General features: G+C 42.8%; 51 protein-coding genes and 4 pseudogenes (1 of these 55 only partly in view). 36 read left to right on the top strand and 19 right to left on the bottom strand.

Features of this window, described 5'->3' with window-relative positions; translation table 11 throughout:
* Positions 1 to 142, top strand: the 3' portion of a protein-coding gene (locus AOU00_RS24360) for a winged helix-turn-helix transcriptional regulator (RefSeq protein WP_061830172.1). 230 nt of this gene lie to the left of the window's left edge; 142 of the gene's 372 nt are visible here — the last part of the coding sequence; the start codon falls outside the window, past its left edge; its stop codon occupies positions 140 to 142.
* 101 nt (positions 143 to 243) lie between these two features.
* On the opposite strand, the gene AOU00_RS24365 is transcribed toward AOU00_RS24360, so the two are convergent.
* Positions 244 to 672: a VOC family protein gene (locus AOU00_RS24365; RefSeq protein ID WP_069291873.1), complete on the bottom strand. Its 429-nt coding sequence runs from the start codon at positions 670 to 672 to the stop codon at positions 244 to 246.
* A 179-nt stretch (positions 673 to 851) separates the two neighbouring features.
* On the opposite strand from AOU00_RS24365, the gene AOU00_RS24370 reads away from it, so the two are divergent.
* Both AOU00_RS24370 and AOU00_RS24375 read left to right on the top strand, forming a co-directional pair.
* A complete protein-coding gene (locus tag AOU00_RS24370; protein WP_013310240.1) occupies positions 852 to 1,049 on the top strand; it encodes a DUF3934 family protein in 198 nt (65 codons plus the stop codon).
* 115 nt (positions 1,050 to 1,164) lie between these two features.
* Positions 1,165 to 1,857 (top strand): pseudouridine synthase, encoded by a 693-nt coding sequence (locus tag AOU00_RS24375; protein ID WP_069291874.1) that lies wholly within the window; start codon positions 1,165 to 1,167, stop codon positions 1,855 to 1,857.
* A gap of 54 nt (positions 1,858 to 1,911) precedes the next feature.
* Here AOU00_RS24375 and AOU00_RS24380 read toward each other — a convergent pair whose 3' ends face one another.
* The 4 genes from AOU00_RS24380 to AOU00_RS24395 are packed head-to-tail and all read right to left on the bottom strand — an operon-like array spanning position 1,912 to position 5,905.
* Positions 1,912 to 3,006, bottom strand: a complete 1,095-nt coding sequence (locus AOU00_RS24380) for a GerAB/ArcD/ProY family transporter (RefSeq protein WP_061830175.1) — start codon at positions 3,004 to 3,006, stop codon at positions 1,912 to 1,914.
* 12 nt (positions 3,007 to 3,018) lie between these two features.
* Positions 3,019 to 3,246, bottom strand: a complete 228-nt coding sequence (locus AOU00_RS24385; protein WP_061830176.1) for a hypothetical protein — start codon at positions 3,244 to 3,246, stop codon at positions 3,019 to 3,021.
* A gap of 5 nt (positions 3,247 to 3,251) precedes the next feature.
* Positions 3,252 to 4,460, bottom strand: a complete 1,209-nt coding sequence (locus AOU00_RS24390) for a Ger(x)C family spore germination protein (protein WP_069291875.1) — start codon at positions 4,458 to 4,460, stop codon at positions 3,252 to 3,254.
* Positions 4,461 to 4,474: 14 nt separating this feature from the next.
* Positions 4,475 to 5,905 (bottom strand): spore germination protein, encoded by a 1,431-nt coding sequence (locus AOU00_RS24395; protein ID WP_061830178.1) that lies wholly within the window; start codon positions 5,903 to 5,905, stop codon positions 4,475 to 4,477.
* A gap of 366 nt (positions 5,906 to 6,271) precedes the next feature.
* On the opposite strand from AOU00_RS24395, the pseudogene AOU00_RS27260 reads away from it, so the two are divergent.
* Both AOU00_RS27260 and AOU00_RS24400 read left to right on the top strand, forming a co-directional pair.
* Positions 6,272 to 6,369: pseudogene (locus AOU00_RS27260) on the top strand (3-methyl-2-oxobutanoate hydroxymethyltransferase); the annotation flags it as partial.
* A 106-nt stretch (positions 6,370 to 6,475) separates the two neighbouring features.
* Positions 6,476 to 7,318: an alpha/beta fold macrolide esterase gene (locus tag AOU00_RS24400; RefSeq protein WP_061830179.1), complete on the top strand. Its 843-nt coding sequence runs from the start codon at positions 6,476 to 6,478 to the stop codon at positions 7,316 to 7,318.
* 140 nt (positions 7,319 to 7,458) lie between these two features.
* Here the strand turns inward: AOU00_RS24400 and AOU00_RS24405 are convergent, their stop codons facing one another.
* Entirely contained in the window at positions 7,459 to 8,061 is a 603-nt protein-coding gene (locus AOU00_RS24405; RefSeq protein WP_069291876.1) for a TetR/AcrR family transcriptional regulator, read from the bottom strand.
* Between the two features lie 188 nt (positions 8,062 to 8,249).
* Between AOU00_RS24405 and AOU00_RS24410 the strand changes: the two genes are divergently transcribed.
* From AOU00_RS24410 to AOU00_RS27400, 7 genes and pseudogenes are all read left to right on the top strand, one after another.
* Positions 8,250 to 9,455 (top strand): MFS transporter, encoded by a 1,206-nt coding sequence (locus AOU00_RS24410; RefSeq protein ID WP_081330752.1) that lies wholly within the window; start codon positions 8,250 to 8,252, stop codon positions 9,453 to 9,455.
* Between the two features lie 378 nt (positions 9,456 to 9,833).
* Positions 9,834 to 10,106, top strand: a complete 273-nt coding sequence (locus tag AOU00_RS24415; protein ID WP_069291877.1) for a DUF6809 family protein — start codon at positions 9,834 to 9,836, stop codon at positions 10,104 to 10,106.
* 210 nt (positions 10,107 to 10,316) lie between these two features.
* On the top strand, positions 10,317 to 11,534 hold the full coding sequence (locus AOU00_RS27265) for a WXG100 family type VII secretion target (protein ID WP_061830183.1): 1,218 nt from the start codon (positions 10,317 to 10,319) through the stop codon (positions 11,532 to 11,534).
* A 21-nt stretch (positions 11,535 to 11,555) separates the two neighbouring features.
* Positions 11,556 to 11,888 carry a hypothetical protein gene (locus AOU00_RS24425; RefSeq protein WP_061830184.1) on the top strand — a complete coding sequence of 111 codons (333 nt, stop codon included), beginning with the start codon at positions 11,556 to 11,558 and terminating at the stop codon, positions 11,886 to 11,888.
* A 511-nt stretch (positions 11,889 to 12,399) separates the two neighbouring features.
* Positions 12,400 to 12,963 carry a MarR family winged helix-turn-helix transcriptional regulator gene (locus AOU00_RS24430; RefSeq protein ID WP_061830185.1) on the top strand — a complete coding sequence of 188 codons (564 nt, stop codon included), beginning with the start codon at positions 12,400 to 12,402 and terminating at the stop codon, positions 12,961 to 12,963.
* 60 nt (positions 12,964 to 13,023) lie between these two features.
* Positions 13,024 to 14,109: an acyl-CoA thioesterase/bile acid-CoA:amino acid N-acyltransferase family protein gene (locus AOU00_RS24435; protein WP_250637525.1), complete on the top strand. Its 1,086-nt coding sequence runs from the start codon at positions 13,024 to 13,026 to the stop codon at positions 14,107 to 14,109.
* Between the two features lie 46 nt (positions 14,110 to 14,155).
* A pseudogene (locus AOU00_RS27400) lies at positions 14,156 to 14,299 on the top strand (acyl-CoA thioesterase); the annotation flags it as partial.
* A gap of 306 nt (positions 14,300 to 14,605) precedes the next feature.
* Here AOU00_RS27400 and AOU00_RS24440 read toward each other — a convergent pair.
* Positions 14,606 to 15,352 (bottom strand): class I SAM-dependent DNA methyltransferase, encoded by a 747-nt coding sequence (locus tag AOU00_RS24440; RefSeq protein ID WP_081112457.1) that lies wholly within the window; start codon positions 15,350 to 15,352, stop codon positions 14,606 to 14,608.
* Between the two features lie 332 nt (positions 15,353 to 15,684).
* On the opposite strand from AOU00_RS24440, the gene AOU00_RS27270 reads away from it, so the two are divergent.
* The 4 genes from AOU00_RS27270 to AOU00_RS24460 all read left to right on the top strand — a co-directional run bounded on the left by AOU00_RS27270 (position 15,685) and on the right by AOU00_RS24460 (position 21,290).
* Entirely contained in the window at positions 15,685 to 15,849 is a 165-nt protein-coding gene (locus AOU00_RS27270) for a hypothetical protein (protein WP_172828315.1), read from the top strand.
* 152 nt (positions 15,850 to 16,001) lie between these two features.
* On the top strand, positions 16,002 to 16,334 hold the full coding sequence (locus AOU00_RS24450) for a hypothetical protein (protein WP_069291878.1): 333 nt from the start codon (positions 16,002 to 16,004) through the stop codon (positions 16,332 to 16,334).
* Between the two features lie 965 nt (positions 16,335 to 17,299).
* Positions 17,300 to 19,195: a carbohydrate-binding protein gene (locus tag AOU00_RS24455; protein ID WP_069291879.1), complete on the top strand. Its 1,896-nt coding sequence runs from the start codon at positions 17,300 to 17,302 to the stop codon at positions 19,193 to 19,195.
* Between the two features lie 67 nt (positions 19,196 to 19,262).
* Positions 19,263 to 21,290, top strand: a complete 2,028-nt coding sequence (locus AOU00_RS24460) for a beta-xylosidase family glycoside hydrolase (protein WP_237166230.1) — start codon at positions 19,263 to 19,265, stop codon at positions 21,288 to 21,290.
* Positions 21,291 to 21,568: 278 nt separating this feature from the next.
* Here the strand turns inward: AOU00_RS24460 and AOU00_RS24465 are convergent, their stop codons facing one another.
* Positions 21,569 to 22,681, bottom strand: a complete 1,113-nt coding sequence (locus tag AOU00_RS24465; protein WP_061830190.1) for an alpha/beta fold hydrolase — start codon at positions 22,679 to 22,681, stop codon at positions 21,569 to 21,571.
* A gap of 146 nt (positions 22,682 to 22,827) precedes the next feature.
* On the opposite strand from AOU00_RS24465, the gene AOU00_RS24470 reads away from it, so the two are divergent.
* Entirely contained in the window at positions 22,828 to 23,403 is a 576-nt protein-coding gene (locus AOU00_RS24470; RefSeq protein WP_061830191.1) for a TetR/AcrR family transcriptional regulator, read from the top strand.
* A gap of 165 nt (positions 23,404 to 23,568) precedes the next feature.
* Here the strand turns inward: AOU00_RS24470 and AOU00_RS24475 are convergent, their stop codons facing one another.
* The 3 genes from AOU00_RS24475 to clpP are packed head-to-tail and all read right to left on the bottom strand — an operon-like array spanning position 23,569 to position 25,133.
* Complete coding sequence (locus tag AOU00_RS24475; protein ID WP_069291881.1) at positions 23,569 to 24,234, bottom strand: MBL fold metallo-hydrolase; 666 nt, start codon at positions 24,232 to 24,234, stop codon at positions 23,569 to 23,571.
* Positions 24,235 to 24,283: 49 nt separating this feature from the next.
* The gene (locus AOU00_RS24480; protein ID WP_061830193.1) at positions 24,284 to 24,490 is read right to left on the bottom strand and encodes a hypothetical protein; all 207 of its coding nucleotides are present in this window, start codon (positions 24,488 to 24,490) and stop codon (positions 24,284 to 24,286) included.
* A gap of 58 nt (positions 24,491 to 24,548) precedes the next feature.
* Positions 24,549 to 25,133 carry an ATP-dependent Clp endopeptidase proteolytic subunit ClpP gene (clpP, locus tag AOU00_RS24485; protein WP_061830194.1) on the bottom strand — a complete coding sequence of 195 codons (585 nt, stop codon included), beginning with the start codon at positions 25,131 to 25,133 and terminating at the stop codon, positions 24,549 to 24,551.
* A 223-nt stretch (positions 25,134 to 25,356) separates the two neighbouring features.
* Here clpP and AOU00_RS24490 point away from each other — a divergent pair, with 223 nt between their 5' ends.
* Positions 25,357 to 26,058 carry an RNA polymerase sigma factor gene (locus AOU00_RS24490; protein WP_237166231.1) on the top strand — a complete coding sequence of 234 codons (702 nt, stop codon included), beginning with the start codon at positions 25,357 to 25,359 and terminating at the stop codon, positions 26,056 to 26,058.
* 350 nt (positions 26,059 to 26,408) lie between these two features.
* Here the strand turns inward: AOU00_RS24490 and AOU00_RS24495 are convergent, their stop codons facing one another.
* Positions 26,409 to 26,630 carry a DUF4303 domain-containing protein gene (locus AOU00_RS24495; protein ID WP_231109448.1) on the bottom strand — a complete coding sequence of 74 codons (222 nt, stop codon included), beginning with the start codon at positions 26,628 to 26,630 and terminating at the stop codon, positions 26,409 to 26,411.
* 298 nt (positions 26,631 to 26,928) lie between these two features.
* Here AOU00_RS24495 and AOU00_RS24500 point away from each other — a divergent pair, with 298 nt between their 5' ends.
* Positions 26,929 to 27,432 (top strand): DUF2798 domain-containing protein, encoded by a 504-nt coding sequence (locus tag AOU00_RS24500; protein ID WP_069291882.1) that lies wholly within the window; start codon positions 26,929 to 26,931, stop codon positions 27,430 to 27,432.
* A gap of 202 nt (positions 27,433 to 27,634) precedes the next feature.
* On the opposite strand, the gene map is transcribed toward AOU00_RS24500, so the two are convergent.
* Together map and AOU00_RS24510 are read right to left on the bottom strand one after the other, a co-directional pair.
* Positions 27,635 to 28,387 (bottom strand): type I methionyl aminopeptidase, encoded by a 753-nt coding sequence (gene map / locus AOU00_RS24505; protein ID WP_069291883.1) that lies wholly within the window; start codon positions 28,385 to 28,387, stop codon positions 27,635 to 27,637.
* A gap of 26 nt (positions 28,388 to 28,413) precedes the next feature.
* The gene (locus tag AOU00_RS24510; protein ID WP_069291884.1) at positions 28,414 to 29,136 is read right to left on the bottom strand and encodes a TetR/AcrR family transcriptional regulator; all 723 of its coding nucleotides are present in this window, start codon (positions 29,134 to 29,136) and stop codon (positions 28,414 to 28,416) included.
* Between the two features lie 398 nt (positions 29,137 to 29,534).
* On the opposite strand from AOU00_RS24510, the gene AOU00_RS24515 reads away from it, so the two are divergent.
* The 5 genes from AOU00_RS24515 (at position 29,535) to AOU00_RS24535 (ending at position 38,657) form a co-directional block, all read left to right on the top strand.
* On the top strand, positions 29,535 to 29,807 hold the full coding sequence (locus tag AOU00_RS24515) for a CD3324 family protein (RefSeq protein ID WP_061831680.1): 273 nt from the start codon (positions 29,535 to 29,537) through the stop codon (positions 29,805 to 29,807).
* Positions 29,808 to 30,229: 422 nt separating this feature from the next.
* Positions 30,230 to 31,234: an alpha/beta hydrolase fold domain-containing protein gene (locus tag AOU00_RS24520; protein ID WP_069291885.1), complete on the top strand. Its 1,005-nt coding sequence runs from the start codon at positions 30,230 to 30,232 to the stop codon at positions 31,232 to 31,234.
* 249 nt (positions 31,235 to 31,483) lie between these two features.
* Entirely contained in the window at positions 31,484 to 33,550 is a 2,067-nt protein-coding gene (locus tag AOU00_RS24525; RefSeq protein ID WP_069291886.1) for a thioredoxin domain-containing protein, read from the top strand.
* 399 nt (positions 33,551 to 33,949) lie between these two features.
* Positions 33,950 to 35,950 (top strand): methyl-accepting chemotaxis protein, encoded by a 2,001-nt coding sequence (locus AOU00_RS24530; RefSeq protein ID WP_069291887.1) that lies wholly within the window; start codon positions 33,950 to 33,952, stop codon positions 35,948 to 35,950.
* A gap of 145 nt (positions 35,951 to 36,095) precedes the next feature.
* Positions 36,096 to 38,657 carry a hybrid sensor histidine kinase/response regulator gene (locus tag AOU00_RS24535; RefSeq protein ID WP_069291888.1) on the top strand — a complete coding sequence of 854 codons (2,562 nt, stop codon included), beginning with the start codon at positions 36,096 to 36,098 and terminating at the stop codon, positions 38,655 to 38,657.
* A gap of 5 nt (positions 38,658 to 38,662) precedes the next feature.
* On the opposite strand, the gene AOU00_RS24540 is transcribed toward AOU00_RS24535, so the two are convergent.
* Positions 38,663 to 39,349 carry a response regulator transcription factor gene (locus tag AOU00_RS24540; protein WP_069291889.1) on the bottom strand — a complete coding sequence of 229 codons (687 nt, stop codon included), beginning with the start codon at positions 39,347 to 39,349 and terminating at the stop codon, positions 38,663 to 38,665.
* A gap of 593 nt (positions 39,350 to 39,942) precedes the next feature.
* Here AOU00_RS24540 and ectB point away from each other — a divergent pair.
* On the top strand, positions 39,943 to 41,205 hold the full coding sequence (gene ectB / locus AOU00_RS24545) for a diaminobutyrate--2-oxoglutarate transaminase (RefSeq protein ID WP_069291890.1): 1,263 nt from the start codon (positions 39,943 to 39,945) through the stop codon (positions 41,203 to 41,205).
* An 88-nt stretch (positions 41,206 to 41,293) separates the two neighbouring features.
* Here the strand turns inward: ectB and AOU00_RS24550 are convergent, their stop codons facing one another.
* From AOU00_RS24550 to AOU00_RS24560, 3 genes and pseudogenes are all read right to left on the bottom strand, one after another.
* On the bottom strand, positions 41,294 to 41,812 hold the full coding sequence (locus AOU00_RS24550; RefSeq protein WP_069291891.1) for an NAD(P)H-dependent oxidoreductase: 519 nt from the start codon (positions 41,810 to 41,812) through the stop codon (positions 41,294 to 41,296).
* Positions 41,813 to 41,979: 167 nt separating this feature from the next.
* Complete coding sequence (locus tag AOU00_RS24555) at positions 41,980 to 43,104, bottom strand: GGDEF domain-containing protein (protein ID WP_069291892.1); 1,125 nt, start codon at positions 43,102 to 43,104, stop codon at positions 41,980 to 41,982.
* A 95-nt stretch (positions 43,105 to 43,199) separates the two neighbouring features.
* Positions 43,200 to 43,487 (bottom strand): annotated as a pseudogene (locus AOU00_RS24560) (glycosyl transferase); the annotation flags it as partial.
* Positions 43,488 to 43,679: 192 nt separating this feature from the next.
* On the opposite strand from AOU00_RS24560, the gene AOU00_RS24565 reads away from it, so the two are divergent.
* Positions 43,680 to 44,414 carry a thioesterase II family protein gene (locus AOU00_RS24565; protein ID WP_061831660.1) on the top strand — a complete coding sequence of 245 codons (735 nt, stop codon included), beginning with the start codon at positions 43,680 to 43,682 and terminating at the stop codon, positions 44,412 to 44,414.
* A gap of 19 nt (positions 44,415 to 44,433) precedes the next feature.
* On the top strand, positions 44,434 to 45,288 hold the full coding sequence (locus tag AOU00_RS24570) for a sugar phosphate isomerase/epimerase family protein (RefSeq protein ID WP_061831661.1): 855 nt from the start codon (positions 44,434 to 44,436) through the stop codon (positions 45,286 to 45,288).
* Between the two features lie 93 nt (positions 45,289 to 45,381).
* On the opposite strand, the gene AOU00_RS24575 is transcribed toward AOU00_RS24570, so the two are convergent.
* Positions 45,382 to 45,750, bottom strand: a complete 369-nt coding sequence (locus AOU00_RS24575; protein WP_061831662.1) for a DUF423 domain-containing protein — start codon at positions 45,748 to 45,750, stop codon at positions 45,382 to 45,384.
* Positions 45,751 to 46,068: 318 nt separating this feature from the next.
* On the opposite strand from AOU00_RS24575, the gene AOU00_RS24580 reads away from it, so the two are divergent.
* The 9 genes and pseudogenes from AOU00_RS24580 to AOU00_RS24615 all read left to right on the top strand — a co-directional run bounded on the left by AOU00_RS24580 (position 46,069) and on the right by AOU00_RS24615 (position 57,614).
* Positions 46,069 to 49,017 carry a glycoside hydrolase family 48 protein gene (locus tag AOU00_RS24580; protein WP_172828350.1) on the top strand — a complete coding sequence of 983 codons (2,949 nt, stop codon included), beginning with the start codon at positions 46,069 to 46,071 and terminating at the stop codon, positions 49,015 to 49,017.
* A gap of 134 nt (positions 49,018 to 49,151) precedes the next feature.
* A complete protein-coding gene (locus AOU00_RS24585; RefSeq protein WP_013310291.1) occupies positions 49,152 to 49,655 on the top strand; it encodes a ferritin in 504 nt (167 codons plus the stop codon).
* A 288-nt stretch (positions 49,656 to 49,943) separates the two neighbouring features.
* A complete protein-coding gene (locus AOU00_RS24590) occupies positions 49,944 to 50,492 on the top strand; it encodes a GNAT family N-acetyltransferase (RefSeq protein WP_023988541.1) in 549 nt (182 codons plus the stop codon).
* 56 nt (positions 50,493 to 50,548) lie between these two features.
* Positions 50,549 to 50,743: an LLM class flavin-dependent oxidoreductase gene (locus AOU00_RS27275; RefSeq protein WP_237166232.1), complete on the top strand. Its 195-nt coding sequence runs from the start codon at positions 50,549 to 50,551 to the stop codon at positions 50,741 to 50,743.
* Positions 50,694 to 51,095 (top strand): annotated as a pseudogene (locus tag AOU00_RS24595) (LLM class flavin-dependent oxidoreductase); the annotation flags it as partial. The gene AOU00_RS27275 and the pseudogene AOU00_RS24595, both read left to right, overlap by 50 nt.
* A gap of 216 nt (positions 51,096 to 51,311) precedes the next feature.
* Positions 51,312 to 53,339 carry a S9 family peptidase gene (locus tag AOU00_RS24600; protein ID WP_069291894.1) on the top strand — a complete coding sequence of 676 codons (2,028 nt, stop codon included), beginning with the start codon at positions 51,312 to 51,314 and terminating at the stop codon, positions 53,337 to 53,339.
* A gap of 112 nt (positions 53,340 to 53,451) precedes the next feature.
* Positions 53,452 to 54,555, top strand: a complete 1,104-nt coding sequence (locus AOU00_RS24605) for a DNA alkylation repair protein (protein ID WP_069291895.1) — start codon at positions 53,452 to 53,454, stop codon at positions 54,553 to 54,555.
* Positions 54,556 to 54,744: 189 nt separating this feature from the next.
* Positions 54,745 to 56,334 (top strand): acetate--CoA ligase, encoded by a 1,590-nt coding sequence (locus AOU00_RS24610; protein WP_069291896.1) that lies wholly within the window; start codon positions 54,745 to 54,747, stop codon positions 56,332 to 56,334.
* Positions 56,335 to 56,381: 47 nt separating this feature from the next.
* Entirely contained in the window at positions 56,382 to 57,614 is a 1,233-nt protein-coding gene (locus AOU00_RS24615; RefSeq protein ID WP_069292113.1) for an aminopeptidase, read from the top strand.
* Positions 57,615 to 57,671: the final 57 nt, after the last annotated feature.

A 57,671-nucleotide genomic window follows, 5' to 3' on the forward strand; every position in this document is an offset into this window, starting at 1 on the left:
TGAAGTCCCTCCTAAAGTGGAGTATGAGTTAACGGACTACGGCTGGGGATTAAAACCCGCGCTAGACCATTTATGCTACTGGGGAGAGGATCACTTGGATAAGATCCATGGAGACAAATTCAAGGTTTTGGAAGAATTCTAAGGCTGCTGTATAGAGTAACTTCAAGCTAATATTAAGCCCTCACAAAGCATTCAGTCAGAATAGCTTGTGAGGGCTTAACTGTCGTAGGTTAATATAACAGACTAACTGTCGGTCATTCCGTTATCATAGCTTAACTGCCATTCAATTCCGAACTTATCTTTAAGGCTACCGTAACATTTACTCCAAAATGTTTCTTGAAGTTCCATGCTTACGGTTCCTCCTTCTTTTAACTTATGAAAGTACGATCGAATTTTCTCTTCGTCCTTATTGACGATGGCGAGGCTGATGTTGTTTCCGGCTACGAAAAGCATACCAGGAAAAACGTCTGAGAACATGACATTACTACCATCAATTTGAAGCCGCGTATGCATGACCAAATTTTTGGCTTCTTCAGGGAGAGGATAATCGGGGTTGGGTGGTGCTTCACCAAACGTCATGATTTGTGGTTTCTCAGTCCCAAATGCCTCTGCGTAAAACTCCGCTGCTTCACGACAATTTCCATTAAAGTTAAGATAAACATCAACAGACATGTGTTTCACTCCTTCAAGAATCATTATTTACTTGCAAACAAACAAAAATACAACAAGATCCGTTTTGCGAAAGTATTTGCGGCTTAACATGTTCAATTTTTAAAAGAAATGGGCATGATGATCAAAGTAATGGTATGATAGCTTAGTTAAATCTGAACGACTAGTAATGGAGTGATCATATGGGTGGAAAAAGCAAGGGCGGCGGGACCGGCAGAGGTACAGGTAGTAAGGGCTGGACACGCTGGAACAAAACTGCGAAGCCAGTAAGAACAAAAAGCGCTTCTACAAGCGCACCGGGAAGCAAAGCGGCAGGTGGTACAAAAGGCGGCACAGCCAAACCAACAAGGAATAAAAGCGGCGGCAACAGTAGCAAATAAGCCGGGAAAGTATAAGTTGTCGTAAACGTCGAACATCTGATTAAGCAAGAACAATCAGGTGTTTTTTTAATTATTTACTTAAACTCGCATATTATAAATCAGAAGCAGGTGAATTGTGAGAATTAACAAGTACATCAGTGAGACAGGATTTTGCTCACGTCGGGAAACCAACAGGCTGATTGCAGCAGGACGAATTACAATTAATGGAAATGTTTGTGAAGCGGGCGCGGAAGTAGAGCCACAGGATATCGTGCTGATTGATGGAGAAGCTATTCCGCTTAATTCCAGTGAACCTGTATATTTGGCTCTGAATAAGCCTATAGGCATTGTTTGTACCGCAGCGGAGCAAGTGGCTGGCAATATTATTAGTTATGTCAATTATCCTTCGCGGATTTTTGCCATCGGCAGGCTGGATAAAGCGTCAGAGGGACTCATTCTATTAACCAACGATGGAAGCATTGTCAATCAAATGATGCGTTCCGAACATGGTCATGAGAAGGAGTATGTAGTGACTGTAGACCAACCTGTTACAAACGAGTTTACGCAGGCCATGTCTTGTGGCGTTGAAATATTGAACGTCATTACCAAACCGTGCAAGGTTGATCGTACGAGCGAATACGAGTTCCGCATTATTTTGACGCAGGGTCTGAACTTGCAAATTCGCAGAATGTGCAAGGCCTTGGGGTACAGGGTGCTAAAGCTGGAACGTGTTCGAATTATGAATATTACCTTGGATCATCTGGAACGTGGGCAATGGAGACATCTTGAAAGGGAGGAACTGGAGTTGCTTCTTGCTAAATTGCAATAATGAGTACAACAAAAGTTTATTTGAGAACAGTATGTTCATATAGCCAACGCAACTTTAGTGATACTTTTTCCGTAAATTCAACGATACCTTACCCACCAGCCATAGCACAATAGGAAACACGATACCGAAAATCATGGCGTAAAAAGGCCATACTGAAAAAAACTTGATTAAAAATTGCATATTTGGCCAAATAGAATGAACCATTGCCAATGCGATTAGGATCAGAGGAACTAAGAGAGAGTTAGCGCTTCGAAGACGAAAAGCATCTGCAATCCCTTGCGCTGAAACATATAAAAGCAGTGCGAGTCGGAAAAAAATGGTGACAAACCAGAACACTGCAACGAAAATTTCAAACCGTTGAAGAAACTCTCCGTTACTGATTGTTCGGTTAATAAAAAAAGTAGGAAATGTCAAATTAGATACAACACCTTCACTCATCACGGCGATTATTTGTAGAACCATGAAAAAATACATGCCGCCGCTAATCAAAGCACAAGTTATCACTGTCTTTCTCCACTTTTTTGGATCGGGGATGTACTGTGCAAAAAAAAGATACAGAATTGCCTCAAGGTAGGGAAAGGCAAACAAATTGAACGAAGCGAGAACGATAGGGTTCAAACCATACTCAAAAATAGGGAGCACATTATCTATGGTGGTATCAGAAAGAAGGGTAAACCTGACCAAAAGATACAGAACCAGAAGGAAAAAAAATAGGATTTCCGCACAACGGCCAATTACAGCAGGGCCTGATCGAACGGCAAAATAAATGACTATAAGCATGATAAAATATATCGCGTCGGAGGGAGTTTCCGGCATAATAGCTATCGTAATAAAGTCGCCCAGATTTCGAAGTGTCATAATGAACACAAGAAAGGGAAAGAAAAAAATGAAAACGATGCTGATCGTCCCGCCCAAGGGACCGAAGAGGCAACGGAGATGCTCTACGAAAGATTTCCCCTGCATTTGCCTAGAGATGGAGGCATATAAAGGTATCAATAACAGATGAAAACCTAAGGAGACTGGGATGGAGAGCCAGGCATCTTGTTTAGCGACAGCGGTAATTACCGCTGGGAGCACCAGATATGCGCTTCCTATTTGATACAATGCAAACCACAAAATAGCTTGTCGAACCGTCAGATTGGAATTCATTCCAATACCCCCTTAAGATAACATTTCTGTAAGTAACCGACTTATTGGTTGAAATAGGATTTGAATGCCCGTCAGTGGAGTCGGCAGTTTAATGTTGGCGATCCGTAGGATAATCAATATAACGCCTATAATCAACAATATCGAGCTGAATACAATTTCACGCACATATTGTTTCTCCTTGAATTTTTTAAACTCATACAAAGATGTTAAAATGGAAGTTACGAGAATCACATAAAGCATTGCATTCACTCCTGATTGTGTATTCCCATATCGATTGGACTGGTAATGTCCCCGAACCGGACTAAACGATAATTGAGCTGAATATCCACTTTAAGCGTTTGAAATTTTTCTGGCCAATCCTCTTTCCATTTATGCCATTCACGTGGGAACTTGCGGTGAAAAGCTTCTCCAAACCCGAATATATCGGAACCAATTTGTTGTGCGTACGAAATGCCCTCCTTCAAAGATTGTTCCAGATGCTCTTTAGCTGATTCTTGAAGATCTCTAAATGTCTCTTCATTCTTAAGGTTGGCATTGCACGAGACCGTTCCGATATTGGATTCTGTATCCACAATAAGAGAAATGTGCGGCTCATGATCTATTATTTTTGGACGCATCTTTACTTTGGAACGGATTACTTCAACAACAAATTTTCCTTTGGAATTCGGACAATCGATGGAAGCTACGGTGCTGGAAACACGATTGGATATATAGGTAAAGGCTTTACTTTGTGAATCATCCATCCAATTGATAAGTCGGTCGCCCTTGAAAACACCAATTCCAGTAAAAAAGTATTTAACATGTTGGGGCGACTTTGTCACATTATCAATAGTTAGACCTTTTTCTAGGTTTGTCAGTCGAATACCGGTGAGAACCGGTTCAATGCCATCATCTGTGAAACTCTGTAAAATATCTTTCACATTGACCGCGGAAGTTGGAGCCCATGCTTTTTCAGAAAGCCTTAATGCCTTATACATATCCATTGCAGGCAAGACCTCGGTTGGAGTTACAAAAGTAACGGCCTCCTTTGCCGTGTTTCCTCTGACAACGGCCAAATAGAAATCAGGCCGAACTTCATGATCACGGAACAGAAAGTCCAGCGGCTCCTTGATTCCTTTTTTTGCCGTTTTTTCATCAAAAATGACAAACTTTAAGTGAGACATATACATTTTTCGGGACGATTCCGTTGTTAATTTTCGAATAGCTTCAAATATGGTATCGGCGCGTTTGGAAAAAACGATCGTTGGCGTCCGTTCCATGGGGGAATTCTGAGACATTTTCGTTGGGTCAACCACTTGTAAACTGACTTCATATTGGTCATCAACTGCATCAATGCCCAGAGCCATCACGACGGAAATTGCGCTCAATTCCTTACTGTTCCAGCAACCCGTAAGAAACACCATTAGCCAGACGCACATAATCAGTAATAAAATGGTGGATCGATACGAGTTCATGATGGTCTACTCCTTTAGTTTTTGCGATGTTTTTTGTTAGTTCTATATGGAAAACGCAATATGGCGTCCCTCTGCTCAGACGATTTGTAATTGGCAAAGGGACTTAAATACGGTACACCGAATGAATGAAGCCCATTGAGATGCACAAAGAGCATGAGAATACCAACAGTCAATCCGTACACACCAAACATAGCGGCTATGCCTATGAAAGCGAAACGTAATATCCGGATTGGAATGGCAAAGGTGTACGAGGGAATGACAAAGCTCGAAATGGCAGTTATTGCAACAACAATGACCATAACAGCCGAAACGATGTTTGCTTCTACAGCAGCCTGGCCGATCACTATTGACCCGACAATAGAAACGGCTTGACCGACCGTCCGTGGCATACGAAGACCTGCCTCCCTCAGAATTTCAAAAACCACTTCCATGATCATCGCCTCAATAAATGCTGGAAACGGAACTCCTTCACGTTGCGCGGATAAGCTTAATAACAAAACTGTTGGAATCATATCCTGATGAAATGTCGTTAATGCGACATAAATGGCCGGAGCCAACATACAGATTGCCAGGCATATGTACCTTAATATTCGAATGATACTACTGTAAATAAAGGATTGATAATAATCTTCTGCGGATTGAAGAAAGTCTACAAACACCGCAGGTGCAAGGATGGCGAAGGGAGATCCATCCACAAATATCGCAATTTTCCCCTCCATAATTCCTGCTGCAATAGAGTCTGGGCGATCAGAATTATAAAAGATCGGAAATATCGTGAGTTGTTTATTTTCTTGGAGACATTCTTCCAAATATTCGCTTTCAAGCACACCTTCTACATGCATGTTCTTTAACTTGGATATCATGTCCTGCACCTTTTTTGGGTCAGCGACCCCATGCAAATACATGACCGATATATCGGTCTTGGTTTTTTCGCCAACTTTTATGGTAGTTAGACGTACTCTTGTATCCTTCACCCTTCGACGAACCATAGTCGTATTCGTACGTAAAGTTTCTGTAAACGACTCTTGCGGACCTCTGACCACAGGCTGTGTCTTCGAATCTGTAATGCTGCGTTCTTCCCATCCAGGCAAAGAAATGATCAATCCTTCATCCATATCGTCCAGGAGTAGGAGAAGACCACCTGAGAGGATCTGTTCCAAAGCATCTTCAAAGTTTTGAGCAAAGCTTGCTTCACCAATGTCCAAAATTGCGTTTTTCAATAACGGTAAAGTGATCTCGTCAGAGGAGACACGATCATGCAACGGACGGATCACATTGTCCTGTACCTTTTGCATGTCAGTCATTCCGTCCAAATAAAAAAGTGCGGCGTGTTTATGGCCAGCTGTGATTTCACGAACAATAAAATCCGAACTGTTTCCCATGAAGTCACAAATGAGATCGATATTCCGGCATAATTGTCTTGAAAATTTGGTATGTAACTTCATTTTCACCCTCCTCAGATACGTAGTATTAACAATAATCCAAAATAATACCACAATAATCCATAATTTCGTTTGTTGTCGGTAAGGTCAATGACATCTTAATGGTGGAGGATTCGGGCTAAGTAATTTTTAAAAGACAGCTGCGGACAACAAGAAACTCTTGGATAAGGGAAATTTTGATATAGCAAACAGCGTGAAAGAAACCAATTGTGGCTTAAAACATCCGTTTGACTACGGAAAACTCTAAATTCCATAGCTGGGCCTAGTCAGGACTAGTAGAAGTGTATATGGAACAACAGCAATTGAATATATGTCCCATTTAAATTGAGGAGGAGGGCATTGAATCCGTTTATATTAGAGTCCATTCAAGCTTATACTGCTGATGTGAAGAATAAACGTTTCCTGAAGAAAAACATACATTTACGATGAAGGAAGAGGAACTGAAAGTACTTTATGGAGGTAAGTGATGAAGATAATTCGCATTCATTTCTAAATTATTTTTCGATTACTGTAAACATAGACTAATATTCTGTGTTTTTTTGTTTTATATATCATTGAGGGGAGGAATTCTACATGAACGAACAACTCATAAAAAGCGATGGAATAGTAATTTGTACTGACAGTTTCGGAAAGCAAGTTAACCCGGCAATATTACTGATTATGGGGGCTCAATCCTCACTGGTCTGGTGGGAGGAAGAATTCTGCCAGCGTTTAGCAGAGACAGGTCGCTTTGTCGTTCGCTATGATAACCGAGATGTTGGACGTTCTACAACCTATGAACCTGGGCAACCGGACTATACTTTCGAAGACATGGCAGATGATGCTATTCGAGTATTGGATGCGTATAAGATTGAGCAAGCGCATATTGTGGGCATGTCCATGGGCGGCATGCTGACTCAAATGATAGCTCTGCGACATCCAGGCAGAGTTCTAACCGTTACCCTCGTATCAACGTCCAATTTTGCTCCCGATCTTCCACCGATGGAGGAAAAGGTTATGGACTATTTCTCGAATATGGGAGCAATAGATTGGACGAACGAACAATCGGTGGTCGATTTTGTGATAGGTAGATCAAGAATTCTAGTAGGTTCAAAACACGCTTTCGATGAGAAAAAAGTTTATAAATTAGCAAAAGAAGAATGGAAAAGAAGCAACAATATAGCCAGCATGAACAATCACGCAATGCTGTCAGGTGGAGAATCCTATCTGGCTAGGACAGGGGAAATAACCGTCCCTGCTCTGGTGATTCACGGTACTGAAGATCCGATTATCCCTTATGAACACGGAATAAATCTTGCTAACGAAATTCCAGGTGCAGTTTTACTGACATTGGAAGGTGCTGGGCATGAGCTTCACTATGACGATTGGGATTTAATAATCGATTCTATTTCAAATCACACTTCGATACCCAATTAAGTCAAACTAATGTGTAGGATAGGCTGAATAAAGCCGTTTTTGAGAGAAGCAAATCTTCCTGAATAAAAAGGCAATCTCCTTTTTTAGGAGGATTGCCTTTTCTATTGGTATGCCCTTATTTCATGAAAACTGAGCCAGTCTCAGGCACAAGTATCCCAAAGCTCCATCAATTTGGTTATGGCTGCATCAATGTTGTCTAGGGGCACACCATCTCTGGCTTCTGTAGATATACCTTCCAGGAAGGTAACGAATAGTGTGGTTAACATGCTAACATTTGTGGATTCTTGAAGTTCTCCGTTCTTGGTAGCTCGCTCAATACGAGCATGGAACTTGTTCCTAGTCACTGCTCTTTGCCTGGTCAATAGTTCTCGAATATGAGTGTTTTCCGGCGAACAAGTATTTGCAGAGAATATGACTAAACAACCCAAGGGATGGGTCTGCTCAGTCTGCATGATTGCTGAACTTCTTAAGGCTAATTCAATAGCTGTGCGCGATGAAAGTGAATAGTTTGTAAGGCTTGTCGATACTTGTCCGTATGTAGCCAAATACTGGTCCAGCGCTTCTTTGAATAATGCGTCTTTTGATTCAAAAGCTGCATAAAAGCTGGCTGAGGAGATGCCGCCCATCGCCTTTTTGAGCTGAGCCAAAGAGGTTGATTCAAATCCATGCTCCCAAAACAACATCATAGCTTGGGAGATCGCTTCGTCGCGACTGAATTTACGTGGTCTTCCGGTTCTAACCATGGAGTCGCCTCCTTTTATCTTGTACTTATATACTAATCGATCCAAAAGTAATTGACAAGACCGAGAGGCATCTTTAAAATATGGAATGATTGATCCACAATAAAATTAAAAGGAGGGCAAATCACTGGCATATGTGCTTGATTTTTCGCTTGAACTTGTTTTGAAATCGATTTTAAGGAGCTGCGCTAATGTCCAGCAATAATTCTTCTAATACTGCAAAAATCGCGTCTTCCGCTTCCTCTAGGTCCTTTCCCTGGCTTGGCCTGCTCGCTTTGGCTATGACAGGATTCATCTGTATTATGACGGAAACGATTCCGGCTGGTTTGCTTCCGCAAATAAGCAAGGGACTTTATATTTCAGAGGCAATGGCTGGTCAACTGGTCACTGTCTATGCCATCGGTTCTTTAGTGGCTGCCATCCCTGTAGCTATAGTTACCCGCCAATGGCGGAGGCGTCCGCTGTTACTTCTGGCTATCTGCGGTTTCCTGGTTTTTAACAGTGTCACCGCAATTTCCTCCAGCTACATACTGACGCTGGCTGCCCGTCTGCTGGCAGGAGTTTCGGCTGGAGTTCTATGGGGTATGATCGGCGGTTACGCTCTCCGCATGGTCTCTGCTACATTGAAGGGGAGGGGGATGGCGGTTGCCATGGTTGGAACGCCCATCGCCTTGGCTATTGGTGTCCCGGCGGGAACGTTTCTGGGGAACCTTATGGGTTGGCGTTCTGTTTTTGGAATCATGTCGCTACTGACTGTTATACTGATCGCGTGGGTGCTTTGGAAGGTGCCGGACTATCCGGGACAGTCCTCCGATAAGCAAGCTTCGATCTATGCAGTCTTCCTTACACCGGGGATTCGGCCCATACTATTGGTTGTACTGACCTGGATGACAGCACATAATATTCTTTACACTTATATTGCTCCATTTCTTGCGTCCAATGGGATGGGGGAGAGAGTGAGTCTGGCGCTGGCTTTCTTTGGCATTGCTGCTCTTGTAGGTATATGGATAACTGGCGTATTCATCGACCGTTGGCTGCGTAAGCTTGTCCTTATTAGTCTTATTTCCTTCGTCTTAATTTCTATTGCCATGAGCTTTAGCAACTCCAATGTCCTTATCATCTATATCATTGTTACGGTATGGGGTTTAACTTTCGGCGGCGCAGCAACGCTATTGCAAACGGCGCTTGCTCAGGCTGCAGGGGAGAGCAAAGTGGATATGGTGATGCCGATTAACACGACCGTATGGAATCTGGCTATCGCTGGCGGCGGGATGGCTGGGGGTATTTTACTTGAAACTTTTGGTGCGGGATCATTTTCATGGGCATTATTCACGCTCTTATTCCTTGCGCTTCTCGTGGCTTGGGTTGGCAAAAAGCATTCTTTCCCTCCACAGTAATATGGTAATTAGTGAAGATTTTTTTAAAAATTTTCTTGTTATGACTTCTAACTTTAATGAGTAGAAGATATGAAGTCCTGCTTATTTTCCAAGAAGGGCTGACTTCGTCCAGGACTTACTCAGGCAACCGGACCGAATCCGGCCACCCATACAGTATTATCCTCGATGTGGACGTGATTCTTTTTCACTGCGTTCATAATCGGTGTAAATCCTCTGGTCACATTTCAGATACTCGGCATTAGTCCTCAATTACCTTAGTGAAATATTCGCTAAAAATCAGTATTGATTTTTTACTGAGATATCCTTGTTTTTGAGGAACAAAATGCACTCTGTATTCGAACTCAAAACCTTATCTATATCATGAAGGAGAAGATGAATATGAGTATCTTAGAGGATTTATATTACGGAAAATGGTACCCAAGCGAACGAACCAAACCTAAAAACCCTGAGCTTGAACTAGTCCATCAGAAAATATCCGCTTCTATGAAAGCACTAAAAGCAAGACTGTCGGAACAAGATTACGAATTAATTGAAGAACTATCAGATTTAAATGATGTTTTGTTTTCTATATTATCCGCCTCAGATTATATTTCTGGATACAAAGCTGGTGCTTTGACGATGGTTGAAATATTTGATAGAAAAATCATCTAAACTAAGATAGATCCTAGTACTTTAAAGTTAAAAAAATGTATAGTTAAAAGGCTTTACATTGTGATTAAGGGGCACCAACGTTTAATAATATATAAGTCAGAGGTCGTAGGGATTAAGTCTTCTAATTCATATAACAATTAGTAATAAAGATGGTTTTCCATAAATATGAATAATGTTATTATGTCTTAATGAACTCAACCGAGGTAAATTATGACAACAATTAAAGTGACACCTGAACAACTTATAACTGTCTCTAAGAAATTTGAGCTTGCGCAGCAAACGGCGATGCAAATGAATAGTCAGTTATCGCAGCAAATTTCGTTTATGGAACGATTTTGGGAGGGGATAACAAAGGAGCAATTCTATTATAGATTCCAAACATCTCAGAAGAATATGGCTGACTTTGTTACACTAACAGATTCGATTGCTAGAGAACTACGGCAGCATGCAAATAAGTTTAGATTAACAGATATGATGGAGGATGGGAATCTAGACCCAGGTTGCTTGCCACCTCCACCGAATACTTGCACAGTTCCTGTTGCAGATACACGAAATGCGCTCCAGAAATCGGCGGATAGCTTAACGGAGCTTGGGCAGGATTTTGTAGCAGCTAATTCAGAACGATATGAGAAAAAATTTGATTCAGTCTGGAGCTTCCTAGATTATATGTCGTATGGCATTCCGAAGGGAATGTATCAAGGGTACATGGAACGGGCAGCTAAACAAAACGATTCATGGAATGACATGCTCAATTTCGGTACATTTGGAGTATCGGGCATGATTCAGGGAGCATTTAATCCCACAAATGCATGGTCAAAAGAACATATGGCAAATTTGATTGGTACAGCTGGTTTGATGATAGGTTCTACGACAACTAAAGCGCTGATTAAGCCCAAGAATATTTTGGAGGGATCTGTTAAGTATGAAGGTGCTAAAAGTACAAATATTTTAAAAGAAAGCGAACAGCACCCTGCTTTTGTAAGAGGGCTAAATACAGATATTGATGATATATTCAGAAAGAATCCTGATGATCCTTTAAAAGAAGTTATTGGATCTGGAAGAGAGTCACATCCACAAGAATGGAATAAAATTATTGATGAGTTACATTCAGAGGGAGTAGAAGTAATATATAAAGGTAACACAATGGCATATTCTCCTAGCAAGGGAGGGCCTGGCCAACTAATAATAGATGAAGATGCTTCTATAGGAGCGTTAATTCATGAGTATACTCATTACCTAGATGATTCAAAACAAGGATTTCCAGGAATGAGTTACCATTTTCAAACAATAAATCGTGTGAAGATGGAATTAAATGCATATATGAGAGAAATAAAAATTGCCGAAGATATGGGACGTAATGATATTGCAAATATGCTGTTTGAAAATTATATTCAAGAAAGAAGATTACTGACCAGTCACTTGAAATAAAAATAATTCAGGAGGAACAAAATGAATATAGTAAAAAAAATAGAAGAAGGAAAATGTTCAATACAGGAGTTAGAAAATTTGCTGGATGAAAAGAACCCCATAGTTTTATATCATGCATTGACCCATATCGGAAAAGAAGGCCTCCGTACAGAGGGAATTATAAAAAAGTTGAGTGAATTGTCTTCAAAAAGGGAACCTCAAGATAAGATGATAGGTCATTATAAAGTAGGAGACTTAGCAATAGCTACTATGATAAAACTTGGAGAAAAAGAAGATGAGATAACTGGGTTTAAGATATTAGATGAATTTGAAAAAAAGATGGTTTTCCGTTTATTTGAAGAAATCGAATGGTAATGCCTCCTGTTCGTTTGAATGAATGCACTTAATTCAAAACTTATTTCACCTCGAACCATGAGGAGAAATAAGTTTTTTTCATATCTAATGGAGGTGAACCAAATGAATAGAATACTTATTCAAGCTGTAGAGCGTTTGTATTCAATTCATTTTGAAAGTTTAGTCAAGTCCAAAATTCGCCGAAAACGTCGCTCTAGGAGAAACTACTTAACTGCTGAGTGTGTAGAGTAAAAGCCTAACCAAAAATGGGTAACGGATATTACGCAATATTGAGTGGGCGAACGCTGGTGGTATCTTTCTGCGATAAGGACTTGCCAAAGCTTTTGCAAGGCAAAAGACGTGACCGGGCTGATCGTTCATAACGACTAGGGATTCCAGATACAAAATAACAATTGTTTATTTAATGTAGTAAATTTCCAAATGATCATTGTCACCATGTTGACGATAATACAAAATGCTGTTATTGTAATTATAGTCAGTATGGTGACAATAAAAAGAAAAGGATATATTTATGGAATATTCTAAAGCGCTTAGAGAGTTATATATAATGCAACAAACTTACGCTACTTTTTTTTCAGTTACTAATAAGTTGCAAATACAAGGCGACAACTATTTTGAGAAATTAACATCACGACAGTACATGATCATGCTGGCAATAGCTCATTTGCCAGAGGATGAAACGACACTTGTTAATATTGCAAGAAAGTTAGAAACAAGCAAACAAAGTGCACAAAAGCTTGTAGTCAATTTAGAGAATAAAGGATACTTGATTACGACACCAAGCAAACGGGACAAACGTGCCATTAACGTGGAAATCACGGAATTAGGGAAAAGAGTCATGCTGGAATGTGGTGAGAAAGCAATATGCCTAATGGCAGATATTTTTAATGAATTCACAACTGAAGAATTAGAAGTGTTATGGAGTTTATTGAAAAGAATATATGGTACTCACAACGAAGAGTACGTTGGTTTTGAGGAAGACGTAAATTATAAATTTGAAGACCTGGAAGGGTTTCAAGGAGCACAAATTCGAGCTTTAGATAGTTTTATTTTGCGGAGAAAACATTTTAAATGATGGAATTGAAAATAGGCAATATTTCCATTCAAGTTCTATATTTTCTTTGGAGGCTACGAGATGAAATTACAAGTACAACCAAGAGTTGCACTTATTGATGAAAAAATCGATTTTTGTGTCACAGGGTTACCACCAGAGGGCAAAACGAAAATAACTGCAACCATGCATTTTCCATGGGCAGTAAGTGAAAAGTATCAATCATTTGCTTGGTTTACTGCGGATTCAAATGGCAGTGTTGATTTATCAAAACACAAACCTGATTCTGGAACTTATGATTATATAGATAGTATGGGGCTTATTACTTCTTTACAAAAGATTAATAGTGAGGGAGGGAATATCGCTCTTAATATTTCAATAGATGATAGTGTATTTATTGATATAGTATGTGAAAATGGACAAGATCGAGAATGTATAAGACTAGAGCGTATATTCAAGTTACCGGAAGTGAAAAGACAACAGATCACTGATGAATTTATGGGAGAGTTATTTTATTCTGAAAACTCAAATAATAAAACGATTGTAGTATTGGGTGGATCTGATGGTGAACGAAGTGGTCTTTCGCTTTTGTCAGGACCATTGGCATCTAGAGGTTTTAATGTTTTAACCGTTGGATATTTCAATGAAAAGGGATTGCCTAAAAAACTAGAGGAAATTCCCCTTGAATATTTTGAAAAGGTGTTCTCTTGGCTTAAAAAGAATCCATTAACACGTGCTAATGAAATATATGTACACGGTACATCTAAAGGCGGAGAATTGGCGTTACTTTTGGCATCGCGATATAATTTCATTTCTAAAGTTGTGGCTTCTGCACCCCATGCATATTGTTTTCAAGCGTTGGATGGTTTGATGAGTGGTAAAAATGTTTCATCATGGTCATATGAAGGGAGATCATTACCATTTATACCCGTTGATAATGATATTTTTTACGATCATCAGCGTCATTGCTTAGAAAAGAATATACCTTTTGGTTTTACTACTACATATAAAAAAAGTGTGGAAAGGGCAAGAAATAAAGAGGAGGCTCGAATAAAAATAGAGAATGCAAATGCAAATTTATTGCTAATTTCAGGCCATCAAGATAATATTTGGAATACTCACGAGGCATGTGTAGAAATAATGAGTATTTTGAAAAAAAAACAATTATAAATACAAATACAATCTTTTAGACTATAAGGATTTAGGTCACTCATTACCATTACCGTTTATTATACCTTTAAGCGAAACATTGAACTTAAAAATGGGTGGAGGCGTTTTTACTTGTGGTGGTACTTTAAAAGGAAATTCTTTTGGTCAATCAGATTCTTGGCAGAAAACAATAGAATTTTTTATGAATTAGGGCGTGTCTTCAAACTCAGGCAAGCCAAACCATAATGGTTGCCAAGGCAAAAAAAGACTTGAATGTACACGCTAATTTATCATAGTGAGTTGCCAGACGACGATAAATTCTTTACTTTATTAAAGAAGCATTCCACCAAATAACGTTTTTTTTGTAAACGTCCTGATCATATTTTAGGGTGACTCGGCGATTTTTCTTTCCGGGAATCACTGAATAGCCTGTTGTTCCTTCAAAAACATGCGAATGACATGGATATCTTACGCGCGTCGTCAAACACTTGGGATGAACATTCCGGGATTATTCGTTTTAGGCTCCATGTTTTCGACAAACAGTAATGATGGAAGGAGATAAAGGAGTAAACGGTGTTTTATCCCAGTCGGAATATTGATTTTCAATACAAAAGCCGCGGCTCGTTAATAAACGCTGAAGCGTGTCATTATCAGTAAAGCGACATGCAATTCGAGAAATTGTTTTCTCCGATCCCCAATCACGGAATGTGACCCAGTGCATGATCTGGTTACTTGAATCATACGACTGTGTCCCAGATATCTTGACTTTAATTCCATCTTTATCGATAAAATTTCCCCAGATGCTTTCCTCTTGGTTGGATAAATCGGTTCCCAAGGGGTTTCGTGTTTCAAAAACAAATATCCCATTTGATTCTAGGTGCCTGTAGACGGTTTCGAGTAAGGCTCGTTGATCCTCATCGCTCAAAAATGCCTGGAATGCATTTCCTGTCAAATAAATCATGGAAAAACGCTTTTCGGAATCGAATGTACGAGCATCAGCTTCAATAAAATCCACAGGCAAACCTTGAGCTTTAACCCGCGCATATTCAAGCATCGATGAAGAAATATCAACACCTGTTATATGTATCCCCGATTTTGATAAATGAATGGTTGTCAATCCTGTACCACATGCAAGTTCCAGAACCTCGCCTGGGTTCAATCTAGCCATATCAAGATAGAAATTGTATTTATTAGTCTCACCGCCAAATTCAAGATCATAATTAATCGGGTCTCGATACTCTTCAAGATTATCGTGATTTATCAATATGAATCATCCCTTCACTACACTACAGATTTCTTTAAATCATCCTTCATTATACCATCCATTCTCGGTTTTGCTATATATGGAAACTATATTGATGTTTTATAAAAAAGACTGACGCACCAGCACTTTTAAAACAAAAAAGGCTAATTTAGCGGATCTGATGAGGCAATATCTTTTTACTGGACGAGAGCGTGTCTTTAAACCTAATTTAACATCTCTTGAAAATTACACTACTAAGGGATGCCATAACCCGTTTAAAAAATGCTGATTTACGTATACGTGATGTTAAGGGAGAACTTTATATTGAAGAACGATAAAGGGGCAACGTTAAAATGGGAAAAATAATGGATGTTAGTTTAACTTTTGAGTCAAAAGATGAAGGTACAATTATAGTAGGAACAAACAAAGGATTAGATCATTTAACCTACCCAGAAATAAAAAAAATGATAGGTGATAAAATTCTTATTAATATGCAAATCAAAATGAAATGGTATTAAGCGTTAGCTCTGTTCAAATTTCAACTTCAATGGCTGAAAAGAAGAATATTGGAATATGCATTGGTAAGTTAGCATCTCCTGATCTTGTTCAAGTGGGGGCAAGTATTTACAGTTTGGAATATTAATTAATATCTGTTTAAAGGAGGAATAAAATGAATATAGTAAAAAAAATTGAAGATGGAAAATGTTCAATAGATGAGCTAGAAAATTTGCTAGAAGAAAAGAACCCCATAGTTTTATATCATGCAATGACACATATCGGAAAAGAAGGTATTCGTACAGAGGTAATATTTAAAAAATTAAATGGATTATCTTTAAAAAGGGAACATCAAGATAAGCTGTTAGGCCATTATAAGTTGGGAGACTTAGCAATAGCTACTATGATAAAACTTGGAGAAAATGAAGATGAAATATCTGGTTTTACAATTTTAGATGAATTTGAAAAAAAGATGCGTTTCCGTCTTTTTGAAGAAGTCGATTGGTAAGTCTCCTGTTCATCTGGATAAATGTACTCAGTTAAAAACTTATTTCACCTCGAACGCTGAGCAGAAATAAGTTTTTTTATATCTAAATGGGCGACTAAAAGAAAAGGATCGGGTATTAATGAGAGGGGATAAATGTTATTTATAGATTGAAGTTTGAATTGTAAGATAACTCATGATTGATGGCTATTCTGGATAGAACTAGTCGCATAAAATGGCATGAATATAAGCTTCGCAACAGCCTGGAATTATTAGCATACTCCACAAGTTGCAAAGCTGTCGCACTTGTTCCAAAGTGGCGTTTATGGTATTATATTCCTGGATATCATTTCCCCGACTGCGTAGCCTAAAATTCGCTTCCACGCTTACCAACAACATAATATTCCTTTGTAATTATGTAAAAGATTTCAAGTTCAACTCTAAAGTTAAAGTTTTCAAACGGTACGTGAAATGATAAAGAAGGGAGGGGAATTTGGGAATACGATCGGCAGTTCGTCAATATACAGGGTTGCCTATGAACCAGACACTATATTTGAGCACCTTGAACTTTGGGGATTGACATTTGAGCACAAACAGCTCGAATGCACCATCTTGCATGAAGACGACTGTTATGGCTTGCCATCGGTGAATTAAGGCGCTGATATCCAAAAGAATGCCTGGAACCGTGCAACGCAGTTTGCTGTATGTACCGTAACCAAGGTAACTATAAAAAGCCATTAACTGAAATTTATTGAGCGAAAATAAAAATGATGAACTGGCTAATTCGGCTTGATTCAAGTCTCCATCCAGAAAAATGAAAGCGGTTACAAGTTTAGAGGGGAGGCTATAACATCTGCTGAAAATGATACAAGTCCAAGTTTCGGAGCACCAACCTTCAAATAGGATACAAAATTACTAATTAAATCTATGCATAGGCAATTTGTAAACTTTTAATAGACATGATATATATAAATGGAGGTAATATGTTTATGATTAAAAAATTTTTGGTGTTTTTATTAGCTTTTACATTATTGCTGAGTTGTTTACCAATGGTACCTGTACATGCTGCTAACAATGCAATTGCAAAGCTTCCAGGGAATTCAAATCCTCTTATGGACCATAAATTGGGGGCGGATCCCTATGCGTTGGTCTATGATGGAAGGGTTTATATCTATATGTCAAGTGATGCATATGTATATAACAGTAATGGAACGGTGAAAGAGAATGATTTTAGTGAACTAAATAAAATATTCGTCATATCTTCTGCTGATATGGTGAACTGGACAGACCACGGTGCAATTCCGGTCGCAGGATACAATAACAAAAATAATGGAAAAGGTATTGCAAAATGGGCATCACTCTCATGGGCACCGGCCGTTGCACATAAAAAAATAAATGGTAAGGATAAATTCTTCCTTTATTTTGCAAATGGTGCCTCAGGTATTGGTGTGCTAACTGCAGACACTCCGATAGGACCATGGACAGACCCACTCGGAAAGGCTCTTGTTACACACAGTACAACTGGAATGTCTGGAGTTACATGGCTTTTTGACCCGGCAGTATTGGTGGATGATGATGGTACAGGATATCTGTATGTTGGTGGAGGTATACCCAATACTTCGGACCCAGCTTCAATTGCAAATCCTAAAACAGCCAGAGTTTTAAAACTGGGCGCTGATATGACCAGTATTATTGGAAGTGCAGTAACCATTGATGCTCCTTACATGTTTGAAGACTCAGGAATTCATAAGTATAACGGCAAATATTATTATTCTTATTGTATCAATTTCTCCGGTACACACCCGTCAAATTACCCAGCAGGTGAAATAGGCTACATGGTGAGCAGCAGTCCTATGGGACCCTTTACTTATACAGGACATTTCCTGAAAAATCCACAAGCATTTTTCGGAGTTGGTGGAAATAACCATCATTCGGTGTTTAACTTTAATAACCAATGGTATGTAGTGTACCATTCCCAAACTGTCAGCAAGGCTCAGTTGGGAGAAGGGAAAGGATATCGTTCTCCTAATATTAACAAGCTTATCCATAATACGAATGTAACGATACAAGAGGTTCAGGGAAATATGGCAGGCGTGCCTCAGATAGCCAATCTTAATCCATACAATAGGATTGAGGCTGAAACAATCGGGTGGAATGCAGGGATTACAACCGAGGCGAGTCAAGCATCAGGCGGACCGACAAATAATCTTAATGTGACAAACGTACACAATGGAGATTGGATCGCTGTAGGAAATGCCGACTTTGGTAGCGGTGGAGCCAAGACGTTTAAAGCAAACATAGCATCCAATGCAGGCGGTAAAATAGAAATACGTCTGGACAGTGCAACGGGTCCTCTGGTTGGAACTCTTAATGTCAGTTCTACTGGAGAAACACAGACCTGGAAGGAAGTCGAAACCACTGTAAGCAATGCAACAGGAGTCCACAAGGTTTTCTTAGTGTTTACCGGAACAGGGACTGGTAACTTATTTAATATTGATTACTGGCAGTTTACACCCAATACTACTGGAACAAGGGCTGAAGCTGAGGATATGACTCTCGGGGGTACTTACGCTGGGAAGATCAGTTCTCCTTTCAATGGGGTCGCTTTATACGCCAATGATGATTATAGTGCATACACTCAGTATTTTGCCAACTCTACTCATAGTATTTCAGTCAGGGGTGCTTCGAATAACTCCAGTACCGCCAGAGTAGACTTGCAAATAGGAGGAACCACAGTTGGTTCCTTTTACTTTACTGGAACTACGCCGACGGTCCAAACCTTGTCTAATATCACCCATGTAACCGGAAATCAAGAGGTCAGACTGATCGTAACCACCGATAACGGGACTTGGGATGCCTATGTGGATTATTTACAATTTAATTAACTAAAACTAAAAGCTTTTGAACCTATCAAAGATTAGGGGCGATTCTAATATGTATAGGAGGATAAGTGTGCTTTTATTAGTTTTACCATTATTCATGAGTATGATGTCCAATACTTCTGTATTTGCAGCTACTACTTTTACAAATCCGTTTATAAATGCTGATTCTCCAGACAACGATGTTATCAGGGTAGGTAATACTTTTTATATGACTAGCACGACCATGCACATGAATCATGGAGTTCCGATCATGAAATCTTATGATCTCGTCAATTGGGAAATCGTAAATTATGTTTACGATACGTATGCCAACAATGACGCACAAAATCTTAACAACGGGCAGAACGAATATGGAAAAGGCTCGTGGGCAAGCAGCCTTAGATATTATAACGGCATCTACTATGTGTCCTTTGGCTCCAATTCTACCGGCAAAACATACATCTATCAAACCAGCAATATAGAAACTGGTCCATGGACATCATCAGTGCTTGGCAACTATTATCATGACGCATCGCTGCTGTTTGATAATGGACGTGTATTCTTGGTTTATGGCAGTGATAATATCAGCATTATTGAGCTTACTGCAGATGCAAAGGCTATCAAGCCAGGGGGACTTAATCAGGTGATTATTTCCGCTGCCAGTAATATTGCCGGGTCCAGCTTCATAGTCAAGGCTGAAGGGGCGCATATACAAAAGATCAAGGGAATGTACTATATATTTCTTATATGCTGGCCATCAGGAGGCAACCGCACACAATTAACCTATCGTGCAAGTAGCTTGACAGGACCCTATACAGGTCAGGTTTCATTGAATGATTCAGGCATTGCACAGGGGGGAATTGTTGATACTCCTTCTGGCTCCTGGTATGCTATGCTGTTTAAAGACAGCGGAGCAATTGGACGTATGCCGTATCTTGTTCCGGTTACATGGTCAAATAATTGGCCGGTATTCGGTGTTAACGGTAAGGTTCCTCTTACGATGGATGTTCCTGTTGAAGGTTATCCCGAAAAGAAGGTCTATGCGTCTGATGAGTTTTCATCTTCTCAAGCCTCCAGTCAGCTTATTGCAAACGGTGGATTTGAAAATGCCACCATAAGCCCGTGGACGAATAATAACACTGCAATTGTTGCAGCAACCACTACAGACTATTACATCGGCTCAAAAAGCTTGTTTGTCAGCGGTAGACAACAAACAGCTGCTGGTCCAAAACAAGTAATTACCGGAAAAGTAACAGCCGGCGGAATGTATAATTTTTCTGCAAAGGTTAAATACACTGAAGGTCCTGCCACTAAGCAATTTAATTTTGGTATTCAGAATGGTCCAAGTTACACAGGTATATCGATTCTTGGGTCTACCACGCTAACCAAGGGCCAATGGGGCACAATTCAAGGAACATATACACTTCCGGCAGGTGCCGACCTCTCACAAACGTTTATTTTCATTGAGACACCCTACAGTTCTACCCCAGACCCAACAAATGATTTGATGAATTTCTATGTGGACGATGTTTCGTTTACAGGAACCTCGTCTTCTGAAGCGACTCTTAAAAAGGAGTGGCAATGGAACCACAATCCTGACAATACTCATTGGTCCCTTACACAGCGTCCTGGATTTATGAGAATGACTACAGGGAAGGTGAGTAAAAGTATTCTGGATGCCAGAAATACGCTTACCCAAAGGACATTTGGACCGAAAAGTACAGGAATCATTGCAATGGAAACAAGCGGGATGAAGGACGGAGACTATTCCGGTCTTGCAGCTTTTCAGGATAATTATGGATTTGTAGGCATAAAGATGAACGGGACCTCCAAATCCATTGTTATGGTGAATGCCAGCTCTGGAGCAATGACTGAAGTGGCAAGTGTCCCTTTCACCCAGAACAGAGTATATCTTAAGCTTATATGTGATTTTACAAATCAGATGGATAAAGCATATTTCTACTACAGTCTTGACGGCACAAATTGGACGGCTATAGGCAACACACTTCAGATGTCATATACAATCCCTCACTTTATGGGATACCGTTTTGCTTTGTTCAATTATGCTACTAAATCAACGGGTGGTTTTGTTGATTTTGATTATTTAAACTTGCAGTGACAAACAAGAGGGTTTGAAGCTGTGGATCTAAGTTCGTTTCTTGCGCTCCTTCAAGGTTCTTCGGTTCGAAAATCTAACCTTGCTAGGCCGCATGAATTGAAAAGCTCAGAGGAAATTACGGACTTCTCCATTGAGATAACAGGGGAAAATGAATGGACTAAACCGACTCCATAATTGGAGTCGGTTTTTACTTGCCAATTGGATAACAACGATTGAAGCTATGGAACTACGATTTTGATGGGCATGTTGCGCATAAAAAAAATATATATTTACAGTTGTTATAGGAACTTCTTCATTTCATTAAATGCTAACTCTCTGTGACCTGCTTGGCAATGTTGCTCACCGCCCGTTTCTTTAGTAAATACCTTGGTTGTAATGGACGCAGCATTGATTAATTCTTGTTGGATTTGTGCGAGTCGGCTAATAGGTACGTATTGATCATCTTCTCCAGCTAATAAAAGAACATCTTGATTAATGAATGCTCCAATGCCTTGCATTGTGTGCTTTTCAAAATTTTTAATGAGGTCAAAAGGCGTTGCTTCACCGGTGTTTTCCATCCCTTTGGTAATCTTCCAATGCAAATCAATATTGTGAGTCATCATCTGTTCGAATAATGTATTCACTTGGTCTACTTCATTACGATCAACGAGTTGCATCATGCTCTGGTAAGTATCTTCTGGCATCCCCATTTTTAAGGCATCTAAGCCACAATAAAAAATGTTAAAAGCAACTACTTTATCGATTCTCTTTTCGAAGGCTGCCGCACGCATTGCTAAATATCCTCCCCAAGAAGCACCTACGAGACTTACACGATCTAATTTGAAATAATCAATCACCGTTGATATGGGCTTTTCCCAGTTATGAATGAATTTTAGGCCGTTTTTTAATGCAGTTCCTTGGCCAGGGCCATCGAATACAATAATATTGTAATTAATTCCCTTTATGAATTTCATCATTTTAAGCATCTCTTCCATATAAGAATCATACCCACCAAAGACAAGTAATGTTTTCGTAGCTCCAGGCGCCAATAATTTTACAGCAGGAAGATACGAGTCTTCATAGGGAATCTTGTAGGATTCATAATCAAAATCATGAAAGCCTTTATAGAATGTTTCTCTATATTTTCGATACATTTTTTCCTTATTGGGGTCTGTGGTTGCAAGATAAAATTCTGCAGCTTGATAGTAGACTGAGGCTAAGTCATAGTCCTTGCTGTCTTCGCGTTTCTTAGCAAAATTGAGCCAAGCTTCATACCAGCTATGGGTGTCGTTTAATTTCGGAATCATTTTTTCCAAGTCAGCTAGTGCTCGATCATCTTCTTGATAATAATCATTGATAAAACGATTAATTTGAAGATTGAACTGTTCGTTATTGACATAGGATTTAAACATATATTGTCCTCCTTCAATTTGGGTATGTGCTTACTATAGAGTATAGTTACTACATAAAAAATAATTAGTATCGCATAATCTGTAGGATATCTTACACGGTATATATAAAGTGTTCGAAAACTTACACATAAGGAGCAAGTGGTTAAATGAATGAAGATATCAGAATTTATAAAACAAAAATAGCTATTGAGCGTGCTTTAATAGAATTACTCCAACAACATCATTTTAAAGATATTACGATCAAAAAAATCTGTGATCAAGCTCTTATCGGACGTTCTACTTTTTATAGTCATTATTTGGATAAGTACGACTTGCTAGAAAAAGTAGTTAAACAGTATGCTTCTGATTTTAAAGTTGAAATTGAGCAGCGTTTTGATTCCACGGAAGATGGCAAGGTGGCAAACGCCATAGAACTTGTAACCGATAATATGATTAAAAATAAGCTCGAAATTTCAACATTGTTAACCGTTCATGAAGTATCCGCCGATTTACGTAAAGAATTTGAACAAATTTTGTTTCGGACTTGTTTAGATTATTTAAAGCAACAGAATTCTTCAACTTCGATCGCATTGGAGTATTTAGCTGAACTATATGCTGCTAACTCAATGACGTCTATTCAGTGGGTTTTGAAAAATGGTAAAGATACTAACATCATTCTTCTTTTAGATCAAATGCAAGAATATATTTTTAATCAGTTAAAGTCTGATCTATATACAAGTTAGCACGCGTGGAGTATGGGTTGCAGGAATAAACAATGAAGATCTATTTTGTGAAATGCAAAATAACACTTTGTTAAAGTTCAATCACGAATTAACAAAGTGTTATTTTAAATAATCTTCTCGATCACAACATCGTTTCACTAAAGGTAAATTGCTGGAACTTTAATTTTATAATCCTTGGGTAAGTCCTAATATCTGATCATTCACATGTACATTACTTAATCCCCCGTGATAACAAACTACGGATGCAACGTCGAGATCTAAATACTTTTTCAATGAGAGACAAGCTGCATCCATATTCAGTGTGGTCGGGACATGAATTCCCCCGAGAATCCCGTTAACACTGTACATCGAATCCCCGGCAATAAGAGTCTTACTTTGCATTAAATAAAGGCTGATATGACCAGGAGTATGCCCAGGCGTATGGATGACGCGAATTCTGCCGCAAAACGGCAGTTCCTGACCATCTATTAAGGTATCGTCCACTTTGCCCTTCGGGGGATTCTCAAGGTGACTATCTTTTAAAAGTGGGATATCCCCCTGAATATACGGCTTATCTAGTTCGTGTGCATAGACTTTGATATGATGGCCACACTCCTGCAAAATCTCAGGAAGACAACCTATATGATCCACATCTTGATGCGTCAAAATCACAACTTTTAGTTTGTCAAACGACACGCCTACCTTTTCCATAGCCACGCGTAAATCTTCCATTTGCCCAGGAAATCCTGTGTCTATTAAAACAGCCGTTTCTTGATCCCACAAAAGAATGGGGTGAATCATATTCCCATGAAAATCTAGCTGAAGCATTTCTACTCCCTGTGAAATTTCCATAATATCGGGCCTCCGTAAAATGAAATTGCCACCCCATGCTAAAATAGGTTCAAGGGGCGAATCCAACTCTGTGGCGTTGCCGTTCCTTAATGTCAATGGATACGGTGCGAATGGATGTAATAGGAATAACAAGTGTCTGATATTGCGTAAGGTATTTAACGAACTTGTCGTCAATCTGATCCAGTATCCCCTCGCATACATGGGTCCCATCTATAAAATGAATAGTTACTTCCTGGCCTTGTAAGCTTGCTAACATGATATCACCTCGTATTATTTCTTGAAGTTCTTGCAGATCATTAGGTTTTGGGCATACTCTACAAAGAAGTTATCACTTGATCAATAACACCATATTCCAGTGCCTCCTGAGCGGACATGTAAAAATCCCGGTCCATATCTTTTTCGACTTTTTCAAAAGGTTGCCCGGTCCGTTCAGCTGTGATACGGGTTGCCTTTTCACGAGTCCATAAAATTCGTTTTGCGCTGATCGCAATATCGCTGGCCTGACCTTGTGCGCCGCCGTGCGGCTGATGGATCATGATTTCACTGTTCGGCAACGCCGAACGTTTCCCTTTGGCGCCCGCCAGCAACAGGATCGCGCCAAACGAAGCAGCGAATCCCGTACATATCGTGTGTACATCGGGTTTGATGTACTGCATCGTATCATAAATGGCAAATCCTGCGGAAGTAGAGCCACCCGGGCTGTTGATATACATGTAAATTTCTTTTTCCGGATCTTCTGCCGCCAGGAACAATAATTGAGCAATAATACTGTTAGCCAAATGATCATCGATGGCTGCCCCGACAAACACAATACGATCCTTTAAGAGTCTGGAATAGATATCGTACGATCTTTCACCTTGAGCGGTTTGCTCAACAACATAAGGAACATAAGCACTCATTTTGATACCCCCAATTTCCCGTTTTCAGTTGATTTCTCCTTGTAAACGAACCGAGGCCGTAAAAAGATACGGAGGTTTCAATGGGAAAACGATTTGCGTAAATGGTGTAACTTTTACAACCACTTGTTCGTTTACATTGGAGGTAACAAATGGCTTTGCTCTAGGAAAGGGCAGAATAAGACTGTGGAGGAGAGGACCTATGCGCATAGATGATTCTATACAAATGACAGATAATACAATAAACATCGAGAACTTGGAGGAATTACAGGCGGTCCTGAAACGTTACTGTCTGTCGCTTACGAAATCAAATTGGGATGCGGAAGAACTGGCTCAGGACACTTGGATAAAAGCATTAGGTAAGTTAAATAGCTTCGAGCATACAAACCCCAAAGCGCTTTTGCTACGAATTGCTAAGAACACCTGGATTGATGATATACGGAGAAAAGCAGTCTACACTCGAATATTGAATAGGGAACAAGCGAAAGTAACTGTACCGGATCATGGATCTTTTGAAATCGAGATAGCGTTGCAGTCCTTAATGAAACATTTATCTCCGCTTCAGAGAACTGTTTTTTTGCTGCGAGATGTGTTTGGATATTCGATTAGCGAGACATCCGACATGCTCGAAACAACGGAGGGAGCGGTAAAAGTTGCACTCCACCGGGCACGAAAATCGCTTGAAGCAGTCAAGGAGGATCTCCTCAAAGGAGAGTTATCCTTACCGGAAAGTGAAAACTCGAAGACTTTTCTAAGGGCGTTGACGGCGGCATATCAGATGGGAGATATTGCAGCAATGGTTATGCTCTCCCATCAGGATGAAATGGAGCCGGACGTGGTGATCGGAATCGTCAATCATAAGCTGCACCGGAGTCTCGCGTTAGTAAAACAAACGGATTCCCATACCATGAGTATGATAGCGGCGTAGTTTGCGAAGAGAAATACGGGGCTGATCATAGTGGTTGTTTGTTTCTAATGAAACAAGATAGAGGAAGAGGAATGTCAAGTAGGTGAATTAGAAAATTTGATAGAAGATAAGAACCCCGGGGGTAGTGTCAGCTTCGCTAGTACTACCCCGTGTAGATCAAGAGGGTACTAGCGATACATAGGACAAGCACATTGCGAATTTGTCTAGCAAAGCAACCTACCTAAACGAAATGAGTGTAATATTCCAAACGCACTTTTATTGATAACGATGCAAGAAGCCATCAACTAATTTGGCGTTTGTCATCTGAATTACGGACTGATTTTCCAGTTCCTCGGCCATATCATCATCCGTCATGGACACGAAAAAAATAATATCTTCTTTGGATTCGCCGAATTGATTAAAACAAGTGATTCCTCCGTATTAACAGCAAGAAACAAGGTGATAAAATCGCTGTCTGTGCCAAAAGCACAAGCGTAAACCTGCTCATTCTTCACTTCTTCCAGTATGCTTTTAAGATCATCCAAAAATCCTGCCCTAAATCTTTCCTCAAATTCATTTAGAAAATTGTTCATCTGGTTCATATACTCCTTTATCAGTTTTATACTTGATTATATTTTACATTATTAGCACGACCATGTAGCCTAGAGTTCATTCTCTTGCTACTCTTGTCTTGTAGCGACAATCCAAGGATCGTCACAGTTAACGAATGTCACCTTGATAAACTTAGAAAACCCTTTTATTTGTTTGAAAAAAGTTGTTATAATTGTTAGATCAGTGTGTAGAGATATTGGTACTAGTTTTAATGACCAAAAATATATGTCGCATGATACGTCTACCATCTGAAATATTTTTATTTCGGAGGGAAACAATATGTATAAGGAAGAAAGACTGCCTCAAAACGCAAAAGAAGGTATATTATTTTTATTGATTATTTCAATTATTTCAGTAAACACGATCGCCCCCATTATTATGGGATTGGAACGAGGCTTTAGTAAAGAAAACTATTTAGAAACGCTAAAGATTATTCCGTTTATGTGGATTATCGTTGTTTTGTTAGTAAGATTGGTTGCAGGACCGTTAGTGGGTAAAGTGATACCCAAATTCGTAGGACAAACAGATGGATTTAATGCTAGAGTTTTATTGAATACTTTATTGAATGTTACAGTCTTATCTATGCTTCTAACCATTATAGGAACTTGGGTTGGTACGAAACAAATAAGCCTAGAACCTTTTCAGAACTTCTTTTACAGTTGGTTTAGAAATTTTGGTGTAGCATTTTGGATTGAGCTATTGGTCGCTCAGCCAATAGCAAGATTTGCAATGAAAAAAATACACGCAAGACAGGCTAGCAAAGCAGAGAGTGTAAATCCGTAACACGATACCAAAGGCATAATAAAAAACCGTATAACAACGTGGTTTTTCGTAAATCGGTAAAGTTACAAACTATATAAAAAAAGCGCTGGTCCCAAGCTGGAACCAGCGCTTTTTCGCGTTTCGGATTACGAACTTTCGTCAGGCCAAGGAGGGCGGGTTGGCGACTTATTTCCTAAAATGACCCATTGCCGCCCGTTCTCCTCTATTCTCGCTGGGCCGTTAAAATCAGTGGTCCGTCCGCAGTAACTGCGATCGTATGCTCATATTGCGCCGACAACTTGCCGTCGGCCGTTCTCGCCGTCCACTGATCGTCGTCGATCGTGATACGGAACGTACCTTCGTTGAGCATCGGTTCAATCGTAAACACCATGCCTTCCTTTAACCGAATGCCTTTGCCGGCTACGCCGATATGCTCGTAGCTCGGCTCCTCGTGCAGGCTCCGCCCGATCCCATGTGCCAGCAGATCGCGTACGACTGAATACCCGTTCGCTTCCGCATGTTGTTGAATCGCCGACGTTATGTCGCCGAGCCGGCCCCCCGGGAGTGCCCGGGCGATCCCCATATCCAAGCATTCCTTTGTCACCTTCATTAATTTTTGCGCTTCCGGCCGGATATTGCCCACCGCATAGCACCAGCACGAATCGCCAAACCATCCACCGTATTCCACGACGATGTCGAGCTTCAGCAAGTCGCCGTCCATAAGCGCCCGGTTCGAAGGAATGCCGTGGGCCACCACATCGTTGACCGAAATGCAGGTTTCGGCGGGGAAACCGTTGTACCCTTTCGTAAACTGCTTGCCACCCAGCTTAATGATGTGTCTGGCAACAAAGTCATTGATTTCCCGGGTGGTGATCCCAGGCTCGATCAGTTTGGCCACCTCGCGGTAGCAGTCCGCAACGATTTGGCTCGCCGGCTTCATCTCTTCGATTTCCCTAGGTGATTTTAAAATGATCATTTTTGTCTATTCGCTCCTTATCAATTCTATAATTTTAAAAACCGGACGATATCTTCGGCCTCTTCGTGCAGCTTTCCGCGGCGAAGCGAAAGCGACGCGCAGCCGACCAAGGCGGCCAGCAGCATTTCCGCGCGCTGTAGCCGATACGGTGGCTCAGCCGCGTTTCCGCCGGAAGCGGCAGCCCCGTCCGCCGTACGACCGGTTTCCAGTAGCGCGGCAAGCGGCGCGAGCACCTCCCGGCGAAAGGCAGCCGAGAGTGGGGCAGAGCGCGCTTCAGGCAGCGAGGCAAAGCCCTCACCGGCCAGCTTATGCAGCAGGTACAAGGCGTGGTCCTCCGCCCAAAGCTGCAGCAGTCGAATGCCGGCGACGGCGACGGAGCCAAGCTCTGTGGAAGCGGCTGTTTCGCGGCTGCTGCTTTGGGAATCCGCGGCAGCCGAGTTCCCGGTGTCCGCCGCAGCAACCAAGCCGAAATGCCCGCCCGCCGGCGTCTCCCCCGAAGCCGAAGCGCGCGGGGCCTCCAGCCATCCCCCGGCCCGCTCCAACGCGTCCCACAGCAGATCGTGGAGCAAATTGCCCTTATTGCTGTAATAATGGTATACCGTGCCATAGCCGAGTCCCGCCTGCACGGCCACATCGCGGATTTCCAGTAAAGGCCCTTTATTTAAAAAAACATCGGCAGCGGCTTTTCGGATTTGCGCCAGACGCCGCAGCCGGATCTCTTCGTTTTGTTCCTTCGTACGTGGAGACATCTCGTCCGTTCACCTCTTTTATTTTTGACCTACTCTTATGTCAATATAAAACATCGGCTTGCGAATAACAAGAGTCGGGCAAACAAAAGTCCCGGCAACACCTCATAAACGAATGAAGATCAGTTATTTATCAGCTCAATTTTAATGGTTTGATTGTACTGATATCATTTAGCTGGTCCCAGGTGAGCAGAAGTTATGCTATACTTGCGAAGTAAAAGGGGGTGCCTACTGATGGAGAATCTATTGGGATTGTCTGTGACTTCTTACACTCATGCAAAGCCAATTATTAGGAAAGCGTTACTTTGTATGGGGCGAAACAATTTTTAACGCTACAAGCTTTTTTAATATTTTTGGCTTTGCACCTTATTTTAAAGAATCAAAATAAGGGGCGAGCAAAATTGAGATATACGAATGCTACAAAAGTTTTACCTCAAAAACTAATTATGGAAATCCAAAAATATGTTCAAGGAGAGACGCTGTATATTCCTAAGCCAAAAACGGAATATATGGATTGGGGAAGTTTGAGTGGCGGGAGAAGGTTGCTTGAACAGCGAAATGCTGCAATCAGAAATGCTTTTCAAAATAGCAGCAGTATCGAGCAATTAGCTACGGAGTTTTTCCTCTCTACCGAAACCATTAAGAAAATTGTGTATTCACATAAAAATACCTAGTTTGCAAAGTGGCGTGGTGCTATACTCGCGTCAATGAATTTAATTTTGGCCTCATAACATGGTGAGCTTAGGGCGTGACCGGATGATCGTGGTGAAAAATCAATCCGTTCACGTCTTTTTGTTTGGCAAAAGGTTTGATATGTGTTCGCATTTCATTTTCTCTCTTGAGCTATTTTACATACCGTTCTTGATCCCAAAATTCCGTTCACCCTCCCCGATGATCCAACAGACCCATTCTATTTCAAAGGCTGTACTTCATTTTTTCATTATTGTTTTTATGCCAAAAATGATTCTAAATCGTTGTTTTCATTTATTAAGCTTATTTTAATCTTTAAAATATGAATATAAACAACAGCAACAATTAAAGGGAAAAATGTATTGATTCATTGTCTTTAAAATAAGAAAGTGAGGAAACAATTACTATGGGAGAGCAAAAAAGTAGAAGTAGACATCTGATTGATCCGGAAATTATCAGTGCAGTTGATTTAATACCAACAACCGATCTTACCGAATCTACACTAATGGAAGCACGTAAAAATCAATCTCAAATGATGCAACAAATAGATGTAACGCAGATGTTCCCTATTACATTAGAAAAAAAGGTTGTGCCAAGTTATTTTAGTGGTCCAGATATTCAAATAGAAATTATTAAGCCCAAACATTCAAAGCATCATAAGATGCCTCTATATTATTCGATACACGGAGGCGGGATGGTCTTAGGAAGTCCAATCGTGGATCGTCCTGCTAATGCATCTCTTGCTGCACAACATGGTTTCTGTTGTGTATCCGTGTACTATCGCCTAGCACCAGAGCATGTGCAGCCAAGTCAGTTACAGGATTGTTATTCGGGCCTAAAATGGTGTATTGAACATGCGGAAGAGTTAGGGATAGATACTCAGAAAGTTGCCGTAGGGGGCAGCAGCGCTGGCGGCGGTCTGGCGGCTGGCCTAGCCTTGTACATTCGTGATCAGAAGGAATTCGAAATCCATCATCTAAGATTGATGAGGCCAATGCTAGACGATCGCACAAGTACCGCACCAGAGCATCCATACGCAGGAGAGTTTATATGGACAAAACAAAGTAATTATTTGGGCTGGAAATCTGTATTGGGGAAAGAACCGGGTCAAGAGGAGGTAAATGAGTATTATGCGCCGGCCCGTGCTAAGTCATTGGCCGGGTTACCACCGACTTATATAAATATAGGTACCATTGATTTATTCATTGATGAAGCCTTGGTTTTTGCAAAACAACTGGCTTTTGATGGAGTCTTAGTGGAATTACATGTCTATCCCGGGTACCATCATATGTCTCCTGCGTTTCCGGATGCACATTTTTCAAAAGAAGGGGCCAGAACAAGTGAATACGCCTTACTGAAAGCGCTGGACATCTTTGATATAAATTCTAATGAGTATAATGCTAAACGCTAATAAGGTACGATTGCAGTAAATAAAGCACTGATGAAGAATATCCATCAGTGCTTCAGTGTTTATTCATACCTACTTATGATCTGAATAAACAATTTATGGATAGATACGGTTGAGAGTCATTGATACTTCTTAACAATGTAGTAATTCTAATCTGATATCATCTTTTTTTCACCTCTTCCGACTTTTACCACCCATTTAGGGTAAAATAGTACCAAGCATAAAATCCAACTACGGAAGTGGTGATGTCCCATGACAACGAGCAGCAAACCGAATAGACTATCCAAGGAAAAATCACCGTATTTGCTACAGCATGCTCACAATCCGGTAAATTGGTTCCCTTGGTCAGATGAGGCTTTTGAAATTGCTAAACGTGATAACAAGCCTATTTTCCTATCTGTTGGCTATTCCACTTGCCATTGGTGCCATGTAATGGGGAGAGAATCTTTCGAGGATGAAGAAGTGGCTGAGCTATTAGACAGGGATTACGTATCCATTAAGGTGGATCGTGAAGAACGTCCAGATGTGGATCATATCTATATGTCCATCTGCCAGACGATGACAGGGCATGGAGGCTGGCCACTGACAATATTGATGACGCCGGATCAGAAGCCTTTTTTTGCGGGGACGTATTTGCCCAAGGAGCAAAAGTATGGCCGTGTCGGACTGTTGGAGCTGCTGAACAAGGTGGGCGCCCGGTGGAAAGAACAGCCCGAAGAGCTGGTGGAGCTGAGTGAGCAGGTGCTTACCGAGCATGAGCGGCAGGACTTGCTTGCAGGTTATCGCGGTGAACTGGATGAACAGAGCTTGAATAAAGCTTTCCATGAATACAGCCACACCTTCGATAAGGAATATGGCGGCTTCGGGGAAGCTCCTAAGTTTCCTTCTCCGCATAACCTGTCTTTTCTGCTGCGATATGCACAGCATACGGGGAATCAACAGGCACTGGAAATGGCAGAGAAAACGCTAGATGCGATGTCCCGTGGCGGAATCTACGACCACGTAGGCATGGGGTTCTCACGATACTCCGTGGACGAGAAATGGTTGGTGCCGCATTTTGAAAAAATGCTGTATGACAATGCTCTGTTGGCCATCGCGTATACAGAAGCTTGGCAGGTGACAGGCAAGGAACTGTACCGACGGATTACAGAACAAATCTTTACATATATCGCAAGAGACATGACGGATGCAGGGGGTGCCTTTTATTCGGCGGAGGATGCGGATTCCGAAGGAGAAGAGGGGAGATTCTATGTCTGGGACCACTCTGAGGTAAGGGCTATACTAGGCGATGAGGATGCCGCCTTTTTCAACGATTTGTATGGGATTACACCTTACGGCAATTTTGAAGGCCACAACATTCCAAACCTGATTGATATCAATCTGGAAGCCTATCGGATCAAGCATGACTTGACTGAGCAGGAACTGGAGCAGCGGGTTAGTGAGCTACGCGCCAAGCTGTTTGCTGCCAGAAAGCAGCGGGTTCATCCTCATAAGGATGACAAGATTTTGACCTCGTGGAACGGGTTGATGATTGCTGCTCTTGCGAAGGCGGGACAAGCTTTTGGAGACACAAGATATACAGAGCAAGCTCGGAAGGCTGAGACGTTTTTGTGGAACCATTTGAGACAGGAGAATGGACGGCTGTTGGCACGTTATCGGGACGGAGAAGCAGCTTATCCCGGTTATGTAGATGATTATGCATTTTATGTGTGGGGCTTGATCGAGCTGTACCAGGCGACCTTCGATATAGAGTATCTGCAACGGGCGTTGACGCTCAATCAAAATATGATCGACTTATTCTGGGATGAGGAACGGGACGGATTATTCTTTTATGGGTCAGATAGTGAGCAGCTAATTGCCAAGCCTAAAGAAATCTATGACGGTGCGATTCCGTCGGGTAACAGCATTGCGGCTCATAATTTTGTGCGGCTTGCACGGCTAACGGGTGAATCCCGATTGGAGAATTATGCAGCCAAGCAGTTTAAGGCTTTTGGCGGCATGGTTGCTCATTACCCGTCAGGCTGCTCAGCCTTGCTCAGCGCGTTGTTGTATGCAACAGGAACGACAAAAGAGATTGTGATTGTAGGTCATAGGGACGATCCACAGACCGTACAGTTCATTCAGGCGATTCGAGCGGGGTTCAGGCCGAATACGGTCGTTATTCTGAAGGATGAAGGACAGTCGGAGATTGCAGAGACAGTTTCCTATATCCGTGATTACAATCTTGTGGAAGGCAAACCAGCTGTATACGTGTGTGAGCATTTTACCTGTCAGGCACCTGTTACCAGGCTTGAAGATCTGAAGGTGTTGTTGGATTGAACTGAATAAAGCGATCAAACCTAATCCCCTCGGGGGTAGTAAGCATAAGGTGATTTTCGAAAATGACTCTATGTTTGCTACCCTCAAGGGGATTATTTTCATATTAAGAGGTAGGTATAGTGAGATGAAACTAATATTTTCTTAACATATGCTACGCATTTTTTTTAATATTTTTTAGGTATATTATATCAAAGAACCGGTTCCGACCAGCCTTGCTGTATTCGAAAATAAGTACATATACCTATTTAACTAGCGTGTTTATATCTTTTATGTCCAAGCGTTTTAGCAGCAGATGTGAAAAATGTGAAAGTGAGTCTGTCGGGTGATTGTCGTCATCGGCAAACGAAGAGGTTCGCCATAGGTTAGGAAATCCAGGTAGTGAAATGGAGATGTTTATTAATGAAGAAGTTATCGGGGAAAAAGCGGCTAGTCGCAAGGGTGCTCAGCAAAAATTTTAAAACGAAGCTAATGGTCGCCTTTATTGCATTTCTGATTTTACCGTCCATGATCGTGGGGGCTTTGTCGTTTATAAGCGCGAGTCAGCAGATTCGAAAACAGATTGAAGAAAGTGCCGAGCAGGCTATCATCCGCACTAATTTTATTATTGATAGTACTATTGAACCCAAGGTACATGACGCAGAATATTTTGCAGAAAGACTAAAAGGCAATCGGGTAGAGACGGAGGAACAAGAGGCCAAACTGGAAGAGTTTTTCAAGCAATATGCTGCACTTCATCCTGAAGCAGAATCCATCTCTTATGGTACGAAGGACGGTAAATTTACAACCTATCCACAGAAGCAATTACCGGATAATTATGACCCACGAGTCAGACCTTGGTACGATAAAGCGATAAAGGAGCAAGCAAAGACAGCGATTAGTTCTCCCTATCTTTCGGCAAGCTCGAAGCAAATGACGGTTACGGTGTCCAAGGCAACGTCAGATGGATCGGGTGTTATTGGCATTGACCTGAAAATAAGTGGTATTAAAGAGACGTTGAACAATATTAAAGTAGGTCATGAGGGTTATGCTATATTGCTGGACAGCAACCATACTTACATTGTACATCCGACGAAGGAAGCAGGCACCAAAATTACAGATATTGAATCACGCATGTTTCAGAGCGATACTGGTGAATACGAGTATGAGTATGAAGGACAGCCCAAATATATGAACTATGCGACTAACAAGCTAACTGGCTGGAAGATAGGCGGAACGCTATATTTGTCTGAAGTCGATGAGGCAGCAGGACCGATTTTGATCAGCACTTTACTAACCATCGTCGGTTGTCTTGTGATTGGTATTTTCATCGTTTATTTCCTGATCCGTTCCATCATCAAACCGATTTTAAAGTTAAAAGAACAAGCGGTAAATGTGAGCGCCGGAGATCTGACACAGGACATTCAAGTAAAGAGCGAGGACGAGATCGGAGAATTAGGAGTGGCTTTTCAAAATATGCAGAATAACTTGCGATCTGTCATTCAGAACGTAGGGAACAGTGCAGAACATGTCGCAATTTCTTCGAATGAACTGACAATAAGCGCGGAACAAACCAGTGCTGCAAGTGAGCAGGTGTCCCAGGCTGTGCAAGAAATAGCCAGTGGTGCAGAGAAACAGACTACAGGGCTGGAAAATAATTCTGTGGCCCTCGCTGAAATTGCACAGGGGATCACCCAAATCGCTGAACGCTCGATTTCGGTAGCCGATTTGGCCAAACGATCTGCCTTGCAAGCCGAGGAAGGACGAAAGTCTGTTGAGCAGACAGGTGAGCAAATGAATTCCATTCATCAATCAGTAGAGCGTTCCAACCAGATGATTCAAACCTTGCAAGCCCGCTCTCATGAAATCGGTGAAATTACGAAGGTTATCGGCGATATCTCCAATCAGACAAACCTGCTGGCATTGAATGCAGCTATTGAGGCAGCCAGAGCGGGTGATCATGGAAAAGGCTTTGCCGTCGTTGCTGATGAGGTGCGCAAGCTGGCAGAGCAGTCTCAGACATCCGCCACACAGATTGCCACCTTGATTGCCGAAATTCAGCATGAAACCGAAACAACAGTGAAGACGATGGACAGGGTTACGACTGAGGTGCAGGATGGACTGCAGATTTCCAAAGCAACCATTGTCAAGTTGGGTCATGCGATGGAAGGCATTCGAGAGACAACACCTCAGGTAGAGGAGGTCGCTGCGATTGCACAGCAAATATCAGCCAGTGTACAAGAGATAGCAGCGACAGCCAACGAACTGGCGACGATTGCAACCGGTAATGCCGCCACATCGGAGGAAGTTGCCGCCTCCTCACAAGAGCAGCTGGCTTCCATGGAGGAAATATCAGCTTCTGCACAGTTGCTTTCAACCATGGCTACTGATTTGAAGGTGATGATCAGTCGTTTCAAATATTAAAACGAGCTTGAACCCTATGGAATCTATAGTACAATGAATGCTCGGGACAGTTCTTTAAGCCTTATGGCATAAGGAATCTGTCCTGAGTTTTTTTATATTTTCGATTTATTGTACAAAACATGGAAGATTATAAGGGGGTGAACACTTGGTTCGAGATTTAATGCTATGTGCTATCGTGATATTATTGTTAGTTTTGATTTTTCAGCGTCAGCTTGTTCGTCAGACGATCACAGGTGTATTTTATGGAGTGGCAGGAATTCTGCTCTTATGTATTGGTATAAGTGATAAAACACTGCTGACCTGCTTGCTGGAGCTAGGGATTGGTCTAATGTTCATGACTTTGTTTGTGCACACTTTAATGACCGCTAAGTATACATATGGACAACGTTTGTTAAACAAAGACCGTGATCTGCTGAATTTACTTCGGGTCCAACCGGGTTTTACCTTCAGGCTGGAGAAAAGTGGTGATGAATTTTATTATAAGCTGCTTGAAGGGGAATTGCTGGAGCGCCTAGGTCTGAATCTGCAAGTCAACTACAACAAAAGGGAGCATGTGAAGCGTCTCGGGGACATATTGGAGCTTTCCTCTGAAACGATGGAGCAGCTTAGTCAATACTACAAGCAAGCCTGGTTAGGTGATCGAACCGTATTTGAATTGGAGTTTTGGGAATATTCGGCTCTCATTACCTTACATCCGGTTAAGGAGGACTGGATTACTAGGTATGTTATCGGTCACGTGTTGGATATTACAGAGTATAAAGCCTCCGAGCAGAAGAGAATGGAGATGGACGAGGCTAACCATGCGAAAAGCATTTTTTTGGCTCATATGAGTCACGAAATCCGCACCCCGCTGAATGGAATCATCGGTCTGTCAAAGCTATTGAATAAGACTGAACTGACTGCCGTTCAAAGAGATTACCTCCACAAGCTTCTTGCCTCCTCGCGTACCCTTTCATCCATGCTCAGTAACGTATTGGATTTTTCCAAAATGGAAGCCGGCAGTCTGGAACTGGAAAAGGTAGAATTTGAGCCGGAAAAAATGCTTCGGCATCTCGCAGATACCGTTGGAACTTTGCTGGAAGGTAAGGAAATAGAGATCGTATTTATAACGGACCTGGCGTTACCGAAAAGGTTTAAGGGAGATCCGCTTCGAATGGAGCAGGTGCTTTCAAATCTTCTGACTAACGCTATCAAGTTTACGGATCAGGGACATGTATTGTTACAGGTGAAAATGCTCAGTCAGCAGGGCGGACGAGTAGGCGTTTCTTTTATGGTAGAAGATACGGGAATAGGAATTTCCGAGACGTGTATGGACAAGCTATTCGTCCCTTTTATCCAGGCGAGTACCTCAACCAGCCGCAGATATGGGGGCTCTGGGCTGGGTTTGGCCATCAGCAAGCATTTGGCTGAAGCTATGGGCGGGAAAGTAGAAGTGAAAAGCCGATTAGGAGAGTACAGTCAATTTTACTTTAATGTCGAGTTGGATACCGGGGAATTGAATGCGGGAAGCACACGAATAGAAAAACAAATCAAAGGCAAAGCCTTAATTGTTGCGCAGCATGAACTGGTGAGGTACAGTTTGAACGAATTACTGCAAGATTTGGGGCTAAAACCATTCACTATTTCATCCTTCCAAGAAAGTATGGACGCTTTTCAAAAGGGTGAGCATTTTGATTTTGTTATCATTGATATGGGGATGGAAGGTTTTAGAGAACTAGACTCCCGGAGGCAATGGCTTCAAATGCTGGATAGGCAGATAACTCAGATCATTGGACTTACAACCGTGTTTCAGATGGAAACCATAGCTGCTGGGGACATGGATCATAGGATCGATGCCTTTTTGTCCAAGCCTGTTACCCGGAACGCTCTGCTGGAGGTTCTCTGCTGGAAGAAGGAACAGTCAGTGCCTGTAGATGGTAATACTCTGGAGACTCATGTGACCATGAGTTCCCGCAATGAGATGGGGGATACAACACAGAAGTATCAAATTCTCATAGCAGAGGATAACGAAATTAACCAGGTGGTGATTACCGAGTTTTTAGCAGAGCGTAACTTTGAGGTAACGATGGTCACGAACGGAAGAGAACTAATAGCGTTACTGGAACTGCGTTACTGGGATATGGTGTTGCTTGATCTGCATATGCCAGAGATGGATGGTTTTGAGACGGCGAGACATATTCGGAGAAACAAAGCTTTTAACAGGCTTCCCATTATCGCTTTTACCGCTGATGCTGTGCAGCATGAACAGGAAGTTTGTCTTCGTGCCGGTATTAATGCCGTGCTTCTCAAGCCTATCCATGAACTGACCGCTGCTAGAGTGTTAACTAGTTGGATTAACTTAGCATGGCTGCAAGATTTACATGGTATTCACGCAGATCAGGCGATAGCCGCTATGGATGGCAAGGTGTACATTTTTCAATTTGCCCTTTATAAATGGATTCAAGAATACCAGCATCTTGATAAGAGAGTACTGAAAAAAATGGGCAATGGGCAGTTATCTTCTGCTCTTCGATTAATCCACTCGCTTAAGGGAGGAACGGGGAATCTATGCGCGCCAGAGCTGCTGGCAAAGGTGATAGACCTGGAAAAGGCATTGAAGCGCAGCAATGAAACCTCAACAGGTGAACTGTATCCGGACTGGAAAGAGCAACTCAGTACGGTTCAGAAGGAGATTAATCAGATTAAGTCATCACTTCCCTGGAGCTGACCGTATTATTGCATAAATTTGTAGCCGATTCCCCAGATGGTCTTGATCAATTGCGGTTTCTTAGGGTCTTTTTCAATTTTTCTGCGTAAATGGTTAATATGTACGTCCACAGCCCTCTCATTAATAAAGGAGTCTGTGCCACGGAGAGCTTGAATCAAAGCATACCTGCTGAATACAATTCCCCGGTTCAAATAAAAAAGCTTCATGAGCTCAAATTCTGAATATGTTGTCTCCACATTCTGTCCGTTAACGGTAATCATTCTTTTCGCTAGATCCAAAGTAATGCCCGTTTCAGGTTCAGGTGCTCTGCCTCTTCCTTGCAAGCGTGTGATTTCAATACGACGGAAAAGAGCCTCTATCCGTGCTTTTAGCTCTTGCATACTAAAAGGCTTGCAAATGTAATCATCTGCTCCCAACGTAAGTGTACGAATGCGCTCTGATATGTTGTTTTCTGTAGAAATCACGATGATGGGCACGTCCGTATGCTTGCGTATCAGTGGGCAGGGATTCATTCCATCCAAATCTGGAAGCAACAGATCCAGCAAAATAATATCGGGCTGTACGATCTCAAGCCTAGCTATACCCTCAGACGCTTGTTCCACTCGAGTAACGTTGTAGTCTTCTCCTGTTAAATACAAGGAAAGGGTATCTCCCAGCATATTGTCATCTTCAATAATTAAAACATTAGCCATGATCATATTTCCTTATCTTTCTATCAAATTCGAGCCAAATAGTTAGGATAGCTGCAATGTTTACAACAAGTTTTTGGCAGGTCCTGTTGATAGAGTAAACTCCTTTGGACAGTCTGTCAAAAGATCAGGCTTGTTGTGGCAATCCTGTGGACAAATAGTCCAGATGTATATCTATTTGATATGGGAATGTACTATTTTTGAGATTTATTTCTATAATACGACATTTTTCGCTTTCTTATAACAATATACTACAAGTCGTTGATGATAAATTACAAAAAATTAACAAAACACCTCAGAAACATGCATTGACTTAAATGAAAATTATGGTATTTTATTACATAGGAGTTGACATCCTCTGATAGGCCTCTTAGAGAAAAACCCACTATTTAATCTTCTACTAACTTACTCTCAATGTGCTATCTCTGTATTTAATTTTCGTACTTTAATTGTTCTTGCGATCATACTCATGATTCTTTGGTGTGGATATCCCATTGTGAATTCAGACTGTCTACTCTTTTAGATTACATATTTACATTTTTTTGCTTTCCATGCTTGTATTTTTTAAAATCAGGTCAGCGGGAGGACGAGAGATCATGAACACATTCGAAGTGCTGGAGTCCAATGTAAGATCCTATTGCAGAAGTTTTCCAGTTGTTTTCAACAAAGCTAAAAACGATGTACTGTACACGGAGGCAGGCAAGGGTTACATTGACTTTTTTGCCGGTGCAGGGGCTTTGAACTATGGGCACAATAATGATTTTATGAAAAACCGGATATTGGATTATTTAACTTCCGATCGGATTATGCATGGTCTGGATATGTACACGACGGCCAAGCAAGAGTTTATGGAGTCTTTTTCAGAGCGTATTCTCCAGCCCAAGGGCTTGAATTATAAGCTGCAATTTTGCGGACCGACCGGAACCAATGCAGTGGAAGCAGCACTGAAACTTGCACGCAAGGTGAAAAACAGAAATGGTATTTTTGCTTTTATGGGTGCGTTCCACGGGATGTCGCTGGGCAGTTTATCTATTACCAGCAACAACTCCATGCGAGAGAGCGCAGGGGTTCCCCTGAACAATGTTACCTTCATACCTTATAACAGCACATTTAACGGAATGGATACCATTTTGTATATGGAGCAGCTTTTAACAGACACCCATTCGGGTGTGGAAAAGCCTGCCGCGATCATTTTGGAAACGGTACAGGCTGAAGGCGGTATTCATATTGCAGAGACCGAATGGCTGCGTGATTTGCGACAGCTGTGCGATGATCATGATATTTTACTCATTGTTGACGATATTCAAGTCGGTTGCGGCCGGGTTGGTTCGTTCTTCTCATTCGAGCGGGCGGGAATCGTTCCTGATATGGTTGTTTTGTCCAAATCGATCAGTGGATACGGATTGCCAATGTCTCTGTTGCTACTCAAGCCAGAATTGGATATATGGAGTCCGGGTGAGCATAACGGCACCTTCCGTGGAAATCAGCTTGCTTTCGTCGGGGCAAAGGCTGCGCTGGAGTTCAGAGATACGGTAGAGCTGGAAGCACAAGTGAAGGAAAAAGAGGCTTTTGTTCAGCAGTTCTTACGTGAACATATCCAATCGATAGATCCTCTTATTGAAATTCGTGGCATGGGATTGATCTGGGGGATTGATGTGTCTCATCTGGGAGAAGTGTTCGCCAAGGAGGTAGCGTCTCTCTGCTTTAGTAGGGGACTCATTATTGAACGTGCTGGGCGTAACGATACGGTAATTAAAATTATGCCAGCGTTAACGATAAGCTTGGAAAACTTGCGTAAGGGCTGCGAAATTATTAAAGAAAGTATGGCACAAGTAACCAGTACCTTGGTTACGATGTAAATCGATCAGTAAAGCCCCTTGGCTGGAGCTGCCGTCTGCTGTAAAGCAGGTATGGCGGGCGCCGTCCAAGGGGCTTTCTAGTAAAAAATTAAGAAATAACCGTTTGCGCGTATTTTTGTGCGGATTGCTCTAGTTGCTCATCGGTCAATACTGCAGCACCATATTGTACGAAATAAGGGAGCAATTTGACACCAATCATATGGGCTGTAGCTTCCAGAGGTCTCAACAACTCTTCGATCGTATACCTGTTCCGTCCGTCATGTTGATAATTTTCCTCAACGCTGGCAGCAGACAAGGCGATCAACAACTCTTTGCCCTGTAGCTTGCCACCTTCGCTTCCATAAGCCCAGCCGTAGGTTAGAACCTTATCCAGCCATTTTTTCAGCAGGGAAGGAGTGCTGTACCAGTAAAAAGGGAATTGCAGAACGATACGGTCATGCTGCTCTAGCAGTTCCTGCTCCTGGGCGACATTGATTTGCTCATCTGGATATACTTCATACAGGTTGTGAACGGTCACGTCGGATTGTTTCTTGAGTTCTTGCACCCATCTTTTGTTAATGCGAGATTGCGCAAGATCAGGGTGAACGACAATAACGAGGGTTGACATTTAAAACCATCTCCTTCGAACTTATTTATTGTAAGTAAATAACCAATACATATGTAACAATTTTAGTTTCAACTTATGGAATTGTCAACTCTATTACATTTTAAGGTCTATATTCAAAAGACTCCGGCAAGCTCATGCCGAAGTCCATCAAATGAAGTGTTTTTACATTAAGCGATATGATTAAGAGCAACAATTTTGTTTTTCCCAGAGCGCTTAGCTTGATACAGATAGTCATCTGCTTGCTGAAAAAATACATCTTTATCTTTGTTCATTTCCTCTGTATAGCTTTTCAGTCCAATGCTTACGGTTACAGAAACGATTTGCAATTTCTCCTGAAAGGTCATTTTCTCCACTTCACGCCGGATGTTTTCGACGATCTGATAAGCTTCTTCGAAAGTATGCTCGAACATCAAAATAGCAAATTCCTCACCGCCATAGCGAGCTGCAATGTCATTTGCGGTAATCTGTTCTGTAATGATTTGCGAGATGCCTTCCAAAATTTTATCTCCGAACTGGTGTCCGTAAGTGTCATTGATCTTCTTGAAATTATCAATATCCACTAACGCCAGATGGATGATCGCGCCTTGTTCGGCATATTCGAGTGCTTTTTCATAAAAGTTTTGAAAGGACAAATGATTGTACAGCTTTGTCAAACCATCAGTCATTGACATTTTGCTGATAATCGCGTTACTGATCATTAATTCCTGTTGGGCACGCTTTGTTTTATACAAATCCACTAACAAATCGCGGCCGCTGGCCTGAATAATGAGAGCAAGAAAGGTGGACATAATTAAAAAGGTTGGAATCGCCACGATATCAAAGTCTGACAAATAGCTGCGGAATGATTCATCTGCTGCCAGCAACAGAAAAAAGACGACCACTTGCAATACAAAGGAAAGCCATATTAAGCGACGATTGAAGAACAGAATAGAAGAGAAAATAGGCAACAAACATAGCGCAGGAATAATCCGGATATCATAATTTAGGCGAATAATCATCCAGCAAATGACGGTGCTTGCCATAAACAGGATCGCAAAAGAATACCTGTTAAATTTAAAATGAGCCAACTCTGCCAGTAAGTTGGAACCACTCATGATTAGCGTGGGAATAATAAGGGTTCCGACGTAAAATTCATAAGGCGAAGCGTGGTAATCAAGAAATAAGTAGCTGCCCAGCTGGACGATAAAATGTACAGCTATAATCATCCAATATAGTAATAACATTTTGCGCACCCAGCGGGCTTGTTTTGTTTTGTAATCCATGGTTTGAGTAAGCCGTTTTGTCTTGTTCATGATGTCACCACACTTAATGTATCTTTAGCCATTCTCGTATTATAAGATACTATGTGATGAAGTTGAAGCTAATTTTTTTGAAGGCCATGAACTTGTTAGCCTAGCAACACTTTTACTTGGTGGATAGCCCCGTCCCCTGCAACCGACAGGGTATTATTCGTAAGGACGGTGCCATCTAAGGTAACTGTAACTACACCCTTGGAGACATGCTGTGGATTCGTGATATGAATCACGTAGGTATCACCGCGGAAGACACGGGTGACTGTGAATTCGTCCCAGGCTGTAGGAATGCACGGATCAATACGCAGACCATCCCATTCAGGCTGAATACCGAGAATGGATTGAGTAATAGCTATAAAGTTCCATGCCGCTGTACCCGTCAAAAGACCCAACACATGATTATATTCGAAGATAAAGCCGTTCTTTCTTTAGAAAGACATTTCCTGCCTTATACAAAATGTGCTTGATTTTCTCAAGCATTCTTCTGGAATTTGCAAAATATTTGAAATGGGTAAATATACCTTTTTATGCTAAAATGAAAAAGTTAGAACTTAGCAAGGCAGGAGGTTGCAAGAATGGCACCTATCACATTATTTTTTATCCCGTATGCAGGCGGATCGGCGTCGGTCAGCTTCAAATGGAAAAAGTTGCTACTTCCGCAGATCAAGCTTGTTCCACTGGAATTAGCGGGCAGAGGTATTCGTTCTGGGGAACCGCTAAAGGAAAGCATTGAAGAGATGAGCGAGGATCTGTTGCACAAGATCAGCGAAGAGATAGCCCCGGGCGATCCTTATGCCATATACGGACACAGTATGGGGACGATGATCTCATTCGAGCTGTACTACAAGCTGGTGGCGAGTGGATATGGAAAGCCTGCTCATCTGTTCGTTTCAGGTGGACGGGCACCGCATGTCCCAAGAAATTCCCCGTGGTTACACGATCTGCCCGCAGATCAGTTCAGGACGCATTTGCAGCGGTACGGTCAGCTTTCGGAAGCGATTTTTGACAATCGGGAATTATACGACTATTTTATGCCAGTGTTAAGAGCGGATTTCAAAGCTGTCGAGTTGTATAAGTACATGGCTAAAGCCGCACCTTTACATTGTTCTATCACCGCTTTGACGGGAATGACCGATAACACGGTGACCTTACAAGATGCGGAGGCATGGGCACACCATACGGATCAGCAATTTCGTATGTTTACCTTTGAGGGAGGACACTTTTTTATTCATGATGAAGTGGAACGGATTACGCACATCATCAATGAGACCTTGGAGCAGAGTACGGTAACAAGTAGCATACAACAATAAAAATAAGAGGTGATTTTTAGTGACAGTAGGTGTATTGGCACACTTGTTTGGCAAGTTGCCTTATCGCGAATTGGCTGCAAAGGTAGGCGCAGCGGGCTTTACTCATGTTCAGCTGGCTCCGTGGAGAGCGATCAGTGATGTAGATTTTAATAAACCGGGTAAGTTCAATCCGGGATTGGCACTGTCTATCGCAGAAGAATTTCGTAAGCATGGTGTATCCATATCAGTGCTCGGGTGCTATTTACATTTTTTTATACAGGATGAGGAATTGCTGCGTGAAAATGTAGAGCGCTTCAAAGAGCTGATCCGATATGCGGGTCTGTTAGGAGCACCAATGGTTGCAGCTGAAGTCGGACGTAATGAGGACGGTACCGCCTATACGGAACGTGACTGGAGAGTTGTAAGGGAAGTAGTGCGTGAATTAGCAGATGAAGCGGAGAAGTGGGGCGTATTCGTAGGATTGGAAGCTGCAAACGATCACTTGGTCGGAACCGCCGTAGAGTTGGCTACCTTTCTGGAGGAAGTACCTTCTTCACACATCGGTGTTGTGATTGATCCGGGTAATCTGCTGAAAACGGAAAATCTGGCGCAACAGGATGAGATCATCCGCGAAGCTTTCCAACTGCTGGGCCCCCGGATTATCGCAGCGCATGCCAAAGACCGGCGGTTGTCATCGTCAGGTGAAATTGAGACGGTGCCGCCGGGTTTTGGAGACATGAACTATGGCCTCTACATGGAACTACTGGAGCAGTACAAGCCGGGGGTTCATATTATTATGGAAGCTGCTCAGGAGCATGAGATGGCTGAATCCAGACGTTATATCGAAGGTCATCGGATAGCCGCTCAGAAAGCGCAACAAGTGCAGACGAGATAGTGCATTCTTTCATATATAATCAGGAATGCTGCGTTAATAATTGAGAGACTTGGAAGCGCCTCCTTTTCCAAGTCTCCGTTCCTTTATCCTTCTTTAACCTTGCACAACCGCCACGATTACAATGACCCAGCTTGCCAAAAAGGCCAACCCGCCAAGGGGAGTGATTGCCCCAAGCTTTCTCACACCGGATATACTAAGGGCATACAGACTGCCGGAAAACAGGAGAATACCCACCAGCATAACCCAACCTGCGGTAACGATGAGAGAAGAATGGACAAGGCTGTCAGCAAGAACTCCAAGCAGTAGCAAACCCAGTCCATGAGCGATTTGATATTGAATTCCTGTCTGGAATATGCTGAGCATGTCTGCGGAAAGTCTTTTTTTCAATGCATGCGCGCCGAACGCTCCCAGAGCTACGGCTAAAAACATCACGATACAACCAAGCAATAGCAAAATTTTCATGTTTTAACGCCTCCCTGTGAAATAGTACCGATTCCAATCGATTTCGTCAATTTTCCTTGTGAATCTCTAAAAACTTATAGAATTTTTCGACTCTCATTTGGCGCCTAGTATGATATATTTTTTCCAGGGCCAATGCGAAGCATTTGGAGCAATAGACAGCGTGTCCTCCACCTTTTTTACGGGAAAGTGAGGTGATGATGCTGTCTTTTTGTGCTGTCGTTTTTCGGAATAAAATCTTGTGTAAAGCCAAAATTGATAATGGAGAGGATGAATGCAAAAGTGATCAGCAGAAAATCCGTGTTCAGGAAATCTGTCTCTATGGTCATGTCAGCCATTTTGGTACTTTCGTTAACCTTGGGCTTATTTCAGGCAGGACCCGACCGTGCATCAGCCGCAACACCGGAATCGACACGTTTTCTACAACTATATAAACAGCTGAAGGATCCGGCTAGCGGATACTTTTCAAAAGAAGGCATCCCTTATCATTCCGTTGAAACGCTCATGAGCGAGGCTCCGGATTACGGACACTTAACGACTTCGGAAGCGTACAGCTACTGGATGTGGCTGGAAGTGCTGTATGGTCATTATACCGGGGATTGGGGACATTTGGAATCCGCATGGGACAACATGGAGAAATATATCATTCCTGTTAATGAAGGCGACGGTAAGGAAGAACAACCGACAATGAGTAACTATAATCCGACCAGCCCCGCCACTTATGCCGCAGAATATTCGCAGCCGGATCAGTACCCAAGCCGCCTGAGTGGTCAGTATGGTGCTGGCAAGGATCCACTGGACTCTGAGCTGAAGGCAACCTATGGCAACAACCAGACTTATCTGATGCACTGGTTGTTGGATGTGGATAATTGGTACGGCTTCGGCAATCTTCTGAATCCGTCGCATACAGCTGCCTATGTAAACACCTTCCAGCGTGGGGAACAGGAATCAGTCTGGGAGGCTGTACCGCATCCATCACAAGATAATCATAAGTTTGGCAAGCCTAATGAAGGCTTTATGAGCTTGTTCACTAAGGAAAATAATGCCCCGGCACAGCAATGGCGCTACACAAATGCCACCGATGCGGATGCACGGGCAGTTCAAGCGATGTACTGGGCTAAGGAATTGGGATATGACAACTCCGTATATTTGGATAAAGCCAAAAAGATGGGAGACTTTTTGCGGTACGGCATGTACGATAAATACTTCCAGAAAACCGGAAGCGCTTCCAATGGAAGTCCTATTGCTGGTACGGGCAAGGATGCCAGTCTTTATCTGATGGCATGGTATACAGCCTGGGGCGGCGGACTTGGCCAAAGCGGCAACTGGGCTTGGCGTATTGGTGCCAGCCATGCACATCAGGGCTACCAAAATGTCGTCGCAGCGTATGCGTTGTCCGATCAAGATGGTGGATTAATACCGAATTCACCAACGGCGGGACAGGACTGGGCGACCTCGCTGAAGCGCCAACTGGAGTTTTATACTTGGCTGCAATCCGATGAGGGGGCCATTGCAGGCGGAGCGACGAATAGCTGGGATGGTGCCTACAAGGCTTATCCATCTGGCACAAGTACCTTTTATGGCATGGCTTATACAGGGGCTCCTGTATATAACGATCCACCGTCGAACAACTGGTTCGGGATGCAGGCTTGGTCTGTCGAGCGGGTTGCCGAGCTGTACTACATTTTAGCCAAGAAAGGGGATACTTCGTCCGAGCAGTTTAAAATGGCTAAACAAGTGACGGAAAACTGGATAGCGTGGTCCAAGAGCTATGTATTTGCCAACGAACGGCCTGTGACTAATGCACAGGGATACTATTTGGACGCTCAAGGTAAGCGTATTCTGGGTGGCAAGAATCCGAAAGTGGCTACTACAGCAGCTAAAGGGGAATTCTGGCTGCCGAGCAATCTGGAATGGAGCGGAAAGCCTGAAACCTGGAGCGGATTTGCCAATCATAAAGGGAATACCAATCTCCATGTGGTAACAAAGAATCCAGGGCAGGATGCCGGAGTGCTGGGCAGCTATGTTAAAGCACTTACTTTTTTTGCTGCTGGAACGAAAGCTGAAAAAGGAGACTATTCCGAGTTAGGCAAGGAAGCTAAGGATCTGTCTAAAGCTTTGCTTGATGCTGCATGGGGTTATAACGATGGTATAGGCATTACAACGAAGGAAGCGCGCGAGGATTATTATCGCTATTTCACTAAAGAAGTGTATATTCCGAACGGCTGGAGTGGTAAGACTGGACAAGGCAACACGATCCCTGGTACAGACGCTACACCGTCTGATCCGTCCAAAGGCGGTAATGGTACGTATTCCAGCTATAGTGACATCCGGCCTAATATCACTAAAGATCCGCAATGGTCTTATCTCAAAGATAAATACACGACTTCTTGGAACAATCAGACCAAAAAATGGGATAAAGGCGCTCCAGAATTTACGTATCATCGTTTCTGGTCCCAAGTGGATATGGCAACGGCTTATGCCGAGTATGACCGTCTCATTAACGGTAGTGGACCAACCGAGCCGACAGCTCCCAAAGCTCCGGCAAATGTGAAGGCAAATGCAGGGGATGCTCAGGTTACACTGACCTGGAGCAAAGCGACGGGTGCCGATAGATATACGGTCAAGCGCTCGACAACCAGTGGTGGCCCTTATACCACAGTAGCAACGGTAACAGACAGCACTTACAAGGATACAGGAGTGGTGAATGAAACCACTTATTATTATGTGGCAAATGCAACAAATTCTTTAGGAACCAGCCCAGATTCTGCCGAGGTCAGTGCCAAGCCTACGGCAGCACCCATTCCAGCGACGGGAGATGTGATTGCACAATACCGCGTGGGTGACACCAACCCGGGAGATAACCAGATTCGGCCACTGTTCCGTGTAGTAAACAAGGGTAAAGAGGCAGTTGATCTGAAAAATGTCAAGCTGCGATACTACTACACTGTAGATGGCGACAAGTCACAGGAATTCCATTGTGACTATGCACAGTTGGGCAGTAGTAACGTTCAGGGACGTTTTGTGAAACTGGATAAGGCCGTTACAGGCGCAGATTATTATCTGGAAATCTCCTTTGGAGCTGGTGCGGGAAGTCTGGCAGCAGGGGAAAACACAGGGGATATTCAGATTCGCATGAACAAGGTGGATTGGAGCAACTATAACGAAAGTGATGATTTTTCCTATGATCCAACCAAGACATCTTATACGGATTGGGACAAAGCACCTTTGTATATAAACAACAAACGTGTCTGGGGTCTGGAGCCTTGATTGTGAACTGATTGTGGAAATTGCGGACGGAACGTGAGAGCACTGAATTCACTTCCGTCCATTTTTTTGTGATCGGATTCGTGGTACACTATGATCGTTACATTATTACATACATGACCGAGGTGACCTGAGACATGAATGACAATTTGGCACAGGCTCTGAATGAGCAAATGAACTTTGAATTTTACTCCGCTCACGTATATCTGGCGATGGCTGCTTATTGCTCCAGTGAAAGTCTGGATGGGTTTGCAAACTTCTTCCTGGTACAAGCTGAGGAGGAACGGTTTCATGCCATGAAACTGTATAAATACATTAATGACCGTAGAGGACGCGCCACATTGGCTGCATTGCCGGAGCCGAAAAATAGCTACGATTCCATGCTGGACGTATTTGAGCATGGCTACAAGCATGAGCAGCAAAACACGCAAAAATTTTATCATCTGGCTGACTTGGCCCTCGATGGACGCGAGCATGCAACGATCCATTTCCTGAAATGGTTTATTGATGAGCAAGTCGAAGAGGAAGCTCTGTTCGACAGTGTTATCCAGAAGCTTAAGCGCATTGAAAGAGACAGCAACGCCTTTTATATGCTGGACAGCGAGTTTGCCAAACGCAGCTTTACTGCCCCTGCGGAGTAGTACAGCATACATGGTTTGTTTTGAATGCCGGAGCTAAGACCAGCATTTTATTCGTCTAGAAAGTAGAGGAGCCCGATTTTCGGGCTTTTTTGCGTTGACTTTAATGAACGAATTCCCATCTTTCGAGGGGCTATTGTTATTTTAAATGGAGTTATAGAAAAAATTAATTTGTCGCTGAATGGTGAGCATGCTACAGTTATGTTAACTTTTATATCTTATTAAATAGATGGGAATAGTTATATAGTGGTTCACTCGTTTTATAAAAACATTAGAAGGAGGCGGGTTAGTATGAGTGAAATCTATCGTCTGGCACTCCAGGAGGACGCAGAAAGATTGCAGTATGTGACGTATGAGGCGTATGAAACAATTCGGCAGTTGGAGCTTCGATGGCCTGCCGCTCAGGCAGACGTTGCTCTCATTCAAGAAAACATTAAAAATAATGATTGCTATGTGCTGGAAGTAGACGGTGTTATTCAGGCTACCGTTAGCCATCTCAAAAATAGAGCCCTTAATTTTATAACCGATCTACCGTTTGTGATGTGGTTTGCTGTAGACCCGGCTGCCCAGGGCAAAGGATATGGGAAAAAACTGCTGAATTGGGTAGAGCAAACGATTATTCGTGACAAGGTCGGTGCTCCTGCTGTGACACTGGCGACTGCGGAAAAGCATCCCTATTTGCTATCCATGTACGAGCGTTGGGGATATGAACGTATCCATGCTTTTGACCATGGAACAGGGGACGGGACGATGCATTTACTGCGTAAAGTGGTGAATCCTGAATTATTCTCCACCTACATTCGTGAAAAAAATGAAGCCGAGACAGCCAATCGAAATTAGACGCGATCATAGGGAACGAAGAAGCCGATTCGTTCGCAGAAGGGGGGCAGGAGCTTATGAAGTTTGTATTATTCAGCCTAATGGCTAATCTGCCTAATGCGATTACCGGAGAAGCCTGGAGTTCGCAGCAAAAATTCCAAAATGTAATCAAGCAGGCTGTGCTCGCAGAGGAGCTTGGTTTTGATGCGTATGGTGTGGGGGCTGGCGGATACAGACGAGGAAGCGATCAGACGCTATCGCCCGTATTATGATGCTTACCACTCGACGGCGGCGGCTCAGCATAATCAATCCCCGTTTACAAGTTTGGAGGACAATATCCCCAACGGTCCAGTTCTGATTGGTTCTGCGGACAGCGTTCTTGAAAAAATACGAAACTATTATACTGCGTTCGGCCATCAGGTACTTAGCATAAGCGTGGATGGGCTGGAAGAGCAGGAGCAACTTGAACAGTTGCATCGGTTTGCCGAGGATATCATCCCTGTGCTGCGGCGAGAGATCCCCAGCACTATTTGGCAGCAGGTGCCGAACCTACACAAAGAAAATGGATCACTGGCTGCTATTCCTAAAGGTGCTCCCTCCATTTCTCCTATTTTTCAGTTGTGATTGATGAATAACGTTACCCTCTCTCATGAAAGCAACCGAAGTAGCGGTGTTTTCGGGTCGATAGCGACTGAGAGAGGGGCTTTTTAGTTTTAGACAAATTGACAGAGATACATAAAAAGAGTAACGTAATTGTATATTTATTTAAATCTCATAAAATTAATCGGATTAATTAAAATTTAAAGATGTGGAATCTAATGATATAAAGGAGGAATTTTTTTGAGCGACCCACAATCTAGTACGACCAAGCGCTGTATAACAGCCGAGGATTTATATCGACTTCACTGGGTTAGCGATCCAGCTATTCATCCTCTCAGTAGTGAAATCGCTTACGTAGAGCAGCATATTAATAAAGAGCGGACAGATTATAACTCAGGAATTTGGCTATTATCGCCTGAAGGCGCTAACGCAGTACCCTTTACATATGGACCCAAAGATGAAACGCCTGTCTGGTCACCAGATGGAACACAACTAGCTTTTCTCCGTACAACAGACGGCAAGCGCCAGGTATGGATTATTCCGAAACGCGGGGGGGAGGCACGACAGCTTACACACGTAGAGAACAACGTTCGTTCATTAGCCTGGTCTCCTGATGGGACCTGCATATCGTTTGTAGCTAAAACGGCCGAGAACCCGTCAAGCCCTACATCCGATGGAGGAACTCAGGAGGCACAACTTAAGGGACGAGTCGTTAATCGAACGAAGGCTAAATCCGACGGATATGGACTGTGGGATGATACTCGTGATCACTTGTATGTAACTGATGTGACTTCGGGGTACACAGTTCAACTGACTTCCGGCGCTTATGATGTGGCGGAGCCTGTGTGGTCACCGGATGGTCAACGTATTTTATTCGTCGCCAGAATAGCAGAGCATTCGAACGAGGATACGGATTTACGTAAGCAAAATGATTTGTTTACGATAGCTCCTGCGACTTCAAATGGTGATGCAGCAGCACCGCTTAAGCTGACCCATTCTGAACTGCACATCGAGAGTGCTGCTTATTCTCCCGACGGTTCAACGATTGCCTTTTACGGTCATGATCGACATGCCAAAGACGCTACACAGACCCGACTGTACACGGTTCCTTCCAGTGGGGGGACGGCAGTATGCGTTAGTGAGACGCTTGACGCTCACCTCGGTAACGCGGGTATGAGCGACATGCGTTCACATCTTCATGTAGGACCACCACGCTTTAGTGCGGACGGTCAATCCCTGTATACGCTGGTAACCCTTGAAGGCAATGTACACGTATATCAGTTTGCGCTTGATGGAACTTTTAAAATTTTAACCCAGGGAGAACGGGAAATTTACCAATTCGAGCTTACTTCGGATGAGCAGCATATCATTGCCGCTTCCACCGATGTAGCTTTACCAGGTGATTTGTTCCGGATTGCGATTCATTCAGGAACTGAGGAACAGCTGACACGAGTGAATGATTCTCTGCTTGATGAGATTGAGATCAGTGTGCCTGAGAGCTTCTGGACTGAGGTTGAGGATGGACGACGGGTGCAGGGATGGGTGATGAAGCCTGCTGAGTTTAAGGAGAGGGTATCCTATCCTGCTATTTTGGAGATTCACGGTGGTCCTCATGCCATGTATTCCAATTCTTTTTTTCATGAATTTCAGTTGCTGGCCGCTCAGGGATATACAGTCATCTACACGAATCCGGGAGGAAGCCGAGGGTACGGACAGTCTTTTACCAATGTCGTCCTTGGAGATTACGGCGGACGCGATTACACCGATCTGCTGAGCGCAGTTGACGAGGCTATACGTCAATTTCCATTCATTCATCCAGAAAGGTTGGGTGTAACAGGAGGAAGCTATGGTGGCTTTATGACAAACTGGATTGTCGGCCATACCGATCGTTTCCGTGCAGCTGTGACCCAGCGATCCATATCTAACTGGCTGTCCATGTATGGAGTGAGTGATATAGGATACTCGTTTACTGAAGATGAAGTCGGCGGGAATCCGTGGGACGATTGCGAGCTCTTGTGGAGGCAATCTCCGCTGGCTTATGTGCAGCAAATCAACACACCGCTGCTCATATTGCACGGGGAGCAGGATCTGCGATGCCCTATAGAGCAGGGAGAACAGCTGTTTACAGCATTGCGTCGCTTGGGGAAACCTACGCAATTTGTCCGTTTTCCAGCTTCAAGTCACGAGCTTTCACGAAAAGGGCACCCGCAGCTTCGCGTGGAACGACTGCAACGTATTACCAATTGGTTTGTCCAACACGAATTATAAGTAAAACGATTTCTTGTAATAATGTAAAAATGTCAGGTCCTAATCATAGGACTTGGCATTTTTAGTATGCCTTGCTACAATTCTCTCAACCTCATTCAAAAGGAGATATATAATGGCCGAGCCCTTAAAAAATATGTACACGGAGAATTTTCTTCAACTATTCGGTGAAAAAGTACAGTCTGCGTACATGCCGTTCGATACCAACGGATTCATCCATCAAGTAATGGATGAAAAATGGGATGAGCTGGAGCTAAAAGAACGAATACGGCGTATTTCGTTTACATTAGGGGCATTTTTGCCCAGCAATTATGAAGAAGCTCTGGATATTCTTTTTGCTATAGACGAGCATTGCAGTGGTTTTCCGTACTTGTTTTTCCCCGATTTTGTGGAGGTGTATGGGCAGGGAGAAGAGCATTGGGACCTGTCCATGAAGGCACTGGAGCGCTTCACATCTAAATCCTCTGCGGAGTTTGCCGTGAGACCCTTCCTCCTGCGTGAACCGGAACGGATGATGCAGCAGATGACGACCTGGGCGGGACACCATAGTGAACACGTTCGCCGTCTTGCCAGCGAAGGCTGCCGTCCACGGCTACCCTGGGGACAGGCATTGCCTGTGTTTAAGCGCGATCCTGCTCCAGTATTGACCATATTGGAATTACTGAAGACGGATCCTTCGCTATATGTACGTAAAAGTGTAGCCAACAACCTGAACGATATTGCCAAGGATCATCCTGATGTGGTCATTGCTACGGCTCAACGGTGGAAAGGGACACATCCTGACACCGATTGGATTGTGCGTCATGGCTGTCGGACCTTGATTCGCAAATCCATCCCCGAAGTGATGGCAATGTTTGGCTATGCGGATGAAACAGACGGGGCGCCGTTAGTCACTGAAGCCTCTTTCAGCACAGACCCTGCCTTGCTAAGGCTCGGTGATAACTGTGAGTTGAGCTACGCGCTTCAGCTTCGAGAAGGTGGCCCAGTACGAGTCCGTATCGAGTACGGCATCGATTTTGTGAAGGCGAGAGGACAAGTCTCACGTAAACTGTTTTTGCTATCTGATAAAACGGTCCCCGGAGGAACCTGTCTTACAGGTACACGGACACACCGTTTTGCAGACCTGACAACTCGTCGCCATTATGCGGGAGCGCACCGGATTGCGCTGCTCGTAAACGGGCAGGAAGCAGCTTTTACAATGGTAGAACTCCAGTTGTAGATCACGATAGTGGTGAAGAAAAAGAGCCTGAAATAGAGCCTGAAATCAGGCTCTTTATTTTTATCGTTCGCTTTACCAAATTTATTTTTTTCCAAAAAAATGATCCTGGTATTAGAACCTGGTACTAAGACGTGTTATACTACAGTAAGAAAGTGGATCTCATCTTATGTATAAAGGGGAAGGTATAATTTGACAGATCAACAACAATGGCTTGCGCCTGAATATTACAATATGACTTCGGAAATGGAACACCATGATGCTAGTAAAACTGCACTCAAGTGGCTGAGTGAGACAGGAGAATACGAAGAAATCACCTACGGAGAGCTGTTGAAAAAGGCTAACCGGCTGGCTGGAGGACTCGCAAATCTGGGATTTAACAAAGGTGACAGGGTTCTGGTCGTAGTACCACGGCGTATTATTGCGTATGTAATTTATCTGGCCTGCTTGAAGCTGGGGCTTGCTGTCATTCCATCTTCAGAAATGCTACGTGCCAAGGATATTGCATATCGTCTTCGCCATTCGGAAGCGCGTGCAGTCATTGCCTGGACGGGAGTAACAAGCGAAGTGGACAAAATAAATGATGATTTGCCTGCTCTGGACTATCGTATCGTGGTCTCCGGGGACGACACGGCAGATGTATCTGGCTGGCTCGTGCTGAATGAACTGATGGATGGACAGGGAGATACTTTTGAAGCTGTAAAGACACACCGTGACGACATGGCCATTCTGGCCTATACTTCGGGCACCACGGGAAATCCTAAAGGTGTTGTACATAGCCATGGCTGGGGATATGCTCATCTGCGGATAACATCACCATGGTTGGATATTCGAGCTTCAGACGTAGTATGGGCTACAGCTGCACCAGGATGGCAAAAGTGGATTTGGAGTCCGTTTTTATCTGTACTGGGGAATGGAGCGACCGGATTCGTATATAATGGTCCGTTTCGTCCGGGTCGCTATTTGCAGTTCATGCAGCAGTACGGAATCCAAGTGTTGTGCTGTACGCCGACAGAATACCGGATTATGGCGAAAACGGATGGTTTGGATCAATATGATCTATCCCAATTGCGCAGCGCAGTTTCTGCGGGAGAGCCTCTCAATCAGGAGGTCATTAATAAGTTTCAGGAGCAGTTCAACATTACGATTCGTGACGGCTACGGTCAAACAGAGAGCACATTAATTATTGGTAATTTAAAGGATGCACCTCTGCGCACAGGCTCGATGGGTAAATCTATTGCACCGGGACTCGTTGAGGTCGTAGACGAGGATGGCATTCCGTTGGCTCCGGGACAAGTGGGCGATATTGCGGTACGCGCTGATCTGCCGGCATTATTCCATACGTATTACCATGATCCAGAACGCAAATTAGTTAGTGTCCACGGAGATTATTTTGTTACGGGAGACCGGGCTCGCAAAGACGAGGATGGATATTTCTGGTTCGAAGGACGTGGGGATGATATCATTATCAGTTCTGGCTATACCATTGGTCCTTTTGAAGTAGAGGAAGCGCTTATGAAGCATGACTCCGTGCAGGAATGTGCTGCCGTAGCCAGCCCTGACGAAATTCGTGGACATGTTGTAAAGGCTTTTGTCGTACTCAAAGCTGGGGTAGAAGGATCACCGGCGTTAGTGAAGGAACTGCAACATCATGTGAAAACATGGACGGCGCCTTATAAATATCCACGAAAAATAGAGTTTATTCAAGAGCTTCCTAAAACTAGTTCGGGCAAAATACGAAGAGTGGAGCTGCGTGAAATGGAGAAGCAATCCGTACTGTAGTGATGAAATCATTCAATATAATCAAAACGGAACAGGAGCGTGGAAAAATGAGTACATTTGAATCATTGTTGGAGCAATACGCAGAACTGGTCGTAAGAGTAGGGGTTAACATTCAGCCCGGACAGGTGTTTTTGGTAACTGCACCACTGGAAACTGTTGAGTTTACACGCCTGATTGTCAGCAAAGCCTATGAAGCAGGCGCTAAATATGTACAGGTAGAGTTCGAGGATGATTCCATTACACGTAGTCGTTTTGAACATGGTGACGAAGCCAGCTTTGATTACTACCCTGCTTGGAAGGCAGAAATGATGGAGAAATTTGCCGAAGAGGGTGGAGCCACACTAACGATTAAAGTACCGAACCCGGATTTATATCAAGGCATTGATCCACAAAAGGTATCTCGTGCGACTAAGGCGGCAGCTACGGCGAGAGAAGGTTTTTCTAAATATACCCGAAATCATAAAATTAGCTGGTGTTTGATTAAAGCGCCGACGAAGGCTTGGGCCGATAAAGTATTTGCAGATGTAGCAGAAGAGGATCGTATACGTGTCATGTGGGATACAATCTTCCAAATGAATCGTGTAGATGGCTCTGATCCTATTCAGAATTGGCAGAAACATTTGAAAAACCTTGAACAGGTACAAGACAAGCTGAATCATAAAAAGTATAAAAGCCTCCATTATCGTGCACCAGGAACAGATTTGAGAATTGAACTGGCTGACGGGCATATTTGGCGCAGCGGTGGTGGTGAGAACGAGCACGGAGATTATTTTGTCGCGAATATGCCGACAGAAGAAGTGTTCACGATGCCTAAGCGTAAAGGTGTCAATGGTCATGTCACAAGTACAATGCCACTCAATTTAAATGGACAACTGGTGGATCGCATAACGTTTACCTTTAAGGACGGTAAAGTCACTGAATATACAGCAGAATCCGGCGAGCAGCATCTGACTCATTTGCTCGCTACGGATGAAGGGGCCAGCTATTTGGGAGAAGTTGCACTGGTGCCGCACGATTCACCGATTTCCAATCTCAATCGCATTTTTTACAATACAGGTATCGACGAAAATGCCTCCTGCCACTTGGCTCTAGGCAGTGCGTATCCATTTAATATGGAAAATGGGACACAAATGAACCGGGAGGAGCTGCTCCAGAACGGTGCCAATGTCAGCCTGACTCATGTGGACTTCATGATCGGCTCAGCTGAGCTGGATATTGACGGCGAATTGCAAGACGGAAGCAAAGAAGCCGTGTTCCGCAAAGGAAATTGGGCTATTTAGGCCTTTTTTCAATCTCCATTCAATCGACCCGCAAACGATCTCATTCGTTATGCGGGT

Source organism: Paenibacillus polymyxa, from assembly GCF_001719045.1.
In the GTDB taxonomy this organism is placed as follows: domain Bacteria; phylum Bacillota; class Bacilli; order Paenibacillales; family Paenibacillaceae; genus Paenibacillus; species Paenibacillus polymyxa_B.

What these genes read in the sequence shown, in the direction of transcription:
- AOU00_RS24365 (WP_069291873.1), bottom strand. Translation starts at nt 672, where the DNA reads ATGTCTGTTGATGTTTATCTTAACTTTAATGGAAATTGTCGTGAAGCA.
- AOU00_RS24370 (WP_013310240.1), top strand. Translation starts at nt 852, where the DNA reads ATGGGTGGAAAAAGCAAGGGCGGCGGGACCGGCAGAGGTACAGGTAGT.
- AOU00_RS24380 (WP_061830175.1), bottom strand. Translation starts at nt 3,006, where the DNA reads ATGAATTCCAATCTGACGGTTCGACAAGCTATTTTGTGGTTTGCATTG.
- AOU00_RS24385 (WP_061830176.1), bottom strand. Translation starts at nt 3,246, where the DNA reads ATGCTTTATGTGATTCTCGTAACTTCCATTTTAACATCTTTGTATGAG.
- AOU00_RS24390 (WP_069291875.1), bottom strand. Translation starts at nt 4,460, where the DNA reads ATGAACTCGTATCGATCCACCATTTTATTACTGATTATGTGCGTCTGG.
- AOU00_RS24395 (WP_061830178.1), bottom strand. Translation starts at nt 5,905, where the DNA reads ATGAAGTTACATACCAAATTTTCAAGACAATTATGCCGGAATATCGAT.
- AOU00_RS24400 (WP_061830179.1), top strand. Translation starts at nt 6,476, where the DNA reads ATGAACGAACAACTCATAAAAAGCGATGGAATAGTAATTTGTACTGAC.
- AOU00_RS24405 (WP_069291876.1), bottom strand. Translation starts at nt 8,061, where the DNA reads ATGGTTAGAACCGGAAGACCACGTAAATTCAGTCGCGACGAAGCGATC.
- AOU00_RS24410 (WP_081330752.1), top strand. Translation starts at nt 8,250, where the DNA reads ATGTCCAGCAATAATTCTTCTAATACTGCAAAAATCGCGTCTTCCGCT.
- AOU00_RS24415 (WP_069291877.1), top strand. Translation starts at nt 9,834, where the DNA reads ATGAGTATCTTAGAGGATTTATATTACGGAAAATGGTACCCAAGCGAA.
- AOU00_RS27265 (WP_061830183.1), top strand. Translation starts at nt 10,317, where the DNA reads ATGACAACAATTAAAGTGACACCTGAACAACTTATAACTGTCTCTAAG.
- AOU00_RS24425 (WP_061830184.1), top strand. Translation starts at nt 11,556, where the DNA reads ATGAATATAGTAAAAAAAATAGAAGAAGGAAAATGTTCAATACAGGAG.
- AOU00_RS24430 (WP_061830185.1), top strand. Translation starts at nt 12,400, where the DNA reads ATGGAATATTCTAAAGCGCTTAGAGAGTTATATATAATGCAACAAACT.
- AOU00_RS24435 (WP_250637525.1), top strand. Translation starts at nt 13,024, where the DNA reads ATGAAATTACAAGTACAACCAAGAGTTGCACTTATTGATGAAAAAATC.
- AOU00_RS27270 (WP_172828315.1), top strand. Translation starts at nt 15,685, where the DNA reads ATGGGAAAAATAATGGATGTTAGTTTAACTTTTGAGTCAAAAGATGAA.
- AOU00_RS24450 (WP_069291878.1), top strand. Translation starts at nt 16,002, where the DNA reads ATGAATATAGTAAAAAAAATTGAAGATGGAAAATGTTCAATAGATGAG.
- AOU00_RS24455 (WP_069291879.1), top strand. Translation starts at nt 17,300, where the DNA reads ATGATTAAAAAATTTTTGGTGTTTTTATTAGCTTTTACATTATTGCTG.
- AOU00_RS24465 (WP_061830190.1), bottom strand. Translation starts at nt 22,681, where the DNA reads ATGTTTAAATCCTATGTCAATAACGAACAGTTCAATCTTCAAATTAAT.
- AOU00_RS24470 (WP_061830191.1), top strand. Translation starts at nt 22,828, where the DNA reads ATGAATGAAGATATCAGAATTTATAAAACAAAAATAGCTATTGAGCGT.
- AOU00_RS24475 (WP_069291881.1), bottom strand. Translation starts at nt 24,234, where the DNA reads ATGGAAATTTCACAGGGAGTAGAAATGCTTCAGCTAGATTTTCATGGG.
- AOU00_RS24480 (WP_061830193.1), bottom strand. Translation starts at nt 24,490, where the DNA reads ATGTTAGCAAGCTTACAAGGCCAGGAAGTAACTATTCATTTTATAGAT.
- clpP (WP_061830194.1), bottom strand. Translation starts at nt 25,133, where the DNA reads ATGAGTGCTTATGTTCCTTATGTTGTTGAGCAAACCGCTCAAGGTGAA.
- AOU00_RS24490 (WP_237166231.1), top strand. Translation starts at nt 25,357, where the DNA reads ATGACAGATAATACAATAAACATCGAGAACTTGGAGGAATTACAGGCG.
- AOU00_RS24495 (WP_231109448.1), bottom strand. Translation starts at nt 26,630, where the DNA reads ATGAACAATTTTCTAAATGAATTTGAGGAAAGATTTAGGGCAGGATTT.
- AOU00_RS24500 (WP_069291882.1), top strand. Translation starts at nt 26,929, where the DNA reads ATGTATAAGGAAGAAAGACTGCCTCAAAACGCAAAAGAAGGTATATTA.
- map (WP_069291883.1), bottom strand. Translation starts at nt 28,387, where the DNA reads ATGATCATTTTAAAATCACCTAGGGAAATCGAAGAGATGAAGCCGGCG.
- AOU00_RS24510 (WP_069291884.1), bottom strand. Translation starts at nt 29,136, where the DNA reads ATGTCTCCACGTACGAAGGAACAAAACGAAGAGATCCGGCTGCGGCGT.
- AOU00_RS24520 (WP_069291885.1), top strand. Translation starts at nt 30,230, where the DNA reads ATGGGAGAGCAAAAAAGTAGAAGTAGACATCTGATTGATCCGGAAATT.
- AOU00_RS24525 (WP_069291886.1), top strand. Translation starts at nt 31,484, where the DNA reads ATGACAACGAGCAGCAAACCGAATAGACTATCCAAGGAAAAATCACCG.
- AOU00_RS24530 (WP_069291887.1), top strand. Translation starts at nt 33,950, where the DNA reads ATGAAGAAGTTATCGGGGAAAAAGCGGCTAGTCGCAAGGGTGCTCAGC.
- AOU00_RS24540 (WP_069291889.1), bottom strand. Translation starts at nt 39,349, where the DNA reads ATGGCTAATGTTTTAATTATTGAAGATGACAATATGCTGGGAGATACC.
- ectB (WP_069291890.1), top strand. Translation starts at nt 39,943, where the DNA reads ATGAACACATTCGAAGTGCTGGAGTCCAATGTAAGATCCTATTGCAGA.
- AOU00_RS24550 (WP_069291891.1), bottom strand. Translation starts at nt 41,812, where the DNA reads ATGTCAACCCTCGTTATTGTCGTTCACCCTGATCTTGCGCAATCTCGC.
- AOU00_RS24555 (WP_069291892.1), bottom strand. Translation starts at nt 43,104, where the DNA reads ATGAACAAGACAAAACGGCTTACTCAAACCATGGATTACAAAACAAAA.
- AOU00_RS24565 (WP_061831660.1), top strand. Translation starts at nt 43,680, where the DNA reads ATGGCACCTATCACATTATTTTTTATCCCGTATGCAGGCGGATCGGCG.
- AOU00_RS24575 (WP_061831662.1), bottom strand. Translation starts at nt 45,750, where the DNA reads ATGAAAATTTTGCTATTGCTTGGTTGTATCGTGATGTTTTTAGCCGTA.
- AOU00_RS24580 (WP_172828350.1), top strand. Translation starts at nt 46,069, where the DNA reads ATGGTCATGTCAGCCATTTTGGTACTTTCGTTAACCTTGGGCTTATTT.
- AOU00_RS24585 (WP_013310291.1), top strand. Translation starts at nt 49,152, where the DNA reads ATGAATGACAATTTGGCACAGGCTCTGAATGAGCAAATGAACTTTGAA.
- AOU00_RS24590 (WP_023988541.1), top strand. Translation starts at nt 49,944, where the DNA reads ATGAGTGAAATCTATCGTCTGGCACTCCAGGAGGACGCAGAAAGATTG.
- AOU00_RS27275 (WP_237166232.1), top strand. Translation starts at nt 50,549, where the DNA reads ATGAAGTTTGTATTATTCAGCCTAATGGCTAATCTGCCTAATGCGATT.
- AOU00_RS24605 (WP_069291895.1), top strand. Translation starts at nt 53,452, where the DNA reads ATGGCCGAGCCCTTAAAAAATATGTACACGGAGAATTTTCTTCAACTA.
- AOU00_RS24615 (WP_069292113.1), top strand. Translation starts at nt 56,382, where the DNA reads ATGAGTACATTTGAATCATTGTTGGAGCAATACGCAGAACTGGTCGTA.